The sequence below is a fragment of the Thermodesulfovibrionales bacterium genome, assembly GCA_035686305.1.
Taxonomy (GTDB): domain Bacteria; phylum Nitrospirota; class Thermodesulfovibrionia; order Thermodesulfovibrionales; family UBA9159; genus DASRZP01.
The window spans coordinates 1-56,894 of the sequence record DASRZP010000103.1 but is presented as its reverse complement, the minus strand read 5'-3'; the positions used below and the strand labels follow the sequence as shown (position 1 = coordinate 56,894).

The window sequence follows — 56,894 nt, the reverse complement described above, 5'->3', positions numbered from 1 at the left end:
CAGGGGCCTCTCCCTTGACAGTGATGACTGTTCCTCAGCCGCTATCTCAACAATCCCGTCTTTGACCTTGAAGGTCATGGAGGGTTCGAAGCCAAGGAAGGAGTATCGTGCGATCTTTTCCGGTCCTTTTACACTTTCGAGGAGAAAGGATTCAGGCCCTGAAAAGAGGGGATATGCCTGTTCAGGAGCGAGATAGGGTATCTCAACATAGAGAGGAGGGACCGGTCCGCTGCCGCAAAGGGCGAGGAACTCTTCTTTTGTTACCGAAGGGGCAAAGGCGCTGTCCTGCATGGTTACGCGGTGAGGACTTCAGTCGTGATCAACTCGAGGGCCTTCAGGGGATCGGGCTGATTGAAGACCGTCCTCCCGAGGACCAGATAATCGGCGCCTTCCCTGATTGCCTGGCGGGGCGTAACAGTCCGCCTCTGGTCGTCGGGAGGACTCCAGGATGCCCTGATCCCGGGTGTGATGATGAGAAATTTCTTGCCAAGATGGTCCCGTATCGACGCAGCCTCATGGCCTGACGCCACAACACCGTCAAGACCAGCTTCATGAGCCAATTTTGAAAGGTGCTTTACATGGGTCTTCAGACTGTGCTGGACGCCGAGTTCATTTCTGAGTGCATCCTGGGTAAGTCCGGTAAGAACCGTTACTCCCAGAATCTTCGGCCTCTCGATATTCTCTTTCAGGCACAATTCAACAACAGCCTCCCTGCATCTCCTCATCATGTCAAGGCCGCCCGTTGTATGGATGTTGAACATGAATACGCCGAGCCTTGTTGCTGCCATCGCTGCCCTGGAAACAGTGTTCGGAATATCATGGAACTTGAGATCGAGGAAGACCCTTTTCCCTCTCTTATGGAACTCGTCCACAATACCGGATCCCGCGGAGACGAACAATTCGAGGCCCACCTTGAATATGTTCACATGGTCCCTGAAGGTCTCCATAAGCTCGATGGCCTGCATGCCGTCGGAAACATCGAGGGCGAGGATGATCTTCTCCTTTGCCGGCACGCTACATCCTCGGCAGGGTGATGCCCCTCTGTGCCTGGTACTTCCCTGCCTTGTCTGCGTATGAAGTCTCGCAGACCTCCGAGCCCGTCAGAAAGAGGAGTTGGGCGATACCTTCATTTGCATATATCTTTGCGGGGAGAGGCGTCGTGTTCGATATCTCGATCGTCACATGGCCTTCCCACTCAGGCTCAAGGGGGGTCACGTTAACGACCATCCCGCACCTCGCATAGGTCGACTTCCCGAGGCAGATGACAATCACATCCCTGGGGATCCTGAAGTATTCGACAGAAGAGCCGAGGACAAAGGAGTTGGGAGGGACAATGCATATGTCACCTTTGAAGTCCACAAAACTCTTAGGGTCGAAGTCCTTGGGATCAACGATCGTCGTATTGATGTTCGTGAAGATCTTGAACTCATCGGATATCCTCATGTCGTAGCCGTAGGAGCTCACGCCTGAAGATATTACTCCTTCACGTTTCTGCCGCTCTTCAAAGGGCGTTATCATCCCCTTTGAGGCCATCTCCCGTATCCACCTGTCGTTCTTTACCATGAGACCTCCGTTGCTGAGGATGAGATTACCATAAAGCCCTGTGCTCTTACAAGAAGAGAAGGCCGGACAAGACATCTATTTGCACTGAGACATTGCGTAAGGAGAGTCGTACAAGAAAAGCGGATTCACGCATTATGGAAGCGTGATAATCTCCGCCTCCATCGAATCCATATCGAGGAGGGCAAGGGTCGCTTTCCCCTTGTTGAGTCTCGCGAGTTTCCCGGGGTTCACGACAAGGACGTTGGTCATCTTTCGCACGTCGGGCCTGTGCGTATGCCCATAAATGACGATGTCGAAGTCTCCGCTTTCCCCGAGGGCCGCAACGAGATCGGGTTCATGGAGGATAACGATCTTCTTTCCCTGGAGCGTCATGATGTAAGGCTGCTTATGAATAGTTCCGCCGGATTTCTCCCTCAGGAGAAGCTTGTCGCCATCATTGTTGCCGAAGATGCCCGTGAATGGGCAGACCAGTTCCCGGAAGACCTCGAAGGTGAAGGGTGAGATGATGTCTCCGGCATGAATGACGTGAGAAGCTCCCCTGGCATTGAAGAGATCGACGGCCCACGCTATTGATGCCATGTCGTCATGCGAGTCTGAGATTATGCCGAGGATCATGATCCCCTCCAATAAAAAACGGGTGAGAAGTTCATGATCTCCTCACCCGTCGTTGTTCAAATGTTACTATATCTTCATAACATTTGCTGCTTTTAGTCCCTTGTCTCCTTCAACGACATCGAACTGGACCCTCTGGCCTTCGGCAAGGGTCTTGAACCCCTCATTAGAGATTGCCGAATAATGGACGAATACGTCCGGTCCGTTGTCCTGCTGGATGAAACCATACCCCTTAGTTTCATTAAACCACTTGACTTTCCCTTCGAACGGCATGCTTCTTACTTCCTCCTTTTTCCCTATGAGAGCCGCGTTGGCGCCTCATAAAAGGGATGAAAAATGAAACCTGCAAAACAGGATGTTTTTTTATACCATCGCGAAACGAGAAAGTCAACCCCTCACATGGCATGGCCCCTGACAATATTCTCGATGCCGAGGCGGATCATCATGACCGCTATTGAGGCGAGGAGAAGCGCCATGATCTTGGAGACTGCCAGGATTCCTCCCCTTCCGAGGATATGGACGATCTTCTGAGCGGACCTTAGCGCAATCCAGACGACGGCAAGATTTATGACGAAGGAGGCGACGGTCGCGAAGATCCCATAATGGTCAATGAGGACGAGGATCGTGGTCAGGACCGCAGGTCCCACAATGAGCGGAACTCCCATCGGTACAACACCCCATTTCCCTGCAGGCTGCTGCCTCGTTCCCGTATGTCCCATGAGGTCGAGTACCGCAAAGATGAGGAGCACCAAGCCTCCGGCAATCTTGAAATCGTTTACGGTTATGCTGAGCGTATTGAATATGGCTTCTCCCAAGGCCGTGAAACTGAGACCGACGACAATGGCGGTGATGACGGAGTCCCTCTCGACGGCCCTGATCTTCTCGTGCGACATCCCTTCAGTCATGGATATGAATATCGGAAGAACGGCAAAGATGTCGATGGCCACAAAGATCGGAATAAAGGCAGAGATGATGTTTTTGAGGATATCCGGCATGTCTTAGCGGGTCTTGATATCGTGCGGCGAAGGCTGATGGAGTGATCTTACGAATTCGACGTATCTCTCTGGCTTTTCGATGATCTCGAGGCCTATGCTGTCGGTTGATTTGTCAGGAGGGATCCTGTAATGGGCCCATCGCACTCTGCATCCGAGATTGAGGACCTCTCCCGAGGGGAGGCGGAATTTCAGGACGACCTTTGTGCCGGGAGCATATTTCTTGTGGATATCTGCAGGCGTTGTTATCATATGGATGCCGTTCTCTGAGACGTTTTCAAGGAAGACCGTGTAGTTCTGGTCTCCGGAGATACGCTCTGCCCTGAGGTTGACCGTTATTCTCCTGGAACTCCTCTTTTCCATGGGCGTATTGTAGCATATCTAATACGAATTCGTAGCGGGGAAGATCAGGATCACCTGGTCTCGGGTTTCTGGCGCAGGCGGGGGCTCGAAGGGAGAAATGGGCCTGCCGTCAATGCGCGCCCATGGCCCAGGGCCGCCGTCCCAAGGGAGAAACAATGGGTCTCTATGAAATTAGAGTTTTCCGAGAAGTTCCCTCAGCTTTTCGACGGTATAGGGCTTTGCTATGGCAGCCACAAACCCGTAAGCCCTGAAGTCCTTCATGACAGGGTCATCAGCATAGCCGCTCGATATAACCGCCTTTATCTCAGGGTCTATCGCAAGGAGTCTCCTGAGAGCCTTCTCTCCACCCATGCCACCCTGCACGGTGAGATCGAGAATTACCGCATCAATCCTCTTCCCTGCTTCCTTCTCTCTCCGGTACCGCTCAATAGCCTCTTCCCCGTTCCTCGCAAACTCAACGGCATATCCCACTTGCTGCAACATGGCGCCGGTTATCCGTCTCACCCTTTCGTCGTCATCCATGAACAAGACCCGTCCCAAGCCAGCGGGGAGACCTCCCTGTATCCCTGGTTTCCCTCCTGCGGTCTTCTTCGCACTGGCCGGGAGATAGATACGGAATGTGGTGCCGACTCCCACCGTGGATTCGACTGCGATATGTCCTCCATGTTTCGCAATGATTGAGTAGCAGATTGCGAGACCGAGTCCCATGCCTTTCTCGCTTCCCCTTTCCTTGGTCGAGAAATAGGGATCGAAGATCTTCGGGAGATGCTCTTCGGGGATACCGGTGCCACAGTCTTTCACAGAGATCTTCACATACTGCCCCTCCTTGAGAGGGACTTCGGTGCGTCCCGTTATCCTGACATTGGCCGCGCTGATCTCAATTGTCCCACCCTCGGGCATCGCCTCTTTCGCGTTGATGAAGAGATTGTTGAAGACCTGGTTCATTTGCCCCCTGTCCACCTCAACAGGATCAAGGTCCTCAGGAAGACTCAGTTTGGCGGCAACATTCGATCCACTCAGGCAGAGGCTGACGGATTCCCTGAGGATGTCTTCCACAGGGGTTATGCATCGTACAGGGTCACCTCCCTTGCTGAACGTTAGGAGCCTGTAGCTCAATTCCTTTGCCTGCTCGGACGCCTTTTCTGCTTCTTCCAAGAGAGGGAACGTCTTTTCCTTCGGATTCGTCAACATCTTGGCGAGGGAAATATTTCCCATCATTGCCTGAAGGAGATTGTTGAAATCATGGGCTATTCCCCCGGCAAGGATGCCGATCGATTCGAGTTTCTGAGCCTTCAATACCTCTGTCTCCATCTTCTTGTGCTCTGTGATGTCCCTTATAACATGCACCAACCTGACGACTTCATTTTTTTCATCCACCTGCGGAAATGCCTTTATCTCAAGATATTTGCCTAGGTGGGGTTCAAAGGTCTCAAAGGTGGAGGGCTTGCCTGTCTTCAAAGAGAGGCAACTGGCACAGCCTTCCGGGGGAGAATCCAATCCATGATACAGTCGATGACACTTCTGTCCTATGATTTCTCTGAATGACAATCCGAGTATTGCTTGGGCGGCCTTATTCGCTCGTATGACCGTAAAATCCCTGTCATGAATCGTTATTGCGTCGTTGATCACATCAAAGGTTTCTTGCCACTGCTTCTTGCCCGAGGAAATCAAAGCCTGCACCTTCCTCTGCTCGGTTATGTCTCTGACCGCCTCGACGCATGCTACGATCTCCCCTGCTGAGTTTCTCAAGGGAGATGAGATGATGTCATAGTATCGCATTCCCTCATCGGTGACTCTGTGTTGCTCCTTCTTATGGACGTCTCCGTCTCCAAAGGACATGGCGATATGGCAGCCTTCACAAGCGCTCTCCCTGCCCTGGTACGCCTTGTAACAGTATTCTCCAACGTGATCTCCAACAAGCTTCTTAGCAGCATGATTCTGGTATATGATTCTGTAATCCCTGTCCTGAATGCTGATACCGTCACCGATGGCAGAAAGAATGGACATTGTCTTCGCCTTCTCATCTTCAGCCGTGGTCCTGGCTTTCTTCAACGCCTCTTCCACTTTTTTACGTTCTGTGATATTGCGGATAAAAGAGCAATGGTACTCTTCCTCGCCGAATTCATGATGGTTGACGGCAATTTCGACAGGGATTTCCCCTCCGTCTTTTGTCCGATGGACGGTCTCAATGACGCTGCGCCCGAGCCTTCTTAGCTCCTCCCAATGGGCGACCCATCGCTCCTTCGGAAAATGTGGATCGATATCGTGAACCGTCATGGACAATAATTCATCCCGCGAGTAACCGAGAGACCGGCAGAAGGCATCATTGACATACCTGAAACGCCCGTCTTTTCCTATCCAGGTAATGCCGTCAACCGCGTGATCGACCGCGAACTGGGTGAAGAGTAGATTCTCTTCTGCCCGATTGCGCCCAGGTAATCCGCTCACCTAACGAGAAACCTCCTCATGTTCATTAACGCAGCATAAACTTCATCCCCCTCAGCAACGAGCGTTATGCACAAAAGAGTCTGAAGGAGAACATCGTTCTGCGCCACCACCTTAGAGGTACCGTTCTATAGTAAAAAGACATCCATGAAGAAATTGATATATTATACAGTAAAAAAAGCAAATGCTTCCAATATCAGCGTTACACAATTCAGCAAGCGAAGGCTCTGGGGACGGGCTAGACGCGGCGCTCTCTCCATTCACCTCTCTCCGATCTTCTTCTTGATCTGGGTGCAGACGCCGTGAAGCATGTTCAGCTCCCACTCGGTAATGCCTGCCCTGCCGATGAAGTGCTTCAGGTTGGCGATGATCTTTTCCCTGAGATTCCTGTCGCCCTTCGGAATGTATTGAAGGAGCTCCAGCACGCCTGAGATCCTCGCGTATAACCGGTCGACCTCTCCATGAGCAATCAGGTCATCTTTCAGTGTCGAGTTGTCCGGCTTTCTCTTTCGGCCCTTGCCGGTTTCATTCTTTAGCACTTGCGCGCATTTTGAGAGTTCATATGCGATGATGAGGACTGCCTGTGCAAGATTGAGGGAAGGCTGCATTGCGCTGCTCGGGATGGTGATCATAAAACCGCACTCGTCAACCTCGGCGTTGAAGAGTCCTCTCGCCTCCCTCCCGAAGAGTATGGCGACTTTATTGTTTCTTGCGGCGTTGTAAATCCTTGACGCCCCTGTTTCGACAGGGAGTATCACGCCGCGTCTCTTCCCTGTCCTCCGGGTCGTTCCCACTACGAGCGCTTTGTCTCTCATCGCCTTTTCGAGCGAAGAAAACCTCTCTGCAGAGTCAAGGACATCATGGGCATTGCGGGCGAACCATCTCCCCTCTTCCGACATCCCGGCCTGAGGCTTCACAAGACAGAGGTTTCTGAATCCCATATTCTTAATCGCCCTTGCAGAGGCGCCGATATTGCCGGGTTCCCTCGGTTCCACGAGGATAAAGTATATGTTTCCCTTCCAGTCGTCCATGCCGTAGTCTATCAGGAGTCGATGCTCCCGCTCAATACGATATGACCGCTGTTATGGATCACCGAAAGGAGATCGTTTATACTGGAGGTACAAGACATCTCGTCGAGGAGGATTGTGGGAATGGCAATAAGGAACATCATAGAGATCGATGAAGAGAAGTGCAACGGATGCGGTCAGTGCATTGTCGACTGTGCGGAGGCTGCCCTCCAGATCGTGAACGGCAAGGCAAAGCTTGTGAAGGAGATATACTGCGACGGGCTTGGCGCCTGCATTGGCGGATGCCCTACGGGCGCTCTCAGGATTGTGCAGAGGGAAGCCGACCCCTTTGACGAGAAAGCAACAGAAATACATGTTGACAAAATAAAAACCCCGAAAGAGGAGCTTTCAGGATGCCCCGGTACAAGGGCTGTCGACTTCTCCCAGAAGGCTGAGACTGATGTCAGCAAGGATGAGGGTGATACGAAACCTCAGCTGATGAACTGGCCTATACAGTTGAAACTAGTCCCGACGAACGCGCCCTTTCTCAAGGATGGAGATCTCCTCCTGGCAGCGGACTGCGCGGCATTTTCGACGATCAATGTTCACAGCCGTTTCATCAGGGGTAAGATACTCCTTATAGCGTGCCCGAAACTCGACGATTCGAAGTACTATTATGAAAAGCTTACGGAGCTCTTCAAGGTCAATTCGGTGAAGAGCATAACCATACTCAGAATGGAAGTCCCGTGCTGCGGCGGATTGGCTTATCTCGTCAAAGAGGCCCTGAAGGCATCAGGGAAGGACATCCCCTATAAGGAAGTTGTTGTCGGAATCAAGGGTGAGATTTTAAGCGAAGGCAAGACGCCGAATGCTCCCAAGATGGAGCGGGCATAATTCCGATTAACACAGTGCCTTCACGTCCCGACCAGAATGGCAGGCACCACGGACATGCCAGAGGCCGGTCGATAAGCGGCCAATCTTGCGTGATTTGGATGCGATGGGCCGTATCCCCGCTATATCTTTAGCGGCCTGCGGGAAGCATTTCCTTCTCAACGCTTTTGGCGACCAAATAGCGTATATACGCATTGTAGGAAATCCCCCTTTTGCGCGCAAGCATTTTGATCTTCTTCAGCACGAGCGGGTCGAACTTCAGGGTAATCGGAGTAAGCTTGGGTCTCCTAAAAATCTCCCTGCCTTCTTCAAGCTCATCCCAGTAGTCGGCAATCGAGTGCGTTTCCCAAAATCTTATTTCTGCCTCTTCTGTCTTAAATTCTGGAAGTTTCTTCATCACTTGCCCCTTTTCTTGTACATCTTCCTTGTCTTCTCGTCCATATCCATTGCATAATTACTCTCGCAATGCCTTTTCCTTTCAACAGATAAACAACAAAAAGATAACGGCCCGCTACCGCATAACCAAGCATGTAACGCGTCCCTCCGCGGCCTTTTCTTATCCACGGCTCGTCATCAAATGCCACATCTTCGATCTCATCTCCTTAGAACATGCTCCTTGTCCGTGTCTTTATCAAAAATAATCTTTACGGGCACCCTCTGAACTACCTTCGCGAAATTCCCTTTTGCTTTCTCAGGAGGGAAGAGGGAGAAGACAGAGTCTGTTCCTGCCATAATGCTCTCGACCGTTCCTTTGAACTTCTTGCCGGGATAAGTATCGACTTTTATCTCCACCTTCTGCCCGACCTTTGTCTTTTCCAGCTGGGTCTCTTTGTAATGCGCCGTAATATAGATGCCGTCGGGGGGGACTAACCCTCCTCAGCCGGGACCGGAATGTTCTTCCTCCCTCCCAGCCATGTCTGGAAGGCGTCCATGTAAGTGTACACAACGGGTGTTATGTAGAGCGTAAGCAGCTGGGAGACTAGCAATCCGCCCACCACTGCAAGGCCGAGGGGTCTTCTCGATTCACCGCCGGCGCCGAAGCCGAGGGCGATCGGGAGGGTTCCCATGAGTGCGGCCATCGTCGTCATCATGATGGGCCTGAATCTGATGATACAGCCCTGGTAAATCGCTTCGAGCGGTGATTTCCCTTCGGTACGCTGGTTTTCGAGGGCAAAGTCGATCATCATGATGGCGTTCTTCTTGACGATTCCGAGGAGCATGATCACTCCGACAAAGGCATAAATGTTCAGGTCCTTGTTGAAGGCCATGAGGGTAACGAGGGCGCCGAAGCCTGCCGAGGGGAGACCTGAAAGGATCGTCAGGGGATGGATGAAGCTCTCATAAAGGATGCCGAGCACTATGTAGATGACGAGGATCGCCATGATGAGGAGGATCCAGAGTCCTTGCATGGAGGACTGGAAGGCCTGGGCCGATCCCTGAAAACTCGTGCTGATAGTCGGGGGCAGGGTTTCACGGGAGACCTTTCCGACAATCTTCACCGCATCGCCGAGGGCGACCCCGGGCTTGAGATTGAATGAGATTGTGACTGCAGGGAGTTGGCCCTGGTGGTTTACCGTCAATGGTCCTAAACTCCTTGTGAGGCTCGCCACGGTGTTCAGCGGAACGAGCTGCCCTGAGTTGGAACGGACATAGAGCATCGAGAGCGCGGCAGGGTCACTCTGGTATTTCGGGTCCAGTTCAAGAATGACCTGGTACTGGTTGTTCGGAGCATAAATCGTCGAGACCTGGCGTGATCCGTAAGCGTAATAGAGGGCGTCCTCGATCTGATCAGCGGTCAAACCAAGGGCAGAGGCCTTGTCCCTGTTGATCTCCACATTCACCTGGGGACTCTTGATCAGCATGTCGCTGGTAACATCCTGGAGCTCCGTGAGGCCGCGCATCTTGTTCTCCAGTTCAGTGGCTGACTTGTAAAGGAGATCGGTATCCGGGCTCTGGAGGGTGAACTGGTACTGGCTCTTTGTCAGCTGGCCTCCGATTCTGATGGCCGGGAGATTCTGCATAAACATGCGGATGCCCGGCACGGTGGCAACTTGGGGACGCAACTTCTGGATGATCTCGTCTGCGCTCATTCTGCGCTCGTCCCGGGGTTTTAAGCGCATGAAGATACGGCCTGTATTGTTCGCAACACTGATGCCGCTCGCGCCGATGGCTGACATGAAAGAGTCCACATTTGGCTCCTTTGAGACGATCTCAGCCAGTTCCTTCTGGTGTCTTGTCATGTCTTCAAAGGAGATGCCCTCGGCCGCTTCGGTAAAGGCAAAGATGGAACCCGTGTCTTCGGTCGGCAGGAACCCCATGGGCATCTTCGTGAAGAGCCAGACTGTCACGACAGTAAGGACTGCAGTAACAATCAGCATAGCAGGGCGGTGACGGAGGACGATTTTCAGTGTCCTTTCGTAAGTATGGAGCATCCCATCAAAGAAACGCTCCATAAGAAGATAAAGGCGGCCATGCTGAACCCCACCCGGGGATTTCAGGTAGCGGCTGCAAAGCATAGGGGTGAGTGTCAGGGAAACAAGACCTGATATGAGGATCGCCATGCTTATCGTCACGGCGAATTCATGGAGGAGCCTGCCAAGGATCCCTCCCATGAAGAGCACTGGGATAAAGACAGCTACGAGAGAAAGTGTCATGGAGAGGATGGTGAAGCCGATCTCCCTTGAGCCTTTGAGGGCTGCTTCCAGTGCCCCTTCGCCGTGTTCCATGTGGCGCACGACATTCTCGAGCATGACAATTGCGTCATCGACAACGAACCCGACGGAGAGCGTGAGGGCCATGAGAGAGATGTTGTCGATGCTGAATCCCATGAGATACATGGCAGCGAAGGTACCGATGATCGAGAAGGGAAGGGCAAGGCTCGGGATGATCGTAGCAGAGAGGTTGCGAAGGAAGAGGAAGATCACCATCACCACAAGGCAGATGGTCAGGACGAGGGTGAATTTAACGTCCCTGACGGACTCGCGAATCGAGACGGAACGGTCATACAGGACGTTGAGTTCCACGGAAGGCGGCATCTGAGAGCGAAATACGGGAATGAGGTTCTTGATACTGTCTACGACTTCCACCGTATTCGTACCGGGCTGTCGCTGAATGGCCAGGACCACTGCCCGGTCCTTATTGTACCAGTTCGCCACCTTGTTGTTTTCGACGCTGTCGATAACCCTTCCGATCTCCTCAAGGTGCACCGGAGAGCCGTTTCGGTAGGCAACGATGAGGGGCCGGTAATCGGCGGCAGTGAAGAGCTGGCCGGTGGCCTGGATCGTGAAGGCCTGCTGCTTGCCTTCAAGGGTGCCTGTGGGAAGGTTGACATTCTGCCGCTCGAGGGCGCTGCCGACTTCATCGATCCCGATCTTTCTTCCTGCAAGGGCGCGGGGGTCTACCTGGGCGCGTACTGCGTATTTTTGGGCCCCGAAGATCTGGACCTGGGCGACACCGCTGATCATGGATATGCGCTGGGCCATGAAGGTGTCCGCATATTCGTTAACCTGAGAAAGGGGGAGCGAGGCAGAGCTGAGCGAGAGGTAGATCACCGGCTGGTCAGCGGGGTTTACCTTGCTGTATGTCGGAGGGCTCGGCATATTCTGAGGGAGTTGTTTCATCGCCTTGGCGATCATCGCCTGAACGTCCTGTCCCGCTGCGTCGATGTTCCTGCTGAGGCTGAACTGGAGTGTTATCATCGTGTTGCCGAGACCGTTCGTGGAGGTCATCGAATCGAGTCCTGCGATGGTTGAGAACTGGCGCTCAAGGGGGATGGCCACGGCAGAGGCCATGGTCTCCGGGCTGGCGCCTGGAAGACCGGCTGTCACCTGGATCGTAGGAAAATCGACATTGGGGAGGTCGCTCACGGGAAGGAGACGGTATGCTGCGATACCGAAGATGAGGATAGCGAGCATGACGAGGGTTGTCATGATTGGACGGCGGATGAAGAGCTCCGAGATATTCATTTCTTGCCGCCTTCCCCTTCGCCTTTGATCTCTACCTTCGAGGCCTGAACAAGACGGAGGTGGCCGTCAGTCACGACCTTCTCGCCAGACTGCAGACCCTTTTCGACAATGGACTCACTGCCAAAGGTCCTCGCCACAACGACAGGCCGCATCTCGACAGTCTGGTCCTGCTTTATAACATAGACATACTGACCACTCTGGCCTGTCTGGACCGCCTGCGTCGGGACGGTAATTGCATTCGGCTGATCGGCGAGTGTCAGGACAATATTGACGAACTGACCAGGCCAGAGACGTTTCTCCTGGTTTGTAAAGGTGCCCTTGAGTTTTATCGTCCCTGTTGCAGTGTCGACGGTGTTGTCGATAAAGGTCAGCACACCCTGAACCGGCGATCTGTCCTCAGGCGAGATAAAGACATCTATGCCCAGCTTTCCTGAGGCCATGCGCTTTTTTATCTCACCGAGGTATTTTTCCGGTACTGAAAACCCGACATAGATCGGCTGGATCTGATTGATGACGACCATGGCCGTATCTGCGTTAGCCTTGATCAGATTTCCCTCATAGGAGATGAGATTGCCGGTCCGTCCTGTGAGAGGGGAGCGGATGAAACAGTATCCGACCTGGAGCCGCACATTCTCGATGGCCGCCTTGTCAGCCTTGACCACCGCCTCAAGGGCGGTATAGTTGGTGCGGATTTGGTCGAATTGCGACTGCGCTACATAGCCTTTCTTCACCAGTTCCTCATACCTGTGGTCCTCCTGACGGGCGTTTTCCAATTGTGCGGAGTCGCGGGCAAGGTTTGCCTCAGCCTGCATGAGCGCAGCTTCGTAAGGACGGGGGTCGATGGTAAAGAGCATGTCGCCCTTGTTCACGTCCTGACCTTCCTTAAAGTGGACCCGTCTGAGCTCGCCGCCGACCTGGGCCTTGACCGCTACAGAGGAAAAGGGTTCGACATTCCCGATGGCGGTGATCTGAAGAGGCACCGTTTTCTGGTTAACAAGAGCTGCCTTAATGGGAACCGCTTTTGGAGTCTCCTGTTTAATCTTCTTGTCCGTGCATGCAACAAGGGAAAAGAGGGCGAATATCATGAGACCAGAGAAGAGAGCCGTTATGTGCTTTCTCTTATATTCCATCATCTGCTCCCCATCGCTTTTTCGAGAGCGGCCTTGGCAACCTTATAATCAGCGAGGGCCTGACTATAGGCAGTCTCTGCATTGGTGTATGCGACCTGTGCATCCGTGACCTCTATAGGGCTTCCGACTCCCGCGGAGTATCTGCCGTTGGCGATATCGAGGTTCTCCTTTGCCTGCGTCACGGTGAGTTCGGCTGTCGGGACCCGCTCCCCTGCCTCCTTAAGGTTGAGGTACGCCTGCTGGACATCGAGGAATATACTCAGACGCTGAGACTCTTCGTTGGCCTTGATGACGTTCAGGTTCGCCTTCGCTTCGTCCACCTGATGTTTGGTGAGAAAACCGCTGAAGATCGGGAATGAAACCGCCGCCCCAATACTCCAGCCGCTGCTGAGAGGAAAGTCGGTTCCAAATACATTGTAAGCAGCATTGCCCGAGATTGTCGGATAATAATTCGCCCTGGCGAGGGCGATGGATTCCTCGGCTGCCTTTCTCTTTGCGATGATTGACTTTAAGTCGGGCCTGTTCGTAAAGGCTGTCGAGAGGGCCCCCTCAAAGGTTATTGCGTATTTTTCGAAGGAAAGATTGTCTTCAAGGATGTAGTCAGGAGCGTCTGGCACACCCATCGCGTTATTGAGATTTACGACTGCGAGTCTTACGGCGTTATCAGCCCTTATGAGGTTCAGCTTTGCATTGCTCAAATCAACCTCTGCCTTTGTCACGTCGAATTTTGGATGGGTTCCGACCTCATAAAAGCCCTTTGCCTGTTCGAGGTGCTGCTGGAACTGTTGTACCGTCTCATCTGCCACAGCCTTGTTCCTCTTTGCCAGCAGGACCGCGTAGTATGTCTGCTTTACGTTCAGGACGATCTGCTCAGAAACATTTTCGAGGTCCATTCCCGAGGAGGCAAGATTGAGCCTCGAGATCGAAACCTGAGACGAAGTCCTTCCGAAATCGTGGATAATCTGGTTGAGGGTGAGGGTGCCGCTATACTGATCAAAGGAAGCCGTCGAAGTGCTGACGGATGTCCCGGAAAGTCCTGTGGATACAAGTTTCTGTGTCCCCGTAAAAGGTTTGAGCCTGGTGTAGGAGGCGTTTGCCTCAATCTGGGGATAATAGTTGGATAACGCCTCTCCCACCCTGTTTCTGTTGACGTCCACAGTGTACAGGGCGGCGATGATGTTCGGCTGGCGCTTAAGCGCGATCTCGATGCACCGCTCAAGGGTGAGGAGCTCGCCTTTTCGTATCATATCTTCCCGGAATGCTCTTGTCTGCTCATCGGGGGGAGAAGATTCTTCAGCACCAAGGACGGCGTCGGGCGTCCTCAAGACCGCCAGGGCCAATAGGGCAAGGCAGATGAAGAACGATCTTATCCTCAATCTTATCCTCATAATGGTCGTTTCCTTCCTCTCATCGTTATAATCTCCGTGCATTTCTCATTATTCATACCGTAATGCATCAATGGGGTCAAGAAGAGATGCCTTGTATGCGGGATAAAACCCGAAAAAGATCCCTACGAGGCCGGAAAAGCCGAAGGCGAGAAGGACCGACGAAAGAGAGACTATCGTCGTCCAGCCTGCGATCATTGAGACCGCCTTCGAACCTGTCAGGCCGGCGATAATGCCTGCGACGCCCCCTATCAGGGAAAGCGAAAGGGCTTCGATTATGAACTGTAGTCGTATGTCCCATGTCTTTGCGCCCACGGCCATCCGGATTCCTATTTCCCGGGTCCTCTCAGTCACCGAAACGAGCATGATGTTCATGATCCCGATCCCGCCGACAAGGAGAGAGACGGAAGCGATAGCCCCAAGGAGCAGGGTCATCACCTTCGTTGACTGCTCCGCCGCCTGCATCATCTGTGTCAGGTTCCTGACCGTAAAATCATTGTCCTGTTTCTGGCCGATATGGTGTCTCTGCCTGAGCAGTTCTGTTATCTGATTCTCTGCCGTATCAAGGTTTTCAGCGCTCCTGGCTTTGACCATGATAACCCTTACCATGCCGGGGAAGGACGTTCCGAACACTTTCTTCTGGGCTGTTGTCACAGGAATATATATGGTATCATCCTGGTCCTGTCCCTGGGGAGATTGCCCCTTGACTGCAAGGACTCCGATTACGATGAAGGGGATCTTCTTGATCCTGACGACCTGACCGACCGGGTTCATGTCCCCGAAGAGATTATCCACAACCGTCTGCCCCAGCAGGCAGACCTTCGTAGCGCTGTTTATGTCCTGCTGGGTGAAGGGTTTGCCGGCAGAGAGCGGCCAGTCTCTCACCTCCAGCATACCCGGCGTCGTGCCGACTACAACCGTAGACCAGTTCTGATGGCCGTACACGATCTGGGCCACCCCGTTCAATACAGGGGCGACCTCGGCAACAGCCGGAGACTCCTTGAGTATAGCCTCTGCATCTCCCGTGGTGAGCGTTGGCTGTGTCCCCGAGCCCATTCTCACCCCTCCCGACGTCGTCGATCCGGGAAGAACGATGAGGAGGTTGCTTCCCATGCTCGCAATCTGTGCCGATATCTGTTCCCTTGCCCCGGTGCCGACGGCAAGCATCGCGATTACCGCTCCGACTCCGATGATGATTCCGAGCATGGTGAGGGCGGACCGCATCTTGTTCACCCTGATTGCCCTGAAGGATATCCGTATCGTCGCCGGGATATTTATCATCAATGATCCTTCTTATCCTTTTGCCGGCCTGTCGCTCACGATGCGGCCGTCGAGGAAACGGATGATCCGCCTGCTGAACGCCGCTATGTCCTGTTCGTGAGTCACGAGGATAACGGTGATGGCCGATTCCGTGTTCAGTTTAACAAAGAGTTCCATAATCTCATTGCTCGTCTTTGTGTCGAGGTTGCCCGTAGGTTCATCGGCGAGGATGATGGGGGCGTCATTCACGAGCGCCCTCGCGATCGCCACCCTCTGCTGCTGGCCCCCTGACAATTGGTTGGGGTGATGGTTCTCCCTGTCTTCAAGCCCCACGCTCCTGAGCGCTGCGATTGCCCGCTCCTTTCTTTGCTTTGAAGGGAGTCCGTTGTATAACAGCGGGAGCTGGACGTTCTCCATGGCAGACGTCCTTGGAAGGAGATTGAAGCCCTGAAAGACAAAACCGATCTTCTTGTTCCTTATCCCTGCCAGTTCGTCCCTGTCGAGTTTGCCCACATCGATACTCTCCAAAAGGTACCGGCCGCCTGTCGGTGTATCGAGACATCCGAGGATATTCATGAATGTGGATTTGCCTGAGCCCGAAGGCCCCATGATCGCGACCATTTCCCCCTTTTCAATGGTTGCAGAGACATCGGAGAGTGCCTCCAGATCGATATCGCCGAGCCTGTACACCTTGTTGATTTCCCGTGCCTCGATGAGTGGCATATCAGAACATTCTCGGGCCAGACGTCGAAGGACTCTTCGGTCTTGTCAACGCCTCTATGATCACTTCCTGACCCTCTTTCACGTCTCCCGTCACGATCTCGGTAAAGTTCCCGTCGCTCACGCCGATGCTGACGGGGAGGCGCTTCGGCTTTTCGTTTTCGAGAATCCAGATACCCGATCCTTTCTGCGGCTGTTTCGCCTTTGTCTTGTCTGCAGGCTTGAATCTGAGGGCGGCATTCGGTATTTTCAGCACGTCCTGCTTCTGGGCCACAATGATCGAAACGTTTGCAGTCATGCCGGGGTTCAGTTTAAAATCAGGATTATTCACGGTAATGACGACGTCGTACGTGACAACATTCTGGACGGTGATCGGCGCGATCCGCACCTGGCCGACCTTCCCCTTGAAGGTGACGTCACGGTAAGCGTCCACGGTGAATTCGACGTCCTGCCCGATCTTCACCTTGCCGATGTCCGCTTCGTCAACATTCGTATCGATCTGCATCTTCGTCAGGTCCTGAGCAATCGTGAAGAGCGTGGGCGTCTGGAAACTCGCTGCGACCGTCTGTCCCACGTCAACATTCCTCGAGACGACGGTCCCGTTAACGGGTGAGACGATCCGCGTATAGCCGAGGTTTGTCTCTGCATTTTTCAGGGCAGCCTCCGCCTGCGCCACCTGGGCCTTGGAGACGCCGACCTGAGCCCTGGCGCTCTCGTAGTTTGTTTCGGCCGTGTCGAGGTCACTCCGTGCGATGAGATTTTTTGAGAAGAGCTCCCTGTTCCTGTCCATGGTCCTCTTGGCGTCAACAAGGGCCGTATTCGATTTTTCGAGTGTGGCCTTTGCAGAGAGAAAATTTGCCTTTGCCTGGGCTACCTGCTCCTCGAAGAGGGCCGGGTCGATCCGGGCAATGAGTTGGCCCTTTTTCACAAGCGAATTGAAATCGACAAAGATCTCCTTTATCGTACCCGAGACCTGGGTCCCAACGAGGACGGTTGTGACGGCGTTCACCGTTCCTGTGGCTGTTACCTTCATCACAATCTCTCCCCTGGTGACCTTTTCCGTCCGGTACTTTGGCAGGGTCTCCTTATTTCTGAAGGAGAGGAGGGCTGCAATGCCGAGGACCGTCATAATGAGAAAGCCGAACAGGAGTTTTTTCATCATCCTTGTTATTTCACCGTTCCCTGTATGAAGATCTCAACGAACTCCCTGATCGTCTTTTCAGGATCAACCGTCCGGTGCCTCTTGGACGTGAGAAATTCCTCGGCGTTGAAATAGGACAAAAACATCCCGAAAAATGCCCTCGCTCCGAGGGCCGCGTCAAACTCCCTGAGGACCCCCTTTTTCTGCATTTCAACAAAATAGGAAGCGAGGGTCTTCCTGATCTCGTCGACGAAGGCGTGGTATATCTTCTGGATCTTCTCCGGGTAGCGATGCATCTCCGAATGCATGATCTTAATCATATCCTTTCTCAGGTTGAGGGTATCGAGAAACCTCCGTGCGATGAGGGTGAGGGCATCTTCAAAGGCCATCGTCGAGACCTCAGGGAGGAGTCCCTTCAGCGTCGGCAGGAAGGAATGGGTGCTTATCACCTCTTCGAAGAGCTCCTCCTTTGAAGGGAAATGCCTGAAGAGCGTCACCTCGGCGATCCCGGCTTTGCCGGCGATCTCTTTCGTTGTCGAGCCGAGATAACCCCTCCTCGAAAACGTCTTGAGCCCTGCATCGATGATCTTTTCTCTCGTGACCGCGGTCTTCATGATTGTTAGTGCTTACTTACATTATGGAGGGTCCCGGGACGAAATGTCAATGCTTCCTTCCGAGGCCCTTGTACAGCCGGAGGGGAGGAACGGATCCTTTCTGCCGGCCGGGGGGGTGAGAAGGAAATATTTCCGGAAGATTTTCTTGGTAAAATATTGTTATAATAACAATTAATGACAGCGGCATTGTTTCAGGACCAAAGGAAGGAATTTCTCGTGGCTGGCATCCCGCCTAGGAAACTCTTTCCGCAGTCTGCGAGGTTTTTTCATGTTTGATCAGGAACAGGCGCTGCCTGCGCTCGTCATAAGAGGAAAAAAGATACGGGTACCCATCATACAAGGGGGGATGGGTGTAGGCGTATCCCTCTATCCTCTTGCATCCGCCGTTGCAAGGGAGGGAGGACTCGGCATAATATCAAGTGCCTGCCTCGACAGGCTCCTGACGAAGAGGACCGGCAAGAAATACAGCACTTACGAGGCCTCCTACGAAGAAGTCTCGCGCTCGAAGGCTGCCGGGGGTTTTGTCGGCATCAACATCATGAACGCCCTGGTCAGGGACTTCAACGACTCTGTGAGAGGTGCTCTTGACGCCGGGGCCGATGCGATCATTGCAGGGGCAGGGCTCCCCCTGACTCTTCCTGCTATTCAGCCCCAGAAGGATACGGCCCTGATCCCTATCGTTTCATCTTCGCGGGCCCTCGATATCATCTGCAAGAAATGGGAGAAGATCGGCTCCAGACCTGATGCCGTGGTTCTCGAAGGTCCCCTTGCCGGCGGTCACCTTGGCTTTAAGATCGACCAGATAGACCTTGACTGCAACAGGCTCGAAAACCTCTTCGCGCCTGTTAAGGAGATGGCGAGGAAATACGGAGACTTCCCCGTTATCGTCGCCGGGGGTATCTATACTCATGAGGATATCCTCAAATTTTTCAAGATGGGTGCAGACGGTGTTCAGATGGGGACGCGATTCCTCGCGACGGAAGAGAGCAGCGCGACGGATGACTATAAACGGGCCGTGGTCGGCGCCAGGGAGGAGGACATCATCGTTGCTCATGATCCTGGTTCACCCTGTGGCCTGCCTTTCAGGGTGATAAAACAGTCTCCTATGTATGTCTCCGCGCTCAAGAGGCTGAGAAAGCCGAAGTGCGACAAGGGATATGTGCTTCTCAAAGATAGGGACGGCAAATTCAGCATCTGTCCAGCCAAGGAGAGCAACGAACACCATTTCTGTATCTGCAATGGACTTCTCAGTTCTGCGGGTTATAATCCCGACAGGGAAGAACCTCTCTACACCGTCGGCACAAATGCCAGCCGCGTTGACAAGATCGTCCCTGTCAAGGCCCTTATGGACGAGCTTACGGGCAAAGTGCTCGTACCGTCGGCATGAGGGCAGGCGAAGAAGGCTAAACCTTCTCTCAGCCTTTTCTTCTCTTCTTCGCCTCGTCCCAAAGGGCATCCATTTCTTCGAGGGTCATCTCTGACAACTTCCTGCCCGATTCGCTGGCCGCCATCTCGATATGGCGAAAGCGCGAGATGAACTTGCTGATCGTCTTCCGCAGGGCATCCTCGGGATTGACGCCCACGAACCGTGAAATATTCACCAGGACAAAGAAGATGTCTCCAAGCTCGTCTTCGATCTCTTTCTGGTCCTTTTTTTCGAGGGCCGTCCTGAATTCCCGCAATTCTTCTTCGAGCTTTTCGAGAACGTCATCCACCTGTCTCCAGTCAAAGCCGACACGTGACGCCCTCGCCTGTATCCTGTGCGCCTTGAGAAGGGAAGGGAGGCTCTTCGGGATCCCCTCAAGAATCGATTCCCTGTTCTTCCCCTCCTCCTTTTTCCGGTCCTCCCATTGCCTGAGGACTTCCTCGGAGGTCTCGAACCGGGCATCTCCAAAGACATGGGGATGCCTTCCGATCATCTTCTCAGCAATCGCATCGGCTACGTCAGTCATGGTAAACTCCTTGCGCTCATCAGCGATGCGGCAATGGAAGATGATCTGGAAGAGGAGGTCCCCAAGTTCCTCTTTTATCATTTCAGGTTTGCCCTCATCGATCGCCTCAAGAACCTCGTAGGTCTCTTCAACGAGGAAGGGCTTCAGAGACTCTCTGGTCTGCTCCCTGTCCCATGGACAGCCGTTCTCGCCGCGAAGGGCAGCCATGATGTCGATCAGTCTTTGGAATGCATCCTTTGACATGATCGAAGTATATAACAGAGATCGGCGAAAGGTAAACCTTCCCGTTGCAACCTATCAGGCAGGCATCGATCGGAGCCCTGTATCATGCTATGAGAGTCCGGCAATGAGGTACTTCGAGGACTTCGACGAAGGTGGCTGCCCGCATTGAGTATACGTGAGCACGCGGCAACCAACGAAGGTATCGCGACACACGGCTTCTCACGATCTTGCCTTCAGGTACAAGATCGTTTTATGCAAAGGGAAGATAAGGAGGCAGCCAATGGGATATGATATTATAGAATGATGAAGGAGAAAGCAACAGGGAGGCACAAATGATGGCGAAGCGATTTCTCGCACGGGCTTCTCTTCTTGTCGGACTCGCGCTCTCTGTGGCATCGGTCCTCGATCTCTGCGGAACATTTGCCTGTGCTGAAGCGCACAAGTATGCCATCTTCGGAATCCCCTTTTCGATTGTCGGGATTGCGTTCTTTGTCATAGCCGGGGTTGTCCATGAACTCAGCATCTCATCGAGGATCTTCTCCCAGCTTTTCTTGCTCATGATCTTCGGGGCGTGCGGGGCCGAACTTGCCTTTATTCTCATTCAGAAGTATGAGATCCAGCAATGGTGCAAGCTGTGTGTCGGGGTAGCTGCCACAGTGTATTTCACTGCCGCAATAGTTTCTTTCGAAAAGATAAAAGGCTTTACGCTGAATCCCATGAGAGAGAGGAGAATGTCCGTTATGCCGGTATTAAGAAAGCTATCAGTTATCGTTATCGTCTTTACCGTCGGGTTCTATGTAGCTTACAGAGGCGCTCAGAAGAGTGAAGCTGAGGAGAACATCCCTGACATCATTATGGGGAATAAGAGCAGCTCCCTTGAGGTCTTCATTTTGACGGACTGGTTCTGTCCGGCATGCCGCAAGGCTGAGCAGGAGATAGAGAGGACGGTCCCGGCCATCGGGAAAAGGGCCAAGGTCGTCTTTGTCGATGTCCCGATCCATGGAGAATCGCTGAATTATACTCCCTATAACCTTTCCTTTCTTGTCCATGAAAAAGAGAAGTACCTCGAACTGAGGAGGGCGCTCATGGGCCTGACAGAGAAGACCAAGGAGCCGTCAACGGAAGATGTTCAGAAGGCGATAACTCCATTGCACGTCACCTATAGACCCCTGAGTTTTATGCTCGCCAACAGGGGAATAAAATTCTATGATGAAATTGCCAGGACCTATAAGGTCACTGCCACCCCCACAGTCGTCGTCAACAACGAGAAAACAAAAAAGGCGGTGCGCCTCGTCGGCACAAAGGATATTAGCGAGGCGGCCATTCTCAGGGCACTCGATGAAGTCTCCCAGTAGGAATCTTTTCTAGGAGCCCTCTTAGGCGGGAGGCGGCGGCGAAGGCATAACGGCAATTCAGAAGCCCGCGACCTGTGTTTGATAAAGCACCATGACGAATGCTCTTTACATCCACGTCCCCTTCTGTGTAAAGAAATGTATCTACTGTGATTTTCTCTCAGTGCCCTATGATGAGGACCTCGCCCTCGAATATATAGCTGCGGTCTCAAGAGAACTTGACCTCAGAAAGGAGCGGGTTGGAGAATTGCGGACAATCTATATCGGGGGCGGCACTCCGACGACCCTTCCTGCCCCGGCGCTCGCGCGACTGCTCAGAAAGATTCAAGAGTCCTTCAGGATAGCGCCTCATGCTGAGGTGACGATTGAGGCGAATCCCGGGACGATTGATGAGGAGAAGATCGGTGCGCTCTGTGACGCAGGGATAAACAGGTTGAGCGTCGGCGCACAGGCATTCAATGACAGGGACTTGAGACTGCTCGGCAGAATACATAGCGGGGAAGACGTGATCAACGCACTAGGAGCGGCGCGATATTCGAAGGTCGGTAACATTTCGATCGATCTCATCTATGGGATTCCCGGGCAGACTATGGAGGGCTGGTCGCATGCGATTGCAACGGCAGTCGAATTATCTCCTGAGCACATTTCGGCCTATGAACTGACGCCCGAGAAGGGGACTCCTCTTCACGGCTTGATCGAACAGGGGAGGCTTAAGAAACCTGACGAAGAGACGATTATCGACATGTATTGCCTTGCAATAGATGCTTTTTGCAATGCCGGATTTGGCCATTATGAGATCTCAAATTTTGCAAGGCCCGGCTTTGAATGCAGACATAATCTGAATTACTGGGACAGGGGGCACTATTTGGGTGTCGGACCAGGGGCTCACAGTTTCATCGGGGGGAGGAGGACGAGAAACACCGCGGACATCGGGAAGTATCTTGAGACTTTGGCTCGGGATGATCTTGCTATCGAAGAGGATGTCGAGATCTCCTGTGAGGAGGCGATAAAGGAGTATATATTCCTCGGCCTGCGGAAGACGGAGGGGCTCAATATCAGGGAATTCGGGGAGAACCTTGGAATCGACATCGTGACAGCGTCAGAGCCTTTGGTGAGGGACGGTCTGTTGTTGTCAGACGGAAGCCATGTCAGGCTTACGAGGAGGGGCATCGTGCTTTCGAATACGGTGATAACGGAGCTCTTCGAAAGATTGGAACTACAATGAACCCTGGGTGCCTTCCGGACCACTCGTCGGGAGATTTCTCTTCTGAGTATTGACAGAGGTCGCTCAGGGAAAGAGCAGAATTCTGAACTTAGTACAGTTTTACACTGGGAGGATGTCATGAGATTCAAAAGGCTTTCGACTTTATCTGCGGTTCTCGTCTCCATCATCGTTGCGACCGATGCATCCGCTGCAGGTGGCATCGGACCCATAGGCTCCGTGAAGCCGCCGGTCCAGACAGACCCATGTATTGGGGCAGACGTTGTTTATTATGCCTCGAGCCGGGTGACTTCAAGCGCGGGTGGCGATTCCAAGGCCAGTGTTTTTCTAGATTCATGGACACTGTCATTCCACGAGAGCACATGGGGCAACTTATATCAACGCGAAGATAATTATCCGGGTGTTGCAATTACACGCGATACCATCCTCTCAGCCGATGGATCTTTAGTCGTACATGGTACCTCGGTCTTCACTGACATAACAACGTTTGAAGGCGCACATGGGTTTTTTTCTGAGGTTGTAAGCAATGGCTCCCTTGTTGATCTGAAGGCTACCTACGTCTGGAGCTATGACTTTTGGAATTCTCGGCATACTGGGCAGCTTCGTATGTGCATGTTCCTCAAGAAATAAGTCGGGTTCTGTCTGAACAAAAACCGGGGAGGAAGAAAAGGGGTGAACAGAATTGGGTATGGTGTCCCCAGAATTCCGCATCAGCTGATCGTTATTGAGTGCCGGCTGGTCCGGCACAGGCGTCGCCTCTACAGAGCAAATAGAGCTTGTGATAGGAACGGTATACTTCCCCCATCGCCGGATCCGGTTTCTCGGCGATTATAAATCCATGCGCCAAGCCCTGCGGCGGCAGCACCAGCGGCGGCCTCGGAGCTATCGCGAGGTCGATCTGCGCGGTCACTGCGATGCCTTCCCATCCCGCCGCAGTCACATAGAGGGACTCGCCGTGAGTCACTGAAAGGATATCCTTCGCGATCGCATCGAAATCGGGCCGAAAGCGCTTCGTGTAATAGGGGAAAGCCCATAGGGCGAAGACGTACTTCAGAAAGATGGCGATTACTATCCAGGAGAGGACCAGACGGCGTGTTTTCCCATTCCCATAGGCGTGAGCCGCAAGGACGAGTGCGGCTATCCCATAGAGAGGCATGAGATAACGCATTGCGCAGTGGGGGGAAAGCCAATGAGGGATATAGCCCACGATCCCGATCCAAAGAGCCGTCGAAACGCGAGGGTCATAAACCATTGATGATAACGGATAACGCCTCAGCCGGGTGTAAAGAAGGACCCCTGCAACGGGCAGGAATTGCAGGGATGTCCGAATGGGGAAATAGATGAGCTTGGCAAGGTAAGCTAAAATGCCGTTGGTTTGCATCTTCTGCAAGACCTTGGCGAGCATCGCGTGGGCCATCCTGCCCCCTTCAGGCGCTGTCGTGTACCATATTACCGGCACAGCGATTGCCAGGAGGTGCATCGCAATCGACGGCCGTGAGAACAAAAACCGCCATGCCCGTGTTCGGTGGGCCACGATCATCACCGCCACGGCATAGAAGACGTAGGCAGTCGCCACTTTGGTAAGAAATGCGCAGGACAGAGCAAGCAGCGAGATAGCCAGATAGGTGTTGCGCCGCTGTTCCACGGCGAGCCAGCCCATGAGCATTGCGGCCAGCACAAAAAAAGCAAAGAGAGGATCGCTGTAGGCGAGCCAGCCGTTATAAAAAAGCACATCACCGATCGTCAGGTAGATGAGAGCCACGAAGACGGAGAAATCCCTATCCCCCCAGAGCCTGCGTGAAAACCATGCGAGGAGAAGGCCTGAGCTGACAGTGGCCAGCGCGGCGACAAGACGCTCTGCGACAATCATATGTGACCAGCCGACCAACTCAGAGACTGCTATGATAAGAAGGTTGACAAGGGGAGGGCGGTTGTAGCTCTCGCCATACATGATGGGAGTAAGGATATAGCCGTGATACCGCATCTCATAGGACATGACCGTGTAAATCGCCTCTTCCCCCGTGTACTGAACACTAAAAAAGGTGATGGCATAGCTCAAGCCGCTCAGAACAAAGAGAAGCCACCATGCCCTGGCTTTCTCACTTATATCTTGTTTCGTCATCGGAATATCCTTTCCCTCAAGAGCGAGAGACCGCCCAGCCCCGGCTATTATAACGCACGCTTCATAATTTGAGAAGTGGTTCTTTCAGCCGAGAGAAATAGAGGCGTCGAACTTACGCAGGTTGCTAACTCACTTCTAAGAACGCACATTTCAGATACTCTGTTTCCGGCATCGAAAGGAGTATGGGATGATCCTTTGCCTGGGAGCGCATCTCGATGAGTCTCACCTCCCTGCCTGCATCCCGAGCCGCCGCCCTCAGCATCGCAAGGAATGATTCTTTATCGATGTGGTAGGAACAGGAAGACGTTGCAAGGAGGCCTCCCTTTTTCAGTATCTTCATCGCATTCCCATTGATCTGCCGGTAACCCTTCAGGGCCTCTTTCACCTTTGTTCTGGCCTTGACAAAGGCGGGCGGATCGAGGACGATAAAGTCATAACGGGCCCCAGCCGGCACTTCCTCTTTCAGGAAATGAAAGACATCGCCTCTTCGGACCCTGCATCTTTCCGAAAGATTGTTCATGGCCGCGTTCTTCTGTGCCTGGGAAATCGCGCCTTCAGACTCGTCGACGCCCGTCACTTCAGCTCCTCTGCTCGCAAGATGAAGGCCCCAGGCGCCGGCGTAGCAGAAGAGGTCGAGACCCTCTCCCGCTCCAACGAGGTCGCTGAAGGTCATCCTGTTCTCCCTCTGATCAAGGAAAAAGCCCGTCTTCTGTCCTGCCATAGGGTCTATTTCAAAGAGCAGGGGGCCTTCCCTGATTACGGGATGTCTATCCAAAGAACCCTTGATCATCTTCTTCTCCCGTCGCAGCCCTTCAAGCAGACGGGCTGAGCTATCGTTACGCAGGACGATACCTGAGGGAGCAAAGATACGGTCAAGGATCTCAACGATAGTATCGGTCCATCTCTCCATGCCGGCTGTGAGGATCTGGAGAGAGATGCAGTCATCATACTTGTCGACGATGAGACCGGGAAGAAAATCTCCCTCGCTGAAGATCACCCTGAAGGAGTTCGTCTCTTTCACGAGCTGTTTTCTGTAATCAAGGGCATGCTGAATCCGCTGCTTGAAAAAATCGTGGGTGATCTCTTCCCTTTGGCGGGTAAGAATCCTCACGGCAATAAGGGAATGGGGGTTGATATACCCGATCCCGAGAAAGGCATCCTTTCTGTCGAGCAGTTCCACGAGAGACCCAGGTTCATGATTCTTCGGACTCTCGGCAAGTTCGTTCGAGAAGACCCAGAGATGGCCCGCGAGTATTCTTGACGTGCGGTGAAGACGGACAATTTCCATGACTTAATAATGCGGGATAGGAAGGGAAATTGCAAATCACTCCATTGAGACAGAGCCTTCCTTCTATACTGGTGTCAATAGCGGATCTACAGGCATTCAAGGAACAACTTCACACCTTAGTCAGCAAGTGGGGGGCTGGGCAGGAGAAGGGGCTAAAGACATGCTCCTCCATCATCGGAAGGGGTGGTAGAAGTTTTTTGCAATTTTCCCGGTGAGAGTGCTAAACTCTAGAGCACTTTGCTGCTCCCTGAAAGGATCTTGAGATGGAACTCCATGAACTCGTTATATCAGAACTGAGGGCCCTCCTCGACAAAAAAGAGGTGACGGCCGGAGAGGTAACGTCCTCTGTCTTCAAACGGCTTGAGGCCGTGGAGGACCGCGTCAGGTCCTTTGTCACCATAACAAAGGACGAGGCCCTGACCATGGCCGCTCAATCCCAGGAGACGATGGACAGGGGCTGTTCCATGCCGCTCCTCGGTATTCCCATGGCGATCAAGGACAACATGTGCACGATGAATATCAGGACAACCTGTGCATCAAAGATTCTTTCACATTTTATACCGCCGTACGAAAGTACGGTCACGTCTCGGCTGAAGGAACAGGGTTACGTACTTGTGGGTAAGACGAACCTCGATGAATTTGCCATGGGCTCGTCAACGGAGAACTCGGGATTCCTTGTCACAAGGAACCCCTGGGACCCGGAGAGGATCCCCGGCGGAAGCAGCGGAGGCTCGGCGGCTGCAGTTGCTGCCGGCGAATGTATCGCCGCCTTGGGGTCTGATACCGGCGGTTCCATCAGACAGCCGGCTTCACACTGCGGTGTTGTCGGTCTGAAGCCCACCTATGGCCGCGTCTCTCGCTATGGGCTCGTTGCCTTTGCGTCGTCCCTTGACCAGATTGGACCGATAACAAAGGATGTGAGGGATTCTGCAATCGTGATGAATGTCATTTCAGGACATGATCCCTATGATGCCACCTCAGCCTCGATTGAGGTCCCTGATTTCACAGTCGCCATCGGGCAGGATATCGAGGGCTTACGGATCGGGATCCCAAAGGAATACTTTATCTCCGGAATGGACGGCGATGTGGACAGCTCGGTGAAGGGAGCAATAAAGCAGCTCGAATCCCTCGGCGCCATACCGTTGGAGGTTTCATTACCCCACACCGATTACGCGATTGCTACGTATTATCTCCTCGCAACGTCAGAGGCTTCATCGAACCTCGCACGCTATGACGGTGTTAAGTACGGTCTCAGGGAGCAGGGCAGGGACCTGCTCGAAATGTATATGGCCACGCGGGCTAAGGGTTTCGGTGATGAGGTGAAGCGGAGGATCATGCTTGGTACCTATGCACTCTCATCGGGCTATTACGAGGCCTATTATAAGAAGGCACAGCAGGTGCGGACATTGATCAAGAGGGACTTCGATGCTGCCTTCAGGGACGTCGACATCATAGTGACGCCCACTTCTCCGACAGCCGCCTTCAGACTCGGTGAAAAGACGGAAGACCCTTTGCAGATGTATCTCTCAGATATCTTCACCATATCCGTCAACCTGGCTGGGGTGCCTGCGATCTCTCTCCCCTGCGGCTTCACCTCCGAATATCTTCCCGTCGGGCTGCAGCTGATCGGGAGGCATTTTGATGAGAAGACGATACTGAGGGCTGCCTATGCCTATGAACGGTCGACGGAATGGCACAAGAGGAGGCCGAAGTTATAAAGGAGCGACAAGGATGAACCTTAGCGTTGCAAAGAATCGTCAGGCGGGCATGGATCGAAGCCCTGCAGATGCGATGGGATTCCGCCAGCGGGGTACTTCGATGACTTCACGGAAGGTGATTCCCCATATTGAGGACACAACGGCAGTCGTCAACAATGAAAGGAATCGCGATACAGGGCTTCACACCAAGCCTGCCTTCCCGAACATGATAGGATTATACTATGGGAAGGTGAAGAACGACACGGAGAAGAATGGAGAGATGTCCATGAACTCTTCGCCAGCCCTTTATCTCAGTGCCTCTGTGGCAGTGTCTGCGGTGGAAAGATGAAATATGAAGCGGTAATCGGCCTTGAAGTGCATGCGCAGATGCTCACGGATTCGAAGATGTTCTGCGGGTGCCCCACGAGGTTCGGTTCCGGGCCGAACACCCAGACGTGCCAGATCTGTATCGGTATGCCGGGTGTCCTTCCTGTCGCGAACAGAAAGGCCGTCGAATTTACAATCAAGACGGGGCTTGCCATGAACTGCAGGATTTCATCGTTCAGCAGGTTTGCGAGGAAAAACTACTTCTATCCTGACCTGCCGAAGGGATACCAGGTCAGCCAGTATGAACTCCCTCTCTGCGAACACGGTCATGTCGATATCATTGTTGACGGGGAGAAGAGGCGGATCGGACTGACCCGCATACATCTGGAAGAGGACGCGGGAAAGAATATCCACGAGGGCAACGGCAATTACAGCTTTGTGGACCTGAACAGGGCAGGGGTCCCGCTAATGGAGATCGTATCAGAGCCTGATATCAGGTCTCCCCGAGAGGCAGCGGAATACATGAAGAAGCTCAGGACCATCGTACGGTATTTGGGCGTCTGCGACGGGAATATGGAACAGGGTTCGTTGCGTTGCGATGCGAACGTTTCGATACGGCCTGTCGGCAGCGCCGGACTCGGCGTAAAGGTGGAGATGAAGAACATCAACTCCTTCAGGTTTGTCGAGAAGGCCCTGGAGTACGAGATCAGGCGCCAGATCGCGACCCTTGAAGAGGGCGGAAAGATCGTGCAGGAGACGAGGCTGTGGGATCCTTCGACAGGGACAACGCAGTCCATGAGATCGAAGGAAGAGGCCCATGATTATCGCTATTTCCCTGAGCCCGATCTTGTGCCGATCACGGCGGACCAGAAATGGATCGACGAGATCAGGAGATCGCTGCCGGAGCTTCCCGATGAGAAGAGGGAACGCTTTCGATCAGAATACAGGTTGCCCGAATACGACGCAGACCTCCTGACATCGGAGAAGTCGACGGCTGACTGGTGCGAGGACGCTGTTCGTGCCGGAGCAAATCCCAAGGCAGTCTCGAACTGGATGATGGGAGAACTGATGCGGATCCTCAACGACGAGAACAGATCAATCGAAGAGTGCGCGCTGAAACCCCGTCAGCTTGCTGAGATGATCAGGCTGATCGAGAACGGGACGATCAGTGGAAAGATTGCCAAGACCGTCTTTGAGGAGATGTACAGAAGCGGAAAGGATGCTCCCATGATCGTAGAGGAAAAGGGACTCATCCAGATCTCCGATACCGGCGCTCTTGAGACGGCTATTGACGACATCATTGCAAAGAGTCCTAAGGAGGTTGAACGCTTCAGGGGGGGCGACGAAAAGCTTATGGGGTTCTTCGTTGGTCAGGTGATGAAAGCGACAAAGGGAAAGGCAAATCCCCAGATCGTAAATGATATCCTCAAGAAGAAACTCGTGGGATAAGCACGATGACCATACTGCCCGAAGCCGAACAACTGAGAAAAGCGATCAAATGGATATCGGATGCTCATCTCGAAGATCCTGGGATCCCCCTCTTCAAGTTGATCGAAGAAGGCTCGTTCAAGTTTAACCTGTCCCCTAAGGACGAGGAGTTTCTCATGCATTTCTTTATCGAGAAGGCTTCAGAAAAATCAGAGTGATGTTACTTTCCTCTTTTCCAGACGGCGTATGATCGCTGCACGACCGTGACATGGGTCAGAACGAACATGACCCAGAGGATCGGCACGACCCAGCCGGTTAGTGCTGCGACAATAAGGAGGATGATCCTTTCCGGTCTTTCCATGATCCCGTCATGGTTATCGATCCCGAGCCCCTCTCCTCTCGCACGTGCATAACTGACGAGGAGCGCTCCAAGCATGGTCCCGATGCTCAGCAATGCGCCTGCTTGGTCTCCCCGTCCCCCGAGGTACCAGGCGAGGGAGAGAAAGATGAAGGCATCGGAATACCTGTCGAGGAGAGAGTCAAGGAAGGCGCCAAAACTCGTTGCCCTGCCGTTCACCCTGGCGAGGACTCCATCGAGCATATCACAGATGCCCCCCGCGAAAATGAGAAGGCCGCCGAGTCTGAGGTTCAAGGGGATCACAAGAGCGGCTGTTGTCGTCAGGAGGAATCCTGAGATTGTGAGGATGTTGGGATCAATGGCGATCCTCTTTGCTATGGGTCCAAGAGGTCTGTCGAGGAAATGTCCGAGCCTGTAGCTGATCATCCGATACTCAATACGGTCTTTCGCATCAACAATAAAGCCCTGAACATTTCAGGGCCCTCAGAACGCAGGAATTGAAAAATGCTATTTTCTATTCTTCGCAGCCTCTTTGATCAACTCCTGGCCGATAACATTTCTCTGGATCTGGTTCGTCCCCTCATAGATCTGGAGGATCTTTGCGTCACGCATCATCTTCTCAACAGGGTATTCCCTCATATAACCTGAACCCCCCATAATCTGGACCGCATCTGTTGTGACACGCATCCCGATGTCCGTCGCAAAGACCTTTGCCATGGCAGACTCCTTTGAAACGTCCTTTGCACCGCTGTCGATATAGCGTGCAACGGAATAGATGAGGGCCCTGGCCGCTTCGATCTCCGTTGCCATATCGGCAAGCATATGCTGGATCGCCTGGAAGCTGATGATGGGATGGCCGAACTGGACACGCTGCCGTGCAAACTTGACGGCCTCATCGAATGCTCCCTGCGCCACTCCGAGGCCCTGGGCTCCTACGCCGGTCCTTGAGCTGTCGAGGGTCTTCATAGCCACGATGAACCCCATCCCCTCCTTGCCGATAAGGTTCTCTTTCGGTATTCTGCAATTATCGAATATGAGCTCGCGGGTGACGGATGCCCTTATGCCCATCTTCCGCTCCTTTTTCCCAAAGGTGAATCCGGGGGTCCCCTTTTCAACGATGAAGGCCGAAGCACCCCTTGGACCCTTTGACCTGTCGGTCATTGCGATGACGGTATAAATCTCAGCCTCGCCTCCATTCGTGATCCACTGTTTCGTGCCATTAAGATTATACGTATCGCCTTGCAGCTTTGCAGTCGTCTGGATCCCGGCTGCGTCGCTGCCGGCGTTTGCCTCAGTAAGACCGAAGGCGACAAGGCGCTTACCTGCTGAGATATCGGGGAGGTATCGTCTCTTCTGTTCATCGGACCCGAAAAGGAGGATGGGATAGGTGCCCAGGGCATTTGCCGCATAGGAAGTTGAGACGCCGACACAGGCCCGTGAGAGCTCTTCGACAGCGAGACAGAGTTCGAGACACCCTTTGCCAAGTCCTCCGTACTCCTCGGGAATAAAGAGACCGAAGAGGTCAGACTGGGCGAGGACCTTCACGATTTCCCAGGGGAACGCTTCCTTCTCATCCAGTTCTTCCCTCACGGGCACGACCTTCTCTTCGGCGATTTGACGCGCGAGGTCTCGTATCATTATCTGCTCTTCCGTCAAAAAATAGTCCATCATCGATCCTCCCTTTACCTCATCAGCAGCTCGTCGACAGCAGCAGAAGATAGGGCAACGTCTGCTCTTAACCGCAGACTACTCACCATTCCTGAATAATAGGACTTCATATTCTACCAGAAGAGCATGAAGTTTTGGAAGCTTGATCAAGCGCTTATGTCGGTCGGGCCGAAGAGGAGACCGGGTGAGGCCATATTGCCATAGAACCTCAGGTCATCACCTGCGGCCTCGACCTTCCTGAAAAACTCAAGAATGTTCCCTGAAAGGACGGCTTCCTTTACGGGATGCTGGATAATTCCATTCTTAATCCAGAGGCCTGAAACACCGATAGAGAATTCCCCTGACACAGGATTTGCCGTATGGATTCCCATGGCTTCGGTGACATAAAGGCATTTTTCCGGCAGGTCAAAGAGATTTCCGGAATATACATGTTCCCCCGAGACAGCCAGCAAGAGGTTCGAAGGGCCCACCGCAGGCAGCGATGAAAAACCTCCCCGAACGGCATTCCCGGTGGATTTCACACCGTCTTTCCTGGCGGTACGAGTATTGTACATATAAGCAACAAGAACGCCATCCTCTATGAGATTCTTTCTCGAAGTTGCCGTGCCTTCGTCATCGCAGGGCCTGCTGCCGAGTTTGTGGTTCATCGTTCCGTCGTCAACAAGCGTTATCATGGGGCTCATGACCTCCTCGTTCAGCCGATGGGCAAGGAGCGATCTGCCCTTCTGAACAGACTCTGCCGAGAGGAGCGAAGAAAAGATTCCGAGGAAGTCTACAGCAACGGAGTTATCAAGCACCACCGGTGCCTTGAGTGAGTTCATATTCCTGGCTCCGAGCATGCGGAGCGCCCGTTCAGCGGCCGTCCTGCCCACCGCCTCAAAGGATAGGTTCGTAAGAAACCTGCTGCCGTCAAAATCCCATCCCATCTGGCTGTCGCCCTCACCTTCGGCCGCGACCGTGATCTGGGCCGTTGCGGCTGTTGCTGGATAAGCCGCATGGAGGCCCTTTGAATTCACGATCATCAGATCCCTCGATGAAAAGGAGGCAGAAGCCTTTCTCACCTTCGTAATTCTTCTGTCGGAGTCGAGGGCAGCCTTTTCCAGGGCAAGGGCCTTTGCGACTGCATCTTCTTCGGTCACTGCGGCGACTGCTTCATCGAAGATCCCTCCCGACGTCGCCGGTGACGCTCCGGGGAGATCGAGGTATTCATCCTGCTCGGTCCATCTCGCAGTCTCGGTCGCTTTCTCGACAACCTTCTCAGCGTCCCGGGGGTCTGTAGAGAAGGAGAAACCGAGTCTCTTATCGGTAATAACGCGGAGGGAATATCCGAAGGAGATGGATGACTCAACAGCCTCGACTGATTGACCCTTTGCCTCCACAAGGAGGTTCTTTGCCGACGTGAGATAAACTTCCGCAAGGTCTGCGCCTCTGCTCAAAGCCCTCTCAAGAAGATGAGAGGCAAATTCCCTGTCAATCCTCATAATAAGTGGCGGAGGCAGCGTCCGATTCCCATACCGTGACTGCCGTGAGATGGATGTACTCGCTGTTCACCTTCTTCTTGAGGGTGTCGTGTATCCATTTTGCGATATTTTCTGAGGATGGATTCCTCTCGGTGAAGGGAAATATCTCGTTGAGAAAGGTGTGGTCAAGGGATCCGACGACTTCCCGGGTGAAGCGTTTCAGATCGTGGAAATCGATGCCGATGTCGATTTCGTTCAGTTTTTCTGCGGCAACATGGACCTGGACCTTCCAGTTATGGCCGTGGAAGTTTTCGCATTTGCCCTTGTATCCCCGAAGTTGATGGGCAGCAGAGAACGTAGTCTCCACCATGAGTTCAAACATAGCTCTCCTTTCAGTCTCCTCAGATTATTTCAGCGTTCCGATCTTCAAACGGACTTTCTGAATATGGCGATATACGGGAGGTTCCTGAACCTGTTGTCATAGTCCAGACCATAGCCGACAACAAATTCATTCGGTATTTCGAAGCCAACGTAGTCGAGGTAGACGTCAACTTCTCTCCGCTCTTTCTTGTCAAGGAACACGCAAATCTTCAGGCTCCTCGGACGCCTCGAGAGTATTCGCTCACGAATATAGTTCAGGGTATATCCTGAATCGACGATGTCCTCTATAAGAAGAACGTCCTTGTCAGTAACGTCCTCTCGTATGTCATAGAATACCTTCACATCGCCGGTAGTCTCGGTCTTCTCATAGCTTGCGGCGACAATAAAGTCAACGGTCAAAGGGACCTGAATCAACCTGACAAGATCGGAATAGAACATAAAAGCCCCTCTCAATATCCCGACGGCCAGGATGTCCTTTCCTTTGTAATCATGAGAGATTCTTTCTGCCAGTTCTTTAACCTTCTGCTGAATCTGTTCGGCAGTCAAAAAGGGTCTTCCCACTACCATATGCCTCTCCTCGCAGCGTGATCGTAGATTATAAACAGAAATCCCATTTATCTCAATCAGACCTTTTCCCTTACAAGGCTTTCGACGATCGAGCTGTCTGCCAGTGTTGAGATATCACCGAGGTCGTCAATATCGCCCCTCGAGATCTTACGAAGGATTCTCCTCATAATCTTTCCGCTCCTTGTCTTTGGCAGTCCTGCGGTAAACTGTATCTTGTCCGGCGTTGCGATAGGCCCGATGACCGTCCTCACCTGAATAGTAAGGTCCTTTCTGAGCCTGTCCGAGGGATCAAAACCCTCTTTCAAGACCACATAAGCGTAGATCCCGTCGCCCTTGATCTCATGGGGGAAGCCAACGACGGCTGCCTCTGCAACGGCTTCGTGGCTCACGAGAGCCGATTCAATCTCTGATGTTCCAAGTCTGTGGCCGCTCACATTGAGGACATCATCAATCCTTCCCATGATCCAGAAGTCGCCCTCTCTGTCGACGCTGGCGCCGTCGCCTGTCAGGTACTTCCCTTTGAAGCGGCTGAAATAGACCTCTCTGAAGCGCATCCGCTTCTCGTCATTGTACATCCCGACAAGCATCCCGGGCCAGGGTCTCTCTATCACGAGATATCCTCCCTCATTCGCGGACGCCTCCTCTCCGTTCTCCCTCAATACCCTTGGGACGATCCCGAAGAAGGGTCTGTTCGCAGAGCCGGGTTTCAGGGTAAAGGCGCCCGGAAGGGGCGTTATCAGGATGCCTCCCGTCTCTGTCTGCCACCATGTGTCGACAATAGGCGTTTTCCCTTTTCCGATGTTGGTGTGGTACCACATCCAGGCCTCGGGGTTGATCGGTTCGCCAACGGTCCCGAGGAGTCTGAGGGATGAGAGGTCATGATTTTTTGCCCACTCCTCACCTTCTCTCATCAACGCCCGTATGGCGGTGGGAGCGGTATAGAATACCGTCACCCTGTGTTTTTCTACGATCTCCCAGAATCTGTCCGGTCCGGGATATGTCGGTATGCCTTCGAACATGAGACAGGTGGCTCCGTTGGAGAGAGGCCCATAGACGATATAGCTGTGGCCCGTAACCCACCCGATGTCGGCTGTGCAGAAGAAGATATCTGTGTCATGATGGTCGAATATCCACTTGAAGGTTATATTTGTAAAGACCATGTAGCCGCCTGTCGCATGGATTATGCCCTTCGGTTTTCCTGTAGACCCCGATGTATAGAGGATGAAGAGGGGGTCCTCGGAATCCATTATTTCTGGTTCGCAGTAATTCTTGATATCAGGGGCCGTCACCTCGTCTTCCCATATTGAATCACGCCTTTCGTCCATGGCAACGGGCGAGCCTGTTCTCTTTACAACGATCACCTTTTCAATGGAGGGACATTCTGATACTGCCTCATCGGCATTGCTCTTGAGTCCGACCGTCTTCCCTCCCCTTAAACCTTCGTCGGCAGTGACGAGAAGCTTTGCCTGGGAGTCCTTGATCCTGTCCCTCAGGGCCCTGGCACTGAAACCGCCGAACACAACAGTATGGATCGCCCCGATCCTTGCGCACGCGAGCATCGCGATGGGGAGCTCCGGGATCATCGGCAGGTAGATCGCGACCCTGTCGCCTTTTCCGACGCCTTTCTTCTTCAGGACATTCGCAAAGCGGTTCACTTCATAGGAGAGTTGTTGGTAAGTGAAGGTCCTGTAGCGCCCGTCATCAGATTCCCATATGATTGCAGCCTTATTTTTTACAGAGGTCGGCAGAAATCTGTCGAGGCAGTTGAAAGAGGCGTTCAACTTTCCACCGATAAACCATCTCACAGAGGGGACCGAAAAATCGTATTCCAGAACCCTGTCCCATCTCCTCTGCCATGATATATGTTCATCGGCAATCTCGGCCCAGAACCCGTCGGGGTCTGTTATTGACCGCCGGTAGAGCCCCTCATAGTCGCCGATGCTCTTGATGTGGGCCGCTGACTGAAATTCCGGAGACGGAGGGAACCTCCTCTCCTCTCTCATAAGAACTTCAATAGTATCCTGCTGTGCCATCCTATTGTAATCATACAAAACATTCCCTTCCTTGTCCATTGTCCCCGTTGATACGTCTGAGGGCGAAAAACTCTCCAATCCCTGCCGACTCACTCCTCCCATGGAACAGGGAAGCGACGGTGCGTTGACAAAAGAGAGCGATTCTATTAAGCTTTTTGAAAGCCTCAAAAAAGTATACACGGTGCGTCATGAGATGCGAGATCATCACCATATTCCCCGGCATCTTCCATGCCTACTTCTCCGAGAGCATTCTGAAGAGGGCGATCCAGAAAGGAATCATCGATCTGAAGGTGCACAACCTCAGGGATTTTACGACTGACAAGCACAGGACCGTCGATGATCATCCTTACGGAGGAGGATCGGGGATGGTCATGAAGCCAGGACCCTTTTTTGACGCTGTGGAGTCCGTAAAGGCAGACGGAGTCGAGACCTGCACGATCATGCTGACGCCCAAGGGAAGACCCTTCCATCAGGAGGCGGCTCTTGCCCTGTCACAGGAGAGGAGGAGACTCCTTTTTTTATGCGGAAGGTATGAGGCAATCGATGAACGGGTAAGAGAGAGACTCGTTGACCTTGAGCTGTCGATAGGAGATTATATTTTGACTGGCGGGGAACTGCCGGCTTTGGTTATAATAGATGCTCTCGTCAGGCTGCTGCCGGGAGCATTAGGTGATGAACGTTCCGTCGTGGAGGAGTCCTTCTCGTGGGGTATCCTCGATTACCCCCATTACACCAGGCCGCCGGAGTACCGGGGGATGAAGGTCCCTGATGTGCTCCTGTCGGGTAATCATAAGGACATTGCGAGGTGGAGAAGGAAGGAGGCGTTGAAGGGCACATTGAGGATGAGGCCCGATCTTCTCCAAAAGGCCTCGCTTACGCGGGAAGACCATACATTACTTTCAGAGATTAAGGAGGAAGAAGATGAATCTCGTGAGTGCCGTTGAAGAAGGATACAGGAAGGACGTTCCTGCTTTTCGGGTTGGCGATACGGTGAAGGTTTTCGTCAAGGTTGTTGAGGGAGACAAGGAAAGGATCCAGCCCTTTGAGGGCGTTGTTATCGCGAGACGGGGAACAGGCGTCAGGGGTACGTTCATGGTCAGAAAGGTCTCCTTCGGGATCGGCGTGGAAAGGATATTCCCTCTCCATTCGCCGTCACTGGAGCGGATTGACGTGATACGGAAGGGCTCCGTCAGGAGGGCAAAGCTTTACTATATCAGAACAAAGAAGGGTAAGGCAGCCAAGATAAAAGAGAAGGAAAGAGAGAGAATCGCCGTTCCCAAAGAGGCCTAGATGGATTTATACCGGTATGATGAAACCCTCAGGGACGGAGGATTTCAGAGGATCGCCGGTATCGATGAAGCGGGGAGAGGTCCCCTTGCCGGGCCGGTCGTCGCTGCTGCTGTTGTGATCGATCCTTCGGAGAGGATCGACGGTCTCAGGGACTCAAAGAAGGTCCCGGAAAGGGAGCGAGAGTCCCTTTTCTGGGAAGTCTTCTGCAGCTGCCTTGACATAGGGGTCGGAGTTGTGGAGGCCGACGTCATAGACAGGATGAACATTTTGAAGGCAACGCAGCTTGCCATGAAGCAGGCCGTAAAAGACCTTTCTGTAGAACCCGATCTTCTCCTCATCGACGCTGTTCAGTTGAAGACGTTGGATATACGGCAGATGTCGCTCATAAAAGGGGAATCACGGAGTGCTTCTATCGCCGCAGCATCTATCATCGCCAAGGTCGTGCGGGACAGGATCATGGAACACTACGACGTTCTCTATCCTGAGTATGGTTTTTCACGGCACAAGGGCTACCCAACAAAGGACCATAGAAAGAGGATTGTGAATAGAGGACCCTGTCCCATCCACAGGAAGAGCTTTGAGCACGTCATGTCCCTCAGTCTTCCCTTTGCATGCGGAGGAGGGTAGGTGGACAGAGAGCGGATCGACGAGGCCCTTGAACTCCTCTGGCTCCTTGACGAGGAAGGCCGGCCTGAGTTAGAGCGCTTCAGGCTGAGTTCGGATGACCCGGATTTCGAGGAGCTTCAGGAGGCATTGAAGCGTGAAGGGTTCATCAGTCTGGAGGGTGCTAACGTCTCGCTCTCTGAGAGAGGCCGTACCTTGGCCCGGGGTTTGACGAGGAGACACCGGCTGGCTGAAAGGCTCTTCACAGATGTCTTTGATCTCAAGAGCGACCAGGTAGAGTCTGACGCCTGCAAAATGGAGCATATTTTGAGCGAAGAATTGACGGACAGCGTCTGTACGTTCCTCGGTCATCCACCGTCATGTCCCCATGGAAAGCCTATTCCGAAGGGCGAATGCTGCAAGAAGTATAAGGTTGAGGTGACACCGGTCGTCATGAGGCTCTCGACCTTTGAGGTCGGTGCAAGAGGCAGGATCGTATTCATCGTCCCCTCTGAGGCAGCAAGGCTCAACAGACTGGGTTCCATAGGCATAGCTGCCGGGAGCATATTGAAACTGATCCAGAAGACCCCCTCCTACGTTATCCAGGTTGATGAGACCACCGTCGCCCTAGACCCCGATATCGCCAAAGAGATCTTCGTCAAGAGAGTGGCCTGAGGGGAGACATTTTTCAGGGGTACTTAACATTCATAAGTTACTTGAAATTAATCTTAAAACATACTAATATTTAAAGAAAAATAGGACTAACGTCCCGCGATAGAATCCATCATGCTGGAGGCGTATGGCAAGGGGAAAGAAGAGAAAGGATTCACCTGATGGCAATAGTGAATTGAAGCCCACGGAGACGAAGCCAGAACGCGGAAGAACGTCTTCACTGAAGGACTTATCTCTTATGACATCTCCTTGTAGGTAAGATTTATAGGAGCAGGAATGCCTGAGATAAGCAGGTTCTTTGGTATAGTCATAGCAATGTTTTTTGACGACCACAACCCTCCTCACTTCCATGCGAGATACGGAAGTTATTCGATAGCGATAAGAATTGAGGACTTTGCGATACTGGAAGGATATTTGCCGCCGAAGGCATTAGGGCTTGTTATAGAATGGGCAGATATCCATAAAGAAGAACTATTGAAAGATTGGGAGTTGGCTAAAGATCAGAAACCCTTGTTCCCAATTGAGCCCCTAAAATAAGGAGGTCACAATGTACTATGACGTTTTAGAAGCAAGATATATTGAAGAATACAAGCTTGAACTTGTTTTCGAAAAAGGCAAGAAGGGGATTATTGATTTGAGCAAGTATAGATATAAGGGCGGTGTTTTCAGCCGTTTTTCCGATATTGAATACTTTAAGCAGTTCTATGTAAACAAGGAAATCGGAACATTATGCTGGCCTGACGGGCTGGATATCGCACCTGAGACACTTTATCATGAGGCAACTGGAGAACCTCTGCCCGCATGGATGAGACCTGAAAGGGCAGTGGTTTAACGCGAAATCGTGTGTTTGAGAAGGGATAGGGTTTATGGCCAAGAAGAAGGATTCAGGTAAAGAAGATGTTGATTCCTACCGGCACGAAGCCGAGACCGGTAAAAATGCCGTCCCTGTAGGTCTCGCCTCTTACGATACCTCAAAGCCCAAACCAAAAAGATCCGAGTATGACCCAGACGCTCATTGAGGGGCAATAGAGTCACTGCATGGCCAAGGCTCCTTCTAGGGAACAAATGCATGCAGGACACCGTAAGCGGTTAAGAATGCGTTTCCTCAAAGAAGGCTTGGATAGCTTCGAAGATCATCAGGTTCTTGAGCTTCTCTTATTCCAGACGATCCCACGGCTTGATACAAACCCTTTAGCGCACAGGCTGATGCAGCGTTTCGGCAGTCTTTCAGCTGTCTTTGAGGCCGATCCAAAGGATTTGGCCTCTGTTGAAGGTATCGGAGAAAATGCCGCTATCTTTCTTTCAATGATCCCTCAGGTCACTCGGCGATACTTTCACGATCGTGTTAACCACTCCCGAAAGCCTCTCAACAATTCTGAGTCGGCAGCCGAGTATCTTGTGCCCCTCATGGCTGGACGTTCCGAAGAAGTATTCTATGTGATTTGTCTTGACTCTCAGCTTCGAGTCCTTTATCCAGCGTTGATAAGCGAGGGCACAGTGAAGGATGCCCTTGTACACCCCCGTCATGTTGCAGAGGCGGCAGTGAGGCACAAGGCGGCCTCCGTTATTCTTGCGCATAACCATCCCGCGGGAAGCGCCAAACCATCTACCCACGACCACAAGCTAACTCGCAATCTGTTCCAGGCCCTTGGTGGAATCAATGTCCAGGTGGTGGATCATATTATTGTGGCAGGCGAGCAGATTTACAGCTTTTCTCGGGACGGAGCACTGCCGGTTTATGAGGCAGGTGCATGATGGACTATACAGAGCGGCAGCTTGAGGCAATCAACCATTTGGACGGTAATCTTCAAGTGATTGCGTGCGCGGGTTCTGGAAAGACACGCGTGCTCGCACAGCATGTCGTTAAGCTTCTTAAAGACAAGGCTGAAGAAGGCATCGGCCCTCCAAACATCATTGCGTTTACTTTCACCGAAAAAGCCGCCGGGGAACTCAAGGATCGGATACACACACTCTGTCGCCAGCAGTTGGGCCAAAGTACCGGCCTCGCCGAAATGTTCGTCGGCACGATTCACGGTTTCTGTTTGGATCTCCTTCAGACATACCAGTATCGATTCCTGAAATACAGAGTTCTTAACGATGTACAGCAGCGACTTCTGATACACCGCCATTCAAAAGAGTCAGGGCTGACGGACCTTGCCACCCACGATGGAAAATCTCTGAAGCGTTGGCAGGACTCTCGCCTGTATCAACGATGCCTCTCGATCATAAGAGAGTCATTCATTGACGATAAGGCGCTTGGGACACATCCAATTGCTGGAGCTCTTCAAAAATATAATCAGCTTCTCGATAGAAAAAGCTATCTTGACTATAGTCGGATACTGACCGAGGCGGTGACTGCTCTCCAGAGCGACGCTGAGTTGAGAGCAAAGATAGCCGGCAGAGTCAAATATCTCATCGTAGACGAATACCAGGATGTAAACCCCCTTCAGGAAGCACTTGTGGTGCTTCTTTATCAACTAGGGGCAGAAGTGCGTGTAGTCGGTGACGACGACCAGACGATATATCAGTGGAATGGAAGCGATATCCAGAACATTCTGGGTTTTCAGGAGAGATACAGGGATGTCCATCAAGTTCCACTTGCGAAAAATTTCCGTAGTAGCAAAGGGGTTGTAGAAACTGCTAGGCAAATTGCGGAGAGGAACCGCAATCGGCTGCCGAAAAGAATGGAGAGCAGTGAGAAACAACCTTTCGATTACGGTGACATACTTTGTCGTCGGTTGAACTCTCCACAGGCTGAGGCGGAGTGGATTGTCGGGAAGGTTCTTTCCATGCGCGGTGTACCGTTTACGGAAGAAGGTCACTCGAGAGGACTTACATGGTCTGATTGCGCAATCCTCCTTCGGTGCGTTAAGAATAGCGCAGGTCCTGTCGTTGACGCACTCAGGCGAGCAAATATCCCTTATGTGATTAAAGGCGGGGCCGGTCTCTTTGACGCGGCAGAAGTTCTGGCTGCCAGAGCAATTGTCTACTATCTGAATGGTGAGATCACCGGAGATGAACTGAGGAAGGCATGGCAGGCCGCGAACCTTGGGATTGAGGACGCAAAGCTCCAGAGGGCGATTGGGTGGCTCGATGCTGAAAAAGCTGACTGGCCGAACCGCCTGATCAACCGAACTTATTCCATTCAGCAGACATTTCAGGGTTTTCTTGGGGTTATTGAGCTGAGAGAGGACACGATACCTGGGCGCGGCGTACATGACCGCAACCGGGGTGAACTTGTCTATTACAATCTCGGAAAGTTTAGCCAGGTGATCACGGATTTTGAGGAGATCCATTGGCAGAGCAGTGCAGAGAGTCTTTATGCAGCCTTCGCAGGCTTTCTACGGCATCAGGCTGCTGATTATTACCCTGAGGGTTGGGAAGACGCGGCTTTTGTGACGCCCGATGCGGTGCAGATCATGACGATCCATCAGGCCAAGGGGATGGAGTTCCCGGTCGTGTTCCTGCCGAACCTTGTTAAGAACAGATTCCCGACGCCGAGTGCAAGGGGCCGGCAGTGGTGGCATGTGATCCCGCCGACTGCCGTAAAGGGAGCGGAGCGTTACCTTGGGTCGGTCGAAGATGAGCGACGGCTCTTTTATGTCGCCCTTACGAGAAGCAAGAAGCATCTCTATTGCACTTGGGCACCTGAAGCAACATCGGGGCACTATTCGCGTCAATCGTCGTTTGTCAGTGAATTTACAGCATCGGAGTTTGTGCTGACGAGGGAGCCTTCTCCTTCATCAATTGCCAAGATCGAGCCCAAGGCAGCAAAGGCTGATATCGAGATACCTTTGACATTCGCCGAACTGAAGTACTACTTCCAGTGCCCTTATCAATTCAAGCTCAGGTACATGTATGGTTTCAATCCTGGGTTTCATGAGAAACTCGGGTATGGGAAATCTCTGCATGACTGCCTTGCCGAGGTGCACAGGCGTGCGCTGGATGGCAAGTATCTGAAGCCCGACGACGTTCCCCGATTACTTGACGACCATCTTCATCTGCCTTACGCGTGGCCCAAGCTGCTTGTAGATATGCGCACTCAGGCGGATATTGTGATGCGCAAGTACCTGAGAGAGAATTCGGATGTGCTGGACAAAATTGAATTTGCGGAAAAGACTGTTGAATTGAAATTAGCCGAAGGCATTGTGGTACATGGGCGCATCGATCTCATCCGTAGAACGGATACAAAGCAGGTAATAATTATCGATTTCAAGTCTACGGATCGCGCACAGGAGGAAGACGTGACAAGCACGCAACTGCATATCTATGCTATGGGGTACCAGCAGCTTGCGGGGAGATCAGCCGACCTTGTTGAAATCTATAGTCTCGATAAGGGCGCGGGCGCTGCAGTCCGTGAGTTAGTGGACGAGAAGTTGTTGAAAAAAAACGGAGTCTGAGGTTATCAAGGCTGGCCGGGCGATACGCGACAATGCTTTGCCGAGGCTTAGGAAGTGTGAGGGATGTGATGTGAAGCGGATTTGCAGGTCCGACATAGGCCTATGAATGTATAATACTTGCAAGGAGATATGGAAAGTAATTCATGCCGAATATAGACATTAGGGCAGGCGAAATGAATAGACCACGATATCCTCAAGTCAATAAGGAATGTTAGAATTTACAAAAACGAGGAGGAAATATGTTAGCAGTTAAAGTTCCGGTTTCGGCGGACGCGATTATCGGTGCTGTCAAGAAGATGAAGAAAAGAGATAGAGATGCGTTCATTGAAGATCTGCTTGCCATGACATCTCCAGAATATCTCAGGAGCGTGAAAGAGGCCAGGGCTGATTATAAAGCCGGCAGGATCAACACACACAAGGACATTTTCGGCGAGTGAAATACAGGCTTATCTATACACGCAGGGTGAGAAGAGATATCAGGAAGTTCGACTCGCCTGTGAAGCGTCAGATAGGCAACGCTATTAGAAAGCTTGGGAAGGATCCTATCGGCAGTTCTGACAGTGGAAGGAGGTAAACAAATGGCAACACGTCAATCATTGATTGTTTCGGACCAGAAAATCCTTAACGGCAAGCCTATTGTCAAAGGCACACGAATATCTGTTGCATTGATACTGCAGAATATCGCATCCGGGATGTCTAAGGAAGATATTCTTCGGGGTTACCCGACGCTGACAAAGGCGGGACTGGATGCCGCGCTTGATTTTGCCGCAAGGCAGTTTCAGGGAGAAGAAGTTAGGATGTTTTCAGGCAGAAAATAATGATCAAAATCCTTGCTGATGAAAGTGTCCATAGCGACATCGTCAGAGGCCTGCGCAATGCAGGGTATGATCTTCTTTATGTGCCTGAGATCGGTCTTGCCGGAAGCAGTGATGAGAGAGTTCTGGAGTATGCAATAAAACACGATCGTATCCTCCTATCCGGCGACAAAGATTTCGGCGGGCTCATGGAGTTCGGAACGTTATGGGGAAGGGGTAAGGTAATCCTGCTCAGGCATCGTCTCATCAATATAGCGCGGATAGTGAAGAACATTATAGATATCATCGGTTATGAGAAAGACTTGATCAGGACAGAGAAGTCTTTCGTTATCGTTCTCGCAGAAGCTGGATATAGAATCCATAGATATGGGAATTGAGTGCCATGTCCCTCGCCGTCGATAATCCGATCCTGAACAATTCCTTCGAGGAACCGAAAGAGCACCGTCGAAGTATTCTATGAAAGCAGGTCTCTATCAGTTTAACCCTATCTTCGGTGAGAAGGACGAGAACCTGAAAGAGGTTGCACGTGTCCTCAAGGGAGCCGATATGGACCTTCTTGTCCTTCCCGAGTTCTTTGCTACGGGATACCAGTTTGCATCGCGGGACGAAGTCTCAGCGCTTTCAGAGCGTATACCGGAAGGGCCCACGACGGAGATGCTCATCAGGTTATCACATGAGAAGAATTTGTATATCGTTGCCGGTCTCCCCGAAAAGGACGGAGACAGATATTTTAACAGTGCAATCATCACCGGGCCTGAAGGGTTCATCGGAGTTTATCGAAAGACCCACCTCTTCTTCGAAGAAAAACTCCACTTCATTCCCGGTGACACGGGATTCAGGGTCTGGGATACAAATATGGGCCGCATCGGTATCATGATCTGCTTTGACTGGTTCTTTCCTGAGTCCATGAGAACCCTTGCCCTTATGGGTGCAGAGGTCATTGCCCATCCGTCCAACCTTGTTTTGCCTTATTGTCCCCAGGCTATGCCTCTCCGGTGCCTCGAAAACAGGGTGTTCTCCGTGACGGCAAACAGGACAGGAAGGGAAGTGAGGAAGGAAGGGCAGGCCTTGAGGTTTATCGGACAGAGCCTGATTGTCTCTCCAGAGGGCAAGGTGCTCGCCAGTGCGCCCGAGGAGGAGGATTCATTGCTCATTGCGGAGATCAATCCCGAAATGGCGAGGAACAAGGATCTGAACGATATGAACAATATTATTGACGACAGAAGGCCGGAGATGTACCGGAATCTCTATAGGTCCTTCTTATGAGTGCCTGCTTGAGACCGAGCATGGAGATTGTTGATAAACCCAAAAATGAGGAGGTCCTTCCGTGCCGCATTTTGGCTTGATGGACGAAGGCGCCCTTGGGCCTGTTGAAGGACCATTTCAGAGGGCAAGGCTCCACATCAGGGGAGGCCGGAGGAGACTTCGGCAAGGCAAGATATCAGCCGGCATTGTGACCCTCTATGATGCGCTCTCTGCTGCAATGCAGTGGTACATCGCATCTCCTGAGCGTGAACAGTCTGTCAAGGTCAATGAGGGCGAAGATATTCGTGATGATGAAACCGCCTATCGCGTGCTTGTGCGCTCAAAGGTGCTCGACGGCTCTTTTGATTACCAGGCCTTTGACAGCCTGGTAGTGCGGGCACTCAATGAGGAACTGGCTGACTACGATTACCATCAGGTACTGAAGGGCATAGAATCCGTCATGACCCAGCTCGGCGTCATGCCCTTTGATGAAGCAGGGCTTCCAGCGGAAGATCCCTCGACTTTTTAGTCTTGACGAAGGTCCGCGAGCCTTTTTTCAAACTCCTCCCTGCTTCTGAAATGAATCGTCTTCAAACCGACTCCTGAAGCCCGTTTAATGTTCTCGATGTTGTCGTCAACAAAGAGCATCTCGCCGGGCAGAAGGCCCATAGTTGAAGATACATCAGTGAAGAGAGACGGATCTCTCTTTGACTTTCCGGTCCTGAAGGAATTGAAGATGTAGTCAAAGCAGTCAGAGAAAGGCGTCTGTTTATTGATCTCTTCAAGCCAATTTGTCTGATCGCTCAGAACCGCCACAATAAGACCCGAGGACTTGAGGTCTTCTGCCGCCTCCATCATCTCCGGCCTCAGCCTGAACCTCTTCAGAATCTCTTCCCTGAGCTCTTCATCGCTTGCGGTGATGCCGCTCTTCTCTCTGAGGGAATTCCAGAAGTGGGATTCGTCGCAGCGGCCCGTGACATAGCCGGTTTCATAGATGAGGCCCTCGGCTGTCTTGAAAAAATCATCGGGATTAAGACGGTTCTTTTCAGCGATGGCCGTCAACCCCGTCCTGAAGCCTTCCTCTGCAAGGACCCCGCCAAAATCAAAGATTACTGCCTTTATTCTTGCCATGCCACCTCGAATGAAAGGAAGACTCTCTCATTATAAACAACAAGAATATCTTTCAGGAACAGCCATGACCAGTGATGAGGAAGATCCAAAAGGTGAGCGTTTGAGCAACGTCCGGTAACGTGAGGTGACATGGTGTGAGCCTTGACATCGCACCCTGCTGTGATAGGATTTATATGAGATCGAAAATGAAGGTCAGTGATGTTGTTTCATGGGAGCCTCCAGTATGAAAAGGCTTGCCTTTCCCTTACTCGTAATGCTGGCTGTGCTGTCCGGCGTGAATGGTGGAGAGGCGATCCATGAGATCATACCATCGGAGACTCAGGTTCCGATGCCGGAGCCAGACGCAGAAAGACTGAACGATTACATTATTCGCTTCAACCCTTACAGGGCGTGGCAGCTGTGGCCGGGCAAAGGGAGGCTTTACAAAGGCGCAGAGCCCCATGGCAAGCTGCTCACGACCTTTGTGAACGATGAGGCCTACCGTTCCATCAAGAACAGAACAGGTATGGCCTATGACTCAATCATTGTCCAGGAGAATTATACCTCTGATAAAAGATTTGATGCCCTCACCGTGATGTACAGAATAAAGGGATATCATCCCGCAGGCGGTGACTGGTTCTGGGTAATGTATGCTGCTGATGGCAAGGCCCGTGGGTCAGGGAAGGTCGAGGTATGCCTGCGTTGTCATGAGAAGAAGAAGGAGAACGATTATATCTGGACAGGGGAAGTGTGGTAGCAGAAGGGAACGCCATATCTCACTATCAAAACTTCTCAGTCTCTTTCAGTCGTGCTGACCCACAGGCGGAGGACTTCACTTCCCTGATGCGCCTCCTCTGTCTCTGTGTTTCGGGAAACAAAATGCAACCTTATGTTGCAAACGGTGGTAGGGCATGGATCGAAGCCCGCCATACCTGCCTTTCCGAAGAAGAAAGGTTTTGTGCGACTCCAGGGTGCACTCATAAGGAAAGGGGTGATTGTTATGAAGGCATTGATCATCAGCGCTGACGATTTTGAGGACACGGAACTCCTTGTCCCCTATTACCGGTTGAAGGAAGAGGGTGTCGCCGTGGATATTGTCTCGATGAAGAAAGGCCGGATAAGGGGTAAACACGGGTATGAAGTGGAGATTGACAAGACCCTGGGGGAGGTCGGTCCTTCTGATTACGGTATCCTTATTCTCCCCGGGGGCAGGGCGCCCGAAACCATACGGAAGGAAAAGGACGCCGTCAGGATCGCACAACAGTTCTTTGAGATGAAGAAACCCGTCTCCGCCATTTGCCACGGCCCCCAGATACTCATCACCGCAGGACTGCTGAAGGGCAGGCACGCGACCTGCTACAGGTCCGTAGCCAAAGAGATGAAGGCTGCCGGTGCGTTTTACGAGGATAGAGAGGTTGTGGTCGATGGAAATCTCGTCACATCGAGACAGCCTGCCGATCTTCCCGCGTTCTTGAGAGAGACCATGAAGAAGATCAGAGAGAGGGCATGAACAGGCTGTCAAGAGAGAAAGCTGCTTACCTGAGGCATGCTGCTGACCAGCAGGTCGACTGGTATCCGTGGTGCGAGGAGGCCTTCCTGAGGGCGGAGCAGGAAGACAAGCCGGTTTTCCTCAGCACAGGCGCCATCTGGTGCCATTGGTGTCATGTCATGGCAAAGGAGTGCTTCGAAAATGAAGAGATCATCAAGACCCTGAATGAAGGATTCATTAATATAAAACTCGACAGGGATGAGAGGCCTGATATCGACAGGAGATACCAGCAGGCGGTAGCGGCTATGGGACAGGGCGGCGGTTGGCCTTTGAGCGTGTTCTTGACCTCTGATAAGAAGCCTTTCTTCGGAGGGACCTACTTTCCTCCCGAGGACCGATTCGGAAAACCGGGTTTCAAGAAGATACTGGCTGCCGTGAGTCAGCTTTACCGACGGAAGAGGAAGGAGGTTTCCGACTATTCCGACAGCCTCCTGGACTTTATGAAGCATCAATCCACGGTCTCAGCCGACATCAGTCAGTTCATGATCGACGAAGCCGGAAAAGAGGTCCTTTCCTATTTCGATGCCGAACACGGCGGTTTCGGAAAGCTTCCCAAATTCCCGATGCCCGGGGCAACGGAAATGCTCATGTGCAGATCGTTTTTTCAGCAGGATGAACATGCCGCCTACGCCGTGAAGAAGACGCTTGAAGCGATGGCAAAGGGCGGATTTCATGATCAGATCGGGGGCGGCTTCCACCGGTATTCCACGGATGAGGCATGGATCATCCCTCACTTCGAGAAGATGGCCGATGATAATGCCTGGCTTCTGCGGAATTATGCCGATGCCTACGCAATCTTTGGCGATATCCTGTTCAGAGAGGTGGCGGAAGGCATCGTCAGATTCGTCAGGGAAGTACTCACCGATCCCGAGGGAGGATTTTACGCGAGTCAAGACGCTGATGTCACCCCTGACGACGAAGGAGGGTATTTCACCTGGACTGCCGGCGATTTCAGAAAGGTCCTTGACGACGAGGAACGAGAGGTCCTCACCCTCCATCTCCTCCATGACAGGGGATCGATGCACCATGACAGTGCGAAGAAGGTGCTCTTTGTCTCGATGGAACCCGATCAGATTGCTCAGATGACCGGCAGGGAGGGAAGGGTTATCCGCGGAATGATAGATCGTGGGAAGAGAAAATTACTTGCGGCAAGAGGGAAGAGAGAGGAGCCTTTCATTGACAGGACGATCTACACGTCGCTGAACGGATTGCTCATAAACGCCTATCTGAAGGGATCGAGAATACTCGGGGAAGGGTCACTGAAAGACTTCGCACTCACGAGTCTCGACAGACTCACCGGGAGGCGCGTTATCAAGAATGAAGTTTATCACTCCGATGGCGTCAAGGGATTCCTGAATGATTACATCGATCTTATCGAAGCGCAGGTCGGCGCATATGAAATAACGGGTGATGCGCGGTATCTCGAGGCCGCCGATAACCTTATGGAGACATGCATGAGAAAGTTTTGGAGTGAAAATGACGGAGGTTTTTTTGATTCCGAGGATGCAGTTCTCGGATTAAGGCTGAGGTCCGTCGAGGATATCCCTCATCCTTCGGCAAACTCCGTGGCCATTATCGTCATGGACAAGCTCGCTGCATTGACGCAAAAAGAGTCATACCATGAGTATGCCTTGAGGGCCTTGAGGGCCTTCTCCCTCAAGGCAAAGGAACTTGGCATTCACGCCGGGTATTACTACTGCGCAGCCGATGCCTATTTCCGTTCGGTTGTGCTCTCTGTTGAAGCATCTCCTGACAGCGCCCTTGCCGACACGGCCCGCTCATGTTTCCGGCCCCACGCCTATATCCGGTACGGCGAGGATAAAGGGTATGTCCTTCCATGCGGGAAGGGAAGGTGCTATGATCCCATTGACGATCCCCGTCGCCTCAAGGACTTCTTAAAGAGTCCTGATTGGAAATGAAGACGGAGAAGGTGTGGACGTCACTTTCACGCCACAGAGGCTTACAGAGCGGTCTGTCCGAAAGTTCCGGGGGATTATTTACCGGCACTACCTCAGGCATCCCCGCAGCCTGCCGTGGAGAAGGACCCGCAATCCTTACCGGATCCTTGTTTCTGAGATCATGCTTCAGCAGACACAGGTGGAAAGGGTAACCGAAAAGTACAGGGAGTTCATCAAGAAGTTCCCGGACTTCCCGGCACTGGCTGAGGCGCCGCTTTGCGACATACTGAGGGCGTGGCAGGGGCTCGGATACAACCGGCGGGCCATTGCCCTCCACAGGACAGCCCGTATCGTCATGACAGAGTTTCAGGGAAGGCTCCCGTCAACGGTTCCTGAATTATTGCAACTGCCGGGAATCGGCACATATACTGCTTCTGCCATTGCTGCCTTTGCGTTCAATGAAGCGACAGTATTCGTCGAGACCAATATCCGGCGGGTCTTCATACATTTCTTTTTCCACGATCATGAAGGGATTAGAGACACGGAGATCATGCCGCTCGTTGAAAAGACCCTTGATTCCTCCGATCCGAGGGAGTGGTATTATGCCCTCATGGATTATGGCGTAACGCTCGGAAAGGGATCTGAGAACCCCAACAGGAGGAGCGCCCATTATCAGAAGCAGACGCCTTTTCATGGCTCCAACAGACAGGCCAGGGGGATGATCCTGAAGGTGCTCGTCGAGAAGGGGAAGATCCCCGAGTCCGAGTTGATTCGGCGAATGAACATGGATCGGGAAAGGATTGAGAAGAACCTTGATGCTCTGGAGAGCGAAGGGTTCATGCGGAGGAAAGGGAAAAGCGTTATCCTGGGCGAGGCACGAGGGGGAAGGGGATGAGGATGAGAAACATCATCGGGAGGCATAAGCCGAAATTTGGGGCATTGGAGATCCTGAAGTACATAGGCCCGGGCTTTCTGGTTACGGTGGGCTTTATCGATCCGGGGAACTGGGCTGCGAATGTTGCTGCCGGGTCTTCCTATGGATATTCTCTCCTCTGGATGGTCACGCTCTCGACCCTCATGCTGATCATCCTCCAGCACAATGCAGCGCACCTTGGTATTGCAACAGGACTCTGCCTCTCAGAATCTGCCACAAGGCATTTCAGGGGCTCGATAAGCAGGCTCTTTCTCGCTACGGCAGTCATTGCATCGGTCTCTACCGCTCTCGCCGAGATCATGGGCGCGGCCATCGGATTATACATGCTCTTAGGATTGCCCCTCAGGATCGGCGCAGTTCTTTCAGCCCTCCTTGCAGGCTGGATGCTCCTCTCAAAGAGTTATGAAAGGCTCGAACGATGGATCATCGGCATGGTCTCCCTTGTCGGTCTCGCATTCCTTTTTGAGCTCAGCCTCGTAACGATTGAGTGGCATGAGGCACTGAGAGGCTGGTTTGTGCCTTCCGTGCCTGCTGGTTCAGTGCCGATCGTGATGAGCGTTCTCGGCGCAGTCGTGATGCCCCACAACATCTTCCTCCATTCCGAAATTATTCAGAGCCGGCAGTGGAACCTCGAACGGGAAGACGTGATCGAGAGACAGCTGAGATATGAATTCACCGATACCATTCTTGCGATGCTCGTCGGATGGGCGATTAACAGTGCGATGATCCTTGTGGCTGCCTCGGTCTTTCATACTCACGGAGCGGTCGTCACCGAGTTGCCGCAGGCCCAGGCAACATTAAGGCCGCTTTTGGGAGGAGGATCTGCCCTTGTCTTCGGTCTTGCCCTGCTCTTTTCCGGCTTCTCCTCCTCCATAACAGCAGCCATGGCAGGGGGGAGCATCTTCGCAGGGATCTTTCAGGAACCCCTTGACCTGAATGACAGCCACTCGCGTGCAGGTGTGATCATTACCTTTCTTGGCGCCTTGATCGTCATCTTCTTTTTGAAAGACCCTTTCCAGGGGCTCATCTGGAGCCAGGTCGTTCTCAGCATCCAGCTTCCCTGGACGATATTTGCCCTCATTGCCCTGACCTCTTCCCGAAGGGTCATGGCAAAACACGCCAATCCGCTCTCCCATAAGATTCTTCTCTGGACAACGGCGGTCATCGTCTCGTTTCTCAATGTGATGCTTCTTGTTCAGATGCTTTGATCTGCCAGGGGCATGCGCGTTATGTCGCCTGACAGCGGTGCCTGAGGAATTCGATAACGCCGGGAAGGACGGAGATGAAGATAATGGCGAGAATGACGGAGGTGAAGTTCTGCTTTACGAAAGGGAGATTGCCGAAGTAATAACCGCCGAAAACAAAGATGCCGACCCATGCAATGCCTGCCGTGACGTTGTAAATCGAGAACCGCCAATGGTTCATGAACCCGAGGCCTGCGACGAAGGGTGCAAAGGTGCGGATGATGGGGAGGAACCTCGCAATGACAATAGTCTTGCCCCCGTGCTTTTCGTAAAACTTGTGGGTGCGGTCGAGATACTGCCTGTTGAGAAACCGCACATTGTCCCTGTGGAACATCTTCGGTCCGACAAAATATCCTATCCAGTAGTTCACGGTATTCCCTCCAATGGCTGCGAGGGAGAGGAGAAAAAAGAGCACGGTGACTTCAAGGGAGCCCTTTGCCGCGAATGCCCCTGCTGCGAAGAGGAGCGAATCTCCCGGAAGGACCGGCGTCACCACGAGTCCCGTCTCACAGAAGATGATGAGAAAGAGGATAGCGTAAGTCCAGATACCGTAATTCCGGATAATGAGATCGAGGTGCTTGTCGAGATGAAGAAATGTCTGGAGAACGGTGTTGAGTAACTCCATAATCCTCCTTCCTTTTTTTTCATCGGCGCAGGTGAAGATCTCAAGAGGTGCGCCGGGAATTTTTTAGTTTACCATAGATCTGAGGTCTACGGAACAGGGCAGGGAATCGTCGCCAATCCCGCCTCCGAGAGGACGAGAAATATTCTTGCATCAACGACGATGATTTCTGTACAATGGAAGCCGTGTGTAGGGTTGTTTTATGCTGCCGCAGGGTAATATGAAAGGTCCCATGAGGACCCTTGACAGCGACGGTTTTTTAAGGAAAGTTTTTCTTATCTTACGCAAGAATGAAAAGGAGTAGAAATGAAAAGATCAGGAAGTACGACGTTGTTGGCCGGTGTCTGTTTGGCCCTGTTTTTTTCTGTCTTTTTCTGTGCCTCTGTCGGTATGGCTGCCCAGGAACCTGTAAAGGTGCAACTCACCAGCGGCGATTGTGTGAAGTGTCACGCCGGCCCCCCGGCCGACATAGCCGCAAATGGTGCCGGACACAGGAAGATTACCTGCCAGGACTGCCACGTCGGCCATCCCCCTGCTGTGGCAAAGGAGAAGATCATTCCGAGCTGCAACCAGTGTCATCAGGGCAAGTCCCATTATGAACTCAAGGGTTGCCTCACATGCCATACGAACCCTCATACCCCGCTCAATATCAAGCTCACCGGTAACATTACCGATCCTTGCCTCACGTGCCATACGCAGCAGATCAGCCAGCTGAGGGAGCACAAGAGCAAACATACGAACCTCTACTGCTCGACATGCCATGACGTCCACGGCAAGAAACCGTCGTGCCTGCAATGCCACAAGCCGCACTCTTCCGACATGACACAGGGCGATTGCGGAAAGTGCCATAAGGCCCATATGCCGAAGAATGTTGTGTATGGCGAGGTCCCCTCAAAGAACTGCGCTGCCTGTCACAAGAAGGCCTACGAGCTTCTTACCGCAAGCAAGGCAAAGCATAAGAGTCTTGAGTGTGTCTTTTGCCATCAGGCAAAGCACAAGATGATACCGAAGTGCCAGGACTGCCATGGTTCGCCTCATCCTGCCGGTATCATGGCGAAGTTCACGAAATGCGCCGACTGCCACAACATCGCCCATGACCTGAACAACTGGACCCAGGCGGTAAAGGAGGAGGCGCCGAAAGAGATGCCGAAGAAGAAGAAGCGGCAGTAGTATGAAGACGAAGCGGCCGGAGATCGTTCTCCGGCCGCTTTTTTTTGGGCCCTGTGCCGCGCCGATAATTCTATTCGTTCTGAGTAGAGAGGAATATCTGGAGGGTCATCTGTCCGATCTGGTCCTTCTGTTCCTCGATTTCATCGATATGCTGGTCTTCCTGAAGGAGAATCTCCTGGAGCAGTTCTCTCGTAGCGTAATCGTTCACCTCCCCGGCAAGAACAATGGCGGCGTTGTAAGCCTTAATCGCCTCGTATTCCAATGCGTGGTCGCTATTAAGCTGCTGGGGAACGTCAGCACCAATATGCATCTTTCTCAGATTGCTGACGATGGGGGTCCCTTCGAGAAAGAGTATCCTCCCGATCAGCTTCTCCGCGTGCTTCATCTCGTCGATGGCACGTTTTTCAAATTTCTTGTGAAGCTTCTCGTACCCCCAATTGGCGTTCATCTCAGAGTGTACCATGTACTGATTGATGGCGGTTAACTCATCTGCAAGCAGCGAGTTCAACGTCTCGACAAGTTTTTCGTTTCCCTTCATAACGACCTCCTTTTTCTCTCGTGATTGGTGGATGATTTCACTTGCCCGACTGTCATCGGAACCAGTATTATTCTACCACAATGCTGCGCTAGCGCAAGTCCCCATGAGGACGGAACACTGTGTGCATCACGGTAGTGCCTGAGTTCAGCGAGCTTTGTCAGGATGCACAGACTCATCGGCGGTATGTTCAAAGTATCGCGCAGATCTCAGACGTTCGAAGATTACCTGTCGCTCGCTGTTCGTTGCCGGTGATCAAAGATGGTGACGTATCTCGTCCAGGTATCGTGACCTCGTCATGAAGGAGATCTCCCCGAACTTCATTCTCGATTCGACGGAAGAAAGATAGAGCCTTTCCTTAGCCCTCGTCGTCCCTACATAGAAGAGCCTCCTCTCCTCCTCGAGGGAAGCGTCGCTGAGGAAGGACTTGGCCGAGGGGAAGATTTCCTCCTCGAGGGCGGGAAGGAAGACCACGGGCCATTCGAGACCCTTGGCTGCATGGAGGGTGAGTATCTTCACCGAATCTTCGTTCCCGATCTTGTCCTGCTCCGAGGAGAGGAGATTGTCTTCCATGAACTCGGAGAAGGGCTTCCCCTCCTCTTCCAGGGCATGGAGCACATTCGAGAGTTCGGATATATTCTCCATTCTCTCTGCGGACTCGTCCTTGTACTCCTTCTCAATGTACGTGAAGAACCCAAAATCCTCGATGAGTGCCATGAGGACGGTGTAAGGGCGCTCTTCTACCAAGCCAATGTGCCCCTCGAGGGTCTTGAGAAAGAGATCCGCCGCCAGCCGCTGCTTTGCAGGGAGTTTTGTCTCTCTCAGCGCCGTGAGCCAGTCTGTCCTGAAGTTCTCCCTGATCTTTGAGAGGGCCTTCTTGCCTATTCCCCGGGCCGGCGTATTGATGATCCGCTCGAAGGAGGCCCTGTCCTTAGGGTTTGCGATAAATCTGAGGTAGGAAAGGAGGTCTTTGATCTCTGCCCGATCGTAGAAGGCGAGGCCCCTGATAATGGTGTAGGGAATGCCGTACTGCATGAAGATGCTCTCGAAGGCCCTCGACAGGAAGGTCATGCGTATGAGGATCGCCATGTCTGAATAGGCGTGGCTTAAAGAGAGCTTCCTGATCTTCTCTGCTATCCAGATGCTTTCTGATATGGCGTCAGGGTGGTTCTTATATTCGATGTCACCTTCCTCTTGCCTGTCCGTATGGAGCTGCAGGACCTTGTGGGACCATCCTGACTCGACGTTGTTGACGATCGTATTGGCGATGTCGAGGATGCGCCTTGTGGAGCGGTAGTTTTTCTCGAGTCTCATCTCCTTTGCTCCGAATTCCCGTATGAAGCGCTCGATGTTGGAAGGCCGGGAGCCCCTCCAGGTGTAAATGCACTGGAAAAAATCGCCGACGGCAAAGAGCGTCCTCCTCTGACCTGCCAGGAGCTGGATGAGAGAGAACTGGATGTCATTCGTGTCCTGGAATTCGTCGATCATGACGTAATCGAAGCGCTCGCTCCACTTCATCCGTGTTTCCGGCGAGGTTGCAAGGAGTTCTACGGAAAAGTAGAGGAGATCGTCATAGTCCATGGCATTCGAACTTTCGAGGTCTTTCTGATATTCCCTGGCAACTTCGGCATAAGAAGAGGCGGGATAAGGAAGAGCCTCTATGTAATCGAAGATACTGCTCCGGTATTCCTGCTTCGCCTTCGAGATCACTTCCTGGGCAGCCCCCGCCTCTTTGACATCCATGTTGAGCCTCTTCAGGATTTCCTTCACTACTTTCAGACTGTCAGCCGTGTCGTAGATCACGAACCTCCGGTCGAAGGACATACCCAGGAGGTCTGCGTCTTCTCTCAGCACCTTCACGCTAAAACTATGAAAGGTCGATATCCAGCGCGGCCTGATGCCGAGCATCCTTTCGACGCGGTCGACCATCTCATGTGCGGCCTTCTTCGTAAAGGTGATTGCAAGGATCCTGTTGGCCCTGATTCCCTTTTCGTGGACGAGATAGGCTATCTTGTGCGTCAGGACCTTTGTCTTGCCGCTTCCCGCGCCTGCGGACAGGAAGACCGCCGAGTCGAGGTATTCCACTGCTGCTCTCTGTTGCGGGTTGAGTCCCTGAAGAATCATAATAATCTCTCTCTGAAACCGTTTGACCCACAGCCGCAAACAGGTGGTGGGCGTGGGTTCCTAAGGTTCTGGACTGAAGAAATTCTAACATATTCGCTGGGCTCTTTTTCATGAAGAGAAAAGGAGATGGCGCTAAAGGGGAGCGTTGTGTTGTAAGATTAAGGAAGGAAGCTTCGTCGCTTCCAGAACGATTGGGGAGGCCCCGCTGTATGGAAAAACAGTCTGGAGAGAAAAAGAGACTGAGGAAGACCATGCCGAGGGAAGGATTGATCATTGTCGCGCTTGTTCTCCTCTCTCTCGTTGTTCGGTGGCTGGAAGAAAACCGTAACGATCAGATAGCCGGGTACAAGAAGAATGCTGAGGTTGTGGGGGTGTATACCAAGACCGTTTTTGCCGAACCTGAAGAATACATCACAAAGAGCGGCGCCAAGTACGCAATTGCGAGTATATCAGAATTCACGGGCATCTCGGTGATGTTTCCCAGAGATACCGCCAAGGCGGTGATGACTGGAGCTCTT

Annotated in this window: 61 protein-coding genes (1 of these 61 running past the window's edge); 30 read left to right on the top strand and 31 right to left on the bottom strand. The window is 52.5% G+C overall.

Annotated features, from left to right (window positions below):
• From VFG09_11925 to VFG09_11885, 9 genes are all read right to left on the bottom strand, one after another.
• On the bottom strand, nt 1-291 hold the 5' end (the start) of the coding sequence (locus VFG09_11925; protein ID HET6515861.1) for an anthranilate synthase component I family protein. The gene continues 1,197 nt to the left of window position 1, outside the view; the window shows 291 of its 1,488 coding nt (coding positions 1-291); the start codon lies at nt 289-291; its stop codon lies off the left edge, out of view.
• A 2-nt stretch (nt 292-293) separates the two neighbouring features.
• Nucleotides 294-1,013 (bottom strand): orotidine-5'-phosphate decarboxylase, encoded by a 720-nt coding sequence (gene pyrF / locus VFG09_11920; protein HET6515860.1) that lies wholly within the window; start codon nt 1,011-1,013, stop codon nt 294-296.
• Between the two features lies 1 nt (nt 1,014).
• Nucleotides 1,015-1,563 (bottom strand): dCTP deaminase, encoded by a 549-nt coding sequence (gene dcd, locus VFG09_11915; protein HET6515859.1) that lies wholly within the window; start codon nt 1,561-1,563, stop codon nt 1,015-1,017.
• A gap of 132 nt (nt 1,564-1,695) precedes the next feature.
• Nucleotides 1,696-2,178 carry a metallophosphoesterase gene (locus VFG09_11910; protein ID HET6515858.1) on the bottom strand — a complete coding sequence of 161 codons (483 nt, stop codon included), beginning with the start codon at nt 2,176-2,178 and terminating at the stop codon, nt 1,696-1,698.
• A gap of 66 nt (nt 2,179-2,244) precedes the next feature.
• Complete coding sequence (locus tag VFG09_11905; GenBank protein ID HET6515857.1) at nt 2,245-2,448, bottom strand: cold-shock protein; 204 nt, start codon at nt 2,446-2,448, stop codon at nt 2,245-2,247.
• Nucleotides 2,449-2,570: 122 nt separating this feature from the next.
• Nucleotides 2,571-3,170, bottom strand: a complete 600-nt coding sequence (locus VFG09_11900; protein ID HET6515856.1) for a MarC family protein — start codon at nt 3,168-3,170, stop codon at nt 2,571-2,573.
• A gap of 3 nt (nt 3,171-3,173) precedes the next feature.
• Nucleotides 3,174-3,530: a PilZ domain-containing protein gene (locus tag VFG09_11895; GenBank protein ID HET6515855.1), complete on the bottom strand. Its 357-nt coding sequence runs from the start codon at nt 3,528-3,530 to the stop codon at nt 3,174-3,176.
• A gap of 171 nt (nt 3,531-3,701) precedes the next feature.
• Complete coding sequence (locus VFG09_11890; GenBank protein ID HET6515854.1) at nt 3,702-5,978, bottom strand: PAS domain S-box protein; 2,277 nt, start codon at nt 5,976-5,978, stop codon at nt 3,702-3,704.
• Nucleotides 5,979-6,235: 257 nt separating this feature from the next.
• Nucleotides 6,236-7,006, bottom strand: a complete 771-nt coding sequence (locus VFG09_11885) for an RNA methyltransferase (protein HET6515853.1) — start codon at nt 7,004-7,006, stop codon at nt 6,236-6,238.
• Between the two features lie 120 nt (nt 7,007-7,126).
• Here VFG09_11885 and VFG09_11880 point away from each other — a divergent pair, with 120 nt between their 5' ends.
• Entirely contained in the window at nt 7,127-7,876 is a 750-nt protein-coding gene (locus VFG09_11880; GenBank protein ID HET6515852.1) for a 4Fe-4S dicluster domain-containing protein, read from the top strand.
• Nucleotides 7,877-8,003: 127 nt separating this feature from the next.
• Here VFG09_11880 and VFG09_11875 read toward each other — a convergent pair whose 3' ends face one another.
• The 9 genes from VFG09_11875 to VFG09_11835 form a co-directional block, all read right to left on the bottom strand.
• Nucleotides 8,004-8,270: a CopG family antitoxin gene (locus VFG09_11875; protein HET6515851.1), complete on the bottom strand. Its 267-nt coding sequence runs from the start codon at nt 8,268-8,270 to the stop codon at nt 8,004-8,006.
• Nucleotides 8,271-8,467: 197 nt separating this feature from the next.
• Nucleotides 8,468-8,719, bottom strand: a complete 252-nt coding sequence (locus VFG09_11870) for an HlyD family secretion protein (protein ID HET6515850.1) — start codon at nt 8,717-8,719, stop codon at nt 8,468-8,470.
• Nucleotides 8,720-8,739: 20 nt separating this feature from the next.
• Nucleotides 8,740-11,838 (bottom strand): multidrug efflux RND transporter permease subunit, encoded by a 3,099-nt coding sequence (locus VFG09_11865; protein ID HET6515849.1) that lies wholly within the window; start codon nt 11,836-11,838, stop codon nt 8,740-8,742.
• Nucleotides 11,835-12,971: an efflux RND transporter periplasmic adaptor subunit gene (locus tag VFG09_11860; GenBank protein ID HET6515848.1), complete on the bottom strand. Its 1,137-nt coding sequence runs from the start codon at nt 12,969-12,971 to the stop codon at nt 11,835-11,837. The genes VFG09_11865 and VFG09_11860 overlap by 4 nt, the downstream gene beginning before the upstream one ends.
• On the bottom strand, nt 12,968-14,398 hold the full coding sequence (locus VFG09_11855) for a TolC family protein (protein HET6515847.1): 1,431 nt from the start codon (nt 14,396-14,398) through the stop codon (nt 12,968-12,970). Before VFG09_11855 ends, VFG09_11860 begins: the two co-directional genes overlap by 4 nt.
• Nucleotides 14,399-14,404: 6 nt before the next feature.
• Nucleotides 14,405-15,634: an ABC transporter permease gene (locus tag VFG09_11850; GenBank protein ID HET6515846.1), complete on the bottom strand. Its 1,230-nt coding sequence runs from the start codon at nt 15,632-15,634 to the stop codon at nt 14,405-14,407.
• A gap of 12 nt (nt 15,635-15,646) precedes the next feature.
• Complete coding sequence (locus VFG09_11845) at nt 15,647-16,336, bottom strand: ABC transporter ATP-binding protein (GenBank protein HET6515845.1); 690 nt, start codon at nt 16,334-16,336, stop codon at nt 15,647-15,649.
• Between the two features lies 1 nt (nt 16,337).
• Nucleotides 16,338-17,495, bottom strand: a complete 1,158-nt coding sequence (locus VFG09_11840; GenBank protein HET6515844.1) for an efflux RND transporter periplasmic adaptor subunit — start codon at nt 17,493-17,495, stop codon at nt 16,338-16,340.
• A 5-nt stretch (nt 17,496-17,500) separates the two neighbouring features.
• Nucleotides 17,501-18,088: a TetR/AcrR family transcriptional regulator gene (locus VFG09_11835; GenBank protein HET6515843.1), complete on the bottom strand. Its 588-nt coding sequence runs from the start codon at nt 18,086-18,088 to the stop codon at nt 17,501-17,503.
• A 268-nt stretch (nt 18,089-18,356) separates the two neighbouring features.
• Between VFG09_11835 and VFG09_11830 the strand changes: the two genes are divergently transcribed.
• Nucleotides 18,357-19,475, top strand: a complete 1,119-nt coding sequence (locus tag VFG09_11830; GenBank protein ID HET6515842.1) for a nitronate monooxygenase family protein — start codon at nt 18,357-18,359, stop codon at nt 19,473-19,475.
• 28 nt (nt 19,476-19,503) lie between these two features.
• Here VFG09_11830 and mazG read toward each other — a convergent pair whose 3' ends face one another.
• On the bottom strand, nt 19,504-20,283 hold the full coding sequence (gene mazG, locus VFG09_11825; protein ID HET6515841.1) for a nucleoside triphosphate pyrophosphohydrolase: 780 nt from the start codon (nt 20,281-20,283) through the stop codon (nt 19,504-19,506).
• Between the two features lie 311 nt (nt 20,284-20,594).
• On the opposite strand from mazG, the gene VFG09_11820 reads away from it, so the two are divergent.
• The 3 genes from VFG09_11820 (at nt 20,595) to VFG09_11810 (ending at nt 23,466) form a co-directional block, all read left to right on the top strand.
• The gene (locus VFG09_11820; GenBank protein HET6515840.1) at nt 20,595-21,617 is read left to right on the top strand and encodes a thioredoxin domain-containing protein; all 1,023 of its coding nucleotides are present in this window, start codon (nt 20,595-20,597) and stop codon (nt 21,615-21,617) included.
• A 91-nt stretch (nt 21,618-21,708) separates the two neighbouring features.
• Nucleotides 21,709-22,839, top strand: a complete 1,131-nt coding sequence (hemW, locus tag VFG09_11815) for a radical SAM family heme chaperone HemW (protein HET6515839.1) — start codon at nt 21,709-21,711, stop codon at nt 22,837-22,839.
• 117 nt (nt 22,840-22,956) lie between these two features.
• Nucleotides 22,957-23,466 carry a hypothetical protein gene (locus VFG09_11810; protein HET6515838.1) on the top strand — a complete coding sequence of 170 codons (510 nt, stop codon included), beginning with the start codon at nt 22,957-22,959 and terminating at the stop codon, nt 23,464-23,466.
• Nucleotides 23,467-23,557: 91 nt separating this feature from the next.
• Here VFG09_11810 and VFG09_11805 read toward each other — a convergent pair whose 3' ends face one another.
• A complete protein-coding gene (locus VFG09_11805; protein ID HET6515837.1) occupies nt 23,558-24,958 on the bottom strand; it encodes a glycosyltransferase family 39 protein in 1,401 nt (466 codons plus the stop codon).
• 124 nt (nt 24,959-25,082) lie between these two features.
• Nucleotides 25,083-26,246, bottom strand: a complete 1,164-nt coding sequence (locus VFG09_11800; GenBank protein HET6515836.1) for a class I SAM-dependent rRNA methyltransferase — start codon at nt 26,244-26,246, stop codon at nt 25,083-25,085.
• Between the two features lie 263 nt (nt 26,247-26,509).
• On the opposite strand from VFG09_11800, the gene gatA reads away from it, so the two are divergent.
• Genes gatA through VFG09_11780 form a run of 4 tightly spaced genes read left to right on the top strand, consistent with a single transcriptional unit; the run spans nt 26,510 to nt 29,916 of the window.
• A complete protein-coding gene (gene gatA, locus VFG09_11795) occupies nt 26,510-27,964 on the top strand; it encodes an Asp-tRNA(Asn)/Glu-tRNA(Gln) amidotransferase subunit GatA (GenBank protein ID HET6515835.1) in 1,455 nt (484 codons plus the stop codon).
• A 13-nt stretch (nt 27,965-27,977) separates the two neighbouring features.
• Entirely contained in the window at nt 27,978-28,292 is a 315-nt protein-coding gene (locus tag VFG09_11790; GenBank protein ID HET6515834.1) for a hypothetical protein, read from the top strand.
• Nucleotides 28,289-29,719, top strand: a complete 1,431-nt coding sequence (gene gatB / locus VFG09_11785) for an Asp-tRNA(Asn)/Glu-tRNA(Gln) amidotransferase subunit GatB (protein ID HET6515833.1) — start codon at nt 28,289-28,291, stop codon at nt 29,717-29,719. Before VFG09_11790 ends, gatB begins: the two co-directional genes overlap by 4 nt.
• A 5-nt stretch (nt 29,720-29,724) precedes the next feature.
• Nucleotides 29,725-29,916 carry a hypothetical protein gene (locus tag VFG09_11780; GenBank protein ID HET6515832.1) on the top strand — a complete coding sequence of 64 codons (192 nt, stop codon included), beginning with the start codon at nt 29,725-29,727 and terminating at the stop codon, nt 29,914-29,916.
• Nucleotides 29,917-29,918: 2 nt separating this feature from the next.
• On the opposite strand, the gene VFG09_11775 is transcribed toward VFG09_11780, so the two are convergent.
• The 6 genes from VFG09_11775 to acs all read right to left on the bottom strand — a co-directional run bounded on the left by VFG09_11775 (nt 29,919) and on the right by acs (nt 36,258).
• Nucleotides 29,919-30,482, bottom strand: a complete 564-nt coding sequence (locus VFG09_11775; protein ID HET6515831.1) for a CDP-alcohol phosphatidyltransferase family protein — start codon at nt 30,480-30,482, stop codon at nt 29,919-29,921.
• An 81-nt stretch (nt 30,483-30,563) separates the two neighbouring features.
• Nucleotides 30,564-31,727 (bottom strand): acyl-CoA dehydrogenase family protein, encoded by a 1,164-nt coding sequence (locus VFG09_11770; GenBank protein HET6515830.1) that lies wholly within the window; start codon nt 31,725-31,727, stop codon nt 30,564-30,566.
• Nucleotides 31,728-31,870: 143 nt separating this feature from the next.
• Nucleotides 31,871-33,160, bottom strand: coding sequence for a TldD/PmbA family protein (locus VFG09_11765; GenBank protein HET6515829.1), 1,290 nt, complete (start codon nt 33,158-33,160; stop codon nt 31,871-31,873).
• Nucleotides 33,161-33,194: 34 nt separating this feature from the next.
• Complete coding sequence (queD, locus tag VFG09_11760; GenBank protein HET6515828.1) at nt 33,195-33,566, bottom strand: 6-carboxytetrahydropterin synthase QueD; 372 nt, start codon at nt 33,564-33,566, stop codon at nt 33,195-33,197.
• A 44-nt stretch (nt 33,567-33,610) separates the two neighbouring features.
• Nucleotides 33,611-34,132, bottom strand: a complete 522-nt coding sequence (gene hpt / locus VFG09_11755) for a hypoxanthine phosphoribosyltransferase (protein ID HET6515827.1) — start codon at nt 34,130-34,132, stop codon at nt 33,611-33,613.
• Between the two features lie 56 nt (nt 34,133-34,188).
• A complete protein-coding gene (acs, locus tag VFG09_11750; protein ID HET6515826.1) occupies nt 34,189-36,258 on the bottom strand; it encodes an acetate--CoA ligase in 2,070 nt (689 codons plus the stop codon).
• A gap of 95 nt (nt 36,259-36,353) precedes the next feature.
• Between acs and trmD the strand changes: the two genes are divergently transcribed.
• From trmD to VFG09_11680, 14 genes are all read left to right on the top strand, one after another.
• Nucleotides 36,354-37,109 carry a tRNA (guanosine(37)-N1)-methyltransferase TrmD gene (trmD, locus tag VFG09_11745; protein HET6515825.1) on the top strand — a complete coding sequence of 252 codons (756 nt, stop codon included), beginning with the start codon at nt 36,354-36,356 and terminating at the stop codon, nt 37,107-37,109.
• On the top strand, nt 37,087-37,455 hold the full coding sequence (gene rplS / locus VFG09_11740; GenBank protein HET6515824.1) for a 50S ribosomal protein L19: 369 nt from the start codon (nt 37,087-37,089) through the stop codon (nt 37,453-37,455). The genes trmD and rplS overlap by 23 nt, the downstream gene beginning before the upstream one ends.
• Entirely contained in the window at nt 37,456-38,082 is a 627-nt protein-coding gene (locus VFG09_11735; protein HET6515823.1) for a ribonuclease HII, read from the top strand.
• Nucleotides 38,083-38,733 carry a metal-dependent transcriptional regulator gene (locus VFG09_11730; GenBank protein HET6515822.1) on the top strand — a complete coding sequence of 217 codons (651 nt, stop codon included), beginning with the start codon at nt 38,083-38,085 and terminating at the stop codon, nt 38,731-38,733.
• Between the two features lie 273 nt (nt 38,734-39,006).
• The gene (locus tag VFG09_11725) at nt 39,007-39,267 is read left to right on the top strand and encodes a DUF4160 domain-containing protein (GenBank protein ID HET6515821.1); all 261 of its coding nucleotides are present in this window, start codon (nt 39,007-39,009) and stop codon (nt 39,265-39,267) included.
• 10 nt (nt 39,268-39,277) lie between these two features.
• Nucleotides 39,278-39,562 (top strand): DUF2442 domain-containing protein, encoded by a 285-nt coding sequence (locus VFG09_11720; protein HET6515820.1) that lies wholly within the window; start codon nt 39,278-39,280, stop codon nt 39,560-39,562.
• A 34-nt stretch (nt 39,563-39,596) separates the two neighbouring features.
• A complete protein-coding gene (locus VFG09_11715; GenBank protein ID HET6515819.1) occupies nt 39,597-39,749 on the top strand; it encodes a hypothetical protein in 153 nt (50 codons plus the stop codon).
• A gap of 19 nt (nt 39,750-39,768) precedes the next feature.
• The gene (gene radC / locus VFG09_11710) at nt 39,769-40,485 is read left to right on the top strand and encodes a DNA repair protein RadC (protein HET6515818.1); all 717 of its coding nucleotides are present in this window, start codon (nt 39,769-39,771) and stop codon (nt 40,483-40,485) included.
• Nucleotides 40,482-43,130: an ATP-dependent DNA helicase gene (locus VFG09_11705; GenBank protein ID HET6515817.1), complete on the top strand. Its 2,649-nt coding sequence runs from the start codon at nt 40,482-40,484 to the stop codon at nt 43,128-43,130. Before radC ends, VFG09_11705 begins: the two co-directional genes overlap by 4 nt.
• Before the next feature lie 239 nt (nt 43,131-43,369).
• Nucleotides 43,370-43,567: a hypothetical protein gene (locus VFG09_11700; GenBank protein ID HET6515816.1), complete on the top strand. Its 198-nt coding sequence runs from the start codon at nt 43,370-43,372 to the stop codon at nt 43,565-43,567.
• Between the two features lie 93 nt (nt 43,568-43,660).
• Nucleotides 43,661-43,948, top strand: a complete 288-nt coding sequence (locus VFG09_11695; protein HET6515815.1) for a DUF433 domain-containing protein — start codon at nt 43,661-43,663, stop codon at nt 43,946-43,948.
• Nucleotides 43,948-44,322: a DUF5615 family PIN-like protein gene (locus tag VFG09_11690; GenBank protein HET6515814.1), complete on the top strand. Its 375-nt coding sequence runs from the start codon at nt 43,948-43,950 to the stop codon at nt 44,320-44,322. Before VFG09_11695 ends, VFG09_11690 begins: the two co-directional genes overlap by 1 nt.
• 79 nt (nt 44,323-44,401) lie before the next feature.
• A complete protein-coding gene (locus VFG09_11685; protein HET6515813.1) occupies nt 44,402-45,211 on the top strand; it encodes a nitrilase-related carbon-nitrogen hydrolase in 810 nt (269 codons plus the stop codon).
• Between the two features lie 61 nt (nt 45,212-45,272).
• Nucleotides 45,273-45,719 carry a hypothetical protein gene (locus VFG09_11680; GenBank protein HET6515812.1) on the top strand — a complete coding sequence of 149 codons (447 nt, stop codon included), beginning with the start codon at nt 45,273-45,275 and terminating at the stop codon, nt 45,717-45,719.
• Here the strand turns inward: VFG09_11680 and VFG09_11675 are convergent.
• Nucleotides 45,716-46,321 (bottom strand): HAD family phosphatase, encoded by a 606-nt coding sequence (locus VFG09_11675; GenBank protein ID HET6515811.1) that lies wholly within the window; start codon nt 46,319-46,321, stop codon nt 45,716-45,718. The genes VFG09_11680 and VFG09_11675 overlap by 4 nt on opposite strands.
• Before the next feature lie 223 nt (nt 46,322-46,544).
• On the opposite strand from VFG09_11675, the gene VFG09_11670 reads away from it, so the two are divergent.
• The 5 genes from VFG09_11670 (at nt 46,545) to VFG09_11650 (ending at nt 51,889) form a co-directional block, all read left to right on the top strand.
• Nucleotides 46,545-47,057, top strand: a complete 513-nt coding sequence (locus VFG09_11670) for a cytochrome P460 family protein (protein HET6515810.1) — start codon at nt 46,545-46,547, stop codon at nt 47,055-47,057.
• A 132-nt stretch (nt 47,058-47,189) separates the two neighbouring features.
• The gene (locus VFG09_11665) at nt 47,190-47,810 is read left to right on the top strand and encodes a type 1 glutamine amidotransferase domain-containing protein (GenBank protein HET6515809.1); all 621 of its coding nucleotides are present in this window, start codon (nt 47,190-47,192) and stop codon (nt 47,808-47,810) included.
• Complete coding sequence (locus tag VFG09_11660) at nt 47,807-49,768, top strand: thioredoxin domain-containing protein (protein ID HET6515808.1); 1,962 nt, start codon at nt 47,807-47,809, stop codon at nt 49,766-49,768. The genes VFG09_11665 and VFG09_11660 overlap by 4 nt, the downstream gene beginning before the upstream one ends.
• Before the next feature lie 13 nt (nt 49,769-49,781).
• Nucleotides 49,782-50,642: a hypothetical protein gene (locus VFG09_11655; protein HET6515807.1), complete on the top strand. Its 861-nt coding sequence runs from the start codon at nt 49,782-49,784 to the stop codon at nt 50,640-50,642.
• Nucleotides 50,639-51,889: an Nramp family divalent metal transporter gene (locus VFG09_11650; GenBank protein ID HET6515806.1), complete on the top strand. Its 1,251-nt coding sequence runs from the start codon at nt 50,639-50,641 to the stop codon at nt 51,887-51,889. The genes VFG09_11655 and VFG09_11650 overlap by 4 nt, the downstream gene beginning before the upstream one ends.
• Nucleotides 51,890-51,908: 19 nt before the next feature.
• Here the strand turns inward: VFG09_11650 and VFG09_11645 are convergent, their stop codons facing one another.
• Nucleotides 51,909-52,550 carry a DedA family protein gene (locus VFG09_11645; protein ID HET6515805.1) on the bottom strand — a complete coding sequence of 214 codons (642 nt, stop codon included), beginning with the start codon at nt 52,548-52,550 and terminating at the stop codon, nt 51,909-51,911.
• 303 nt (nt 52,551-52,853) lie between these two features.
• On the opposite strand from VFG09_11645, the gene VFG09_11640 reads away from it, so the two are divergent.
• A complete protein-coding gene (locus VFG09_11640) occupies nt 52,854-53,717 on the top strand; it encodes a hypothetical protein (protein HET6515804.1) in 864 nt (287 codons plus the stop codon).
• A 70-nt stretch (nt 53,718-53,787) separates the two neighbouring features.
• On the opposite strand, the gene bfr is transcribed toward VFG09_11640, so the two are convergent.
• Together bfr and VFG09_11630 are read right to left on the bottom strand one after the other, a co-directional pair.
• Nucleotides 53,788-54,255, bottom strand: coding sequence for a bacterioferritin (gene bfr, locus VFG09_11635; GenBank protein HET6515803.1), 468 nt, complete (start codon nt 54,253-54,255; stop codon nt 53,788-53,790).
• A 252-nt stretch (nt 54,256-54,507) separates the two neighbouring features.
• A complete protein-coding gene (locus VFG09_11630; GenBank protein HET6515802.1) occupies nt 54,508-56,376 on the bottom strand; it encodes a UvrD-helicase domain-containing protein in 1,869 nt (622 codons plus the stop codon).
• 209 nt (nt 56,377-56,585) lie between these two features.
• Between VFG09_11630 and VFG09_11625 the strand changes: the two genes are divergently transcribed.
• Nucleotides 56,586-56,894: hypothetical protein (locus VFG09_11625; protein ID HET6515801.1), on the top strand; the 309-nt coding region annotated here is incomplete at its 3' end.

Bases quoted from the DNA above. Each gene is read 5' to 3' on its own strand.
- dcd (HET6515859.1), bottom strand. From the start codon at position 1,563: ATGGTAAAGAACGACAGGTGGATACGGGAGATGGCCTCAAAGGGGATG.
- VFG09_11910 (HET6515858.1), bottom strand. From the start codon at position 2,178: ATGATCCTCGGCATAATCTCAGACTCGCATGACGACATGGCATCAATA.
- VFG09_11905 (HET6515857.1), bottom strand. From the start codon at position 2,448: ATGCCGTTCGAAGGGAAAGTCAAGTGGTTTAATGAAACTAAGGGGTAT.
- VFG09_11900 (HET6515856.1), bottom strand. From the start codon at position 3,170: ATGCCGGATATCCTCAAAAACATCATCTCTGCCTTTATTCCGATCTTT.
- VFG09_11895 (HET6515855.1), bottom strand. From the start codon at position 3,530: ATGGAAAAGAGGAGTTCCAGGAGAATAACGGTCAACCTCAGGGCAGAG.
- VFG09_11885 (HET6515853.1), bottom strand. From the start codon at position 7,006: ATGGACGACTGGAAGGGAAACATATACTTTATCCTCGTGGAACCGAGG.
- VFG09_11880 (HET6515852.1), top strand. From the start codon at position 7,127: ATGGCAATAAGGAACATCATAGAGATCGATGAAGAGAAGTGCAACGGA.
- VFG09_11875 (HET6515851.1), bottom strand. From the start codon at position 8,270: ATGAAGAAACTTCCAGAATTTAAGACAGAAGAGGCAGAAATAAGATTT.
- VFG09_11865 (HET6515849.1), bottom strand. From the start codon at position 11,838: ATGAATATCTCGGAGCTCTTCATCCGCCGTCCAATCATGACAACCCTC.
- VFG09_11860 (HET6515848.1), bottom strand. From the start codon at position 12,971: ATGATGGAATATAAGAGAAAGCACATAACGGCTCTCTTCTCTGGTCTC.
- VFG09_11855 (HET6515847.1), bottom strand. From the start codon at position 14,398: ATGCACGGAGATTATAACGATGAGAGGAAGGAAACGACCATTATGAGG.
- VFG09_11850 (HET6515846.1), bottom strand. From the start codon at position 15,634: ATGATAAATATCCCGGCGACGATACGGATATCCTTCAGGGCAATCAGG.
- VFG09_11845 (HET6515845.1), bottom strand. From the start codon at position 16,336: ATGCCACTCATCGAGGCACGGGAAATCAACAAGGTGTACAGGCTCGGC.
- VFG09_11840 (HET6515844.1), bottom strand. From the start codon at position 17,495: ATGATGAAAAAACTCCTGTTCGGCTTTCTCATTATGACGGTCCTCGGC.
- VFG09_11835 (HET6515843.1), bottom strand. From the start codon at position 18,088: ATGAAGACCGCGGTCACGAGAGAAAAGATCATCGATGCAGGGCTCAAG.
- VFG09_11830 (HET6515842.1), top strand. From the start codon at position 18,357: ATGTTTGATCAGGAACAGGCGCTGCCTGCGCTCGTCATAAGAGGAAAA.
- mazG (HET6515841.1), bottom strand. From the start codon at position 20,283: ATGTCAAAGGATGCATTCCAAAGACTGATCGACATCATGGCTGCCCTT.
- VFG09_11820 (HET6515840.1), top strand. From the start codon at position 20,595: ATGATGGCGAAGCGATTTCTCGCACGGGCTTCTCTTCTTGTCGGACTC.
- hemW (HET6515839.1), top strand. From the start codon at position 21,709: ATGACGAATGCTCTTTACATCCACGTCCCCTTCTGTGTAAAGAAATGT.
- VFG09_11810 (HET6515838.1), top strand. From the start codon at position 22,957: ATGAGATTCAAAAGGCTTTCGACTTTATCTGCGGTTCTCGTCTCCATC.
- VFG09_11805 (HET6515837.1), bottom strand. From the start codon at position 24,958: ATGACGAAACAAGATATAAGTGAGAAAGCCAGGGCATGGTGGCTTCTC.
- VFG09_11800 (HET6515836.1), bottom strand. From the start codon at position 26,246: ATGGAAATTGTCCGTCTTCACCGCACGTCAAGAATACTCGCGGGCCAT.
- gatA (HET6515835.1), top strand. From the start codon at position 26,510: ATGGAACTCCATGAACTCGTTATATCAGAACTGAGGGCCCTCCTCGAC.
- VFG09_11790 (HET6515834.1), top strand. From the start codon at position 27,978: ATGAACCTTAGCGTTGCAAAGAATCGTCAGGCGGGCATGGATCGAAGC.
- gatB (HET6515833.1), top strand. From the start codon at position 28,289: ATGAAATATGAAGCGGTAATCGGCCTTGAAGTGCATGCGCAGATGCTC.
- VFG09_11780 (HET6515832.1), top strand. From the start codon at position 29,725: ATGACCATACTGCCCGAAGCCGAACAACTGAGAAAAGCGATCAAATGG.
- VFG09_11775 (HET6515831.1), bottom strand. From the start codon at position 30,482: ATGATCAGCTACAGGCTCGGACATTTCCTCGACAGACCTCTTGGACCC.
- VFG09_11770 (HET6515830.1), bottom strand. From the start codon at position 31,727: ATGATGGACTATTTTTTGACGGAAGAGCAGATAATGATACGAGACCTC.
- queD (HET6515828.1), bottom strand. From the start codon at position 33,566: ATGTTTGAACTCATGGTGGAGACTACGTTCTCTGCTGCCCATCAACTT.
- hpt (HET6515827.1), bottom strand. From the start codon at position 34,132: ATGGTAGTGGGAAGACCCTTTTTGACTGCCGAACAGATTCAGCAGAAG.
- trmD (HET6515825.1), top strand. From the start codon at position 36,354: ATGAGATGCGAGATCATCACCATATTCCCCGGCATCTTCCATGCCTAC.
- rplS (HET6515824.1), top strand. From the start codon at position 37,087: ATGAATCTCGTGAGTGCCGTTGAAGAAGGATACAGGAAGGACGTTCCT.
- VFG09_11735 (HET6515823.1), top strand. From the start codon at position 37,456: ATGGATTTATACCGGTATGATGAAACCCTCAGGGACGGAGGATTTCAG.
- VFG09_11725 (HET6515821.1), top strand. From the start codon at position 39,007: ATGCCTGAGATAAGCAGGTTCTTTGGTATAGTCATAGCAATGTTTTTT.
- VFG09_11720 (HET6515820.1), top strand. From the start codon at position 39,278: ATGTACTATGACGTTTTAGAAGCAAGATATATTGAAGAATACAAGCTT.
- VFG09_11715 (HET6515819.1), top strand. From the start codon at position 39,597: ATGGCCAAGAAGAAGGATTCAGGTAAAGAAGATGTTGATTCCTACCGG.
- radC (HET6515818.1), top strand. From the start codon at position 39,769: ATGGCCAAGGCTCCTTCTAGGGAACAAATGCATGCAGGACACCGTAAG.
- VFG09_11705 (HET6515817.1), top strand. From the start codon at position 40,482: ATGATGGACTATACAGAGCGGCAGCTTGAGGCAATCAACCATTTGGAC.
- VFG09_11700 (HET6515816.1), top strand. From the start codon at position 43,370: ATGTTAGCAGTTAAAGTTCCGGTTTCGGCGGACGCGATTATCGGTGCT.
- VFG09_11690 (HET6515814.1), top strand. From the start codon at position 43,948: ATGATCAAAATCCTTGCTGATGAAAGTGTCCATAGCGACATCGTCAGA.
- VFG09_11685 (HET6515813.1), top strand. From the start codon at position 44,402: ATGAAAGCAGGTCTCTATCAGTTTAACCCTATCTTCGGTGAGAAGGAC.
- VFG09_11675 (HET6515811.1), bottom strand. From the start codon at position 46,321: ATGGCAAGAATAAAGGCAGTAATCTTTGATTTTGGCGGGGTCCTTGCA.
- VFG09_11670 (HET6515810.1), top strand. From the start codon at position 46,545: ATGAAAAGGCTTGCCTTTCCCTTACTCGTAATGCTGGCTGTGCTGTCC.
- VFG09_11665 (HET6515809.1), top strand. From the start codon at position 47,190: ATGTTGCAAACGGTGGTAGGGCATGGATCGAAGCCCGCCATACCTGCC.
- VFG09_11660 (HET6515808.1), top strand. From the start codon at position 47,807: ATGAACAGGCTGTCAAGAGAGAAAGCTGCTTACCTGAGGCATGCTGCT.
- VFG09_11650 (HET6515806.1), top strand. From the start codon at position 50,639: ATGAGGATGAGAAACATCATCGGGAGGCATAAGCCGAAATTTGGGGCA.
- VFG09_11645 (HET6515805.1), bottom strand. From the start codon at position 52,550: ATGGAGTTACTCAACACCGTTCTCCAGACATTTCTTCATCTCGACAAG.
- VFG09_11640 (HET6515804.1), top strand. From the start codon at position 52,854: ATGAAAAGATCAGGAAGTACGACGTTGTTGGCCGGTGTCTGTTTGGCC.
- bfr (HET6515803.1), bottom strand. From the start codon at position 54,255: ATGAAGGGAAACGAAAAACTTGTCGAGACGTTGAACTCGCTGCTTGCA.
- VFG09_11630 (HET6515802.1), bottom strand. From the start codon at position 56,376: ATGATTCTTCAGGGACTCAACCCGCAACAGAGAGCAGCAGTGGAATAC.